The organism is Mycolicibacterium nivoides (genome assembly GCF_003855255.1).
Classification (GTDB): Bacteria; Actinomycetota; Actinomycetes; order Mycobacteriales; family Mycobacteriaceae; genus Mycobacterium; species Mycobacterium nivoides.
In genome coordinates, this window is the sequence record NZ_CP034072.1 from 6,228,003 (window position 1) to 6,276,402 (window position 48,400).

The window sequence follows — 48,400 nt, forward strand, 5'->3', positions numbered from 1 at the left end:
AAGACATAGAAGGGCGGTGCGCGATGTGGGTCGTTGAACTCAACCTCGCCGGTCACCGGTTCACCCGTCGGGTCCGCACACCACACACCCCGGTGCGCCCCATCACCCCTCGGATGCTGCTTCGCTGTTCCTCGCAGTTCCTGCATGACCGGGTCGCCTGACACCGCCGCGAAGCCGCGCAACAAGCGTGGCTCCACCCGCGCCCGCATGCTCAGCAGCGCGGTCGAGGTGCTGCGCGAGCGGGGCGCCGCCGGCGTCACGATCGATGAAGTCCTCACCCGCAGCGGCGCACCACGCGGTTCGGTGTACCACCATTTCCCCGGCGGACGTCGCCAGATCCTGATCGAGGCGCTCCAGTTCGCCGCGGACAGAATCGGCGATGTCATCGGCGCCGAAACTTCCGACAGCGCATGGGATCTGGTGCATCGATTCGTCGAATTCTGGGAACGGGTGCTCATCGGAAGCGATTTCGCCGCAGGTTGCCCGGTCGTCGCGGTGGCGATCGCCGCCCCCGACGAGGAACCCGACCTCACCGCGGCGGCCGCCGCCATCTTCGACCGCTGGCGCACCGCCCTGGCCGGGGCCTTCGCCGCCGACGGTTTCGACGAGTCCGACGCCTCCTCCCTGGCGGTGATGTGCATCGCCACCCTGGAGGGCGCCGTGGTGCTGTGCCGGTCGTCCCGATCGGTCAATCCGTTGCACGATGTCGCCCGGCAACTCGAATTCCTGATCAAGTCAAGGGAATTCGTCCGGCGCAACGGCGTGCCGCGGTTCAGTCGGCAGTCACCCTGACCCATCGGACACAGACGAAGTCGCCGTTGGTCCCGGATTCGGCCAGCGCCCACTCGGACCGAACCGGCAGGACCGGCGACCCCGCCCCCAATGTGCAGGGCGCGTAGCTGACGATCATCTCGTCGATCAACCCGCCCGTCACGAACTGGGCGGCGATGTCCCCTCCGCCGACCAGCCAGACGTCCTTGCCGGCCGCGGCCTCGACCAGCTGCGGGTGCAGCTCGGCGACATCGCCGGAGAACACCTGCACCGGGTAGTCGGTGGAGATGATCTGCGGCCGATGGGTCAGCACCCATGCCGGCTGCTCGTACCCCCACTCGTCGGGATGGTTCTTCACGATCCACTCGTAGGTGGACGACCCCATCGCCAGCGCACCAATGGTTTTGATGAATTCGTCGTACCCGAACGGGCCCTGCTGGTCGATGTCCCGCGAGATCAGCCAGTCCAGGCTGTCCTCGGTGTCGACGATGAACCCGTCCAAGCTCGAAGCGGTGTAGTACACGGTCTTCACCAGTCAGTCCTTCCTCATCCATTCCAGTGGGTCACCCCGGTCGACCTGGACACCATGTCGGGCCAACATTCCCCGCACGAGTGCCCGCCGATGCGCCGAATAGGTGAGCACGTGCGCGATGATCCCGTACAGCTGGAAGGATTCCGGCGGATCGCACAGCGCATCGATCACAGTGTCGCCCAGTCGCCCCGCGGCCGAGTATTCGGATATCAGTGTGGTCCAGCGCTTTCCGATGACACGATGGTGCGCCGCGAGCTGCCCGGCCGTCGCCTCGCCGGTCGTCGTACGCGAGGGGAAATCCCGGCCCTCGATGGTCGCCAGCCAGACCTCCTTGGTCCACACGATCGCGCCGAGTACCGCCGCGACGCTGGGTTCCGGTCCGTCCCAGTCCAGTACCACCTGGCCCGGTGAGATCTCCCGGCCCCATTGCTGTTCGGAAAGCTCGGCGGCGGTACCGATCAGGTAGTCGGTGTCGGCGACATCGTGCACAAGCATGAACTGGGCGATATCCGGGCCGGCGGCCTCGCCCGGGTCGGCATCGCACCACAACGACTGCGGCGGATGGAAGTGCACTCCGTTGGGAGCGGTCAACCGGAATCCGACATCGTCGGCGCGAGACGGCGGCACCCCGAAGGCGCGGCGGAACGCCCGGGAGAACACCTCGGCCGACGACCACCCTTCGGTCTCGGCCACCTCGGCCACCCCGGCCCCCTGCTGCAACCGCCAGGCCGCACGCTCGAGCATGACCCGCCGGCGCAGCGCCGCGGGTGGTTCCCCCGTGAGCCGGCGCACCTCGCGGGAGAAGTGAAACTCCGAGGCATAACTGCTGCGGGCCATGTCGCCGACGCCCGAGTTGTCGTCGTCGACGACTGCGTCGAGCAGTTCGCGTAGCCGGTCACGGCCGTTCGGTTGGTCCTCCACGGTCACCGAGTATGGTCGGCCGTCCGTCTGCGAACCATGACATTTCCTGCTGTGGTTGCCCGGGCCGATTCAGCTGTCCAGCACCTGCGCCACCCGCGCCTCCACGTCGACGCCGTCGAGATCGGACAGGTTGACACCGAACCGCCCGGTGAGCGCGTCGAGAACCTCTGCGGCGGTGCCGAATCGGATGCGTTCGGTCTCACCGTGGCTGTGGATCGCCAGATTCCGGCCGCGCAAGTTGATCCTGGCATCGTCGGTGACGAGCGCCGCGGACAGCCCGACGATGAAGACCCCGCCGGGATGCGTTGAGACATACCAGCTTCCGACCTCGAGGTCGATCCGCGGTTGCGGCACGGCGGTGAACCGGTACAGCGGCTGCCACTGACCGCGGACCTGCGCGGCCAGTTCGTACTCAGGCTCGTGGCGGGTGGGCAACTGCAGCAGCCGGTAGGGCTCGTGGCGGGTCTGCTGCACCGCACCGGTCTGCAGCCGGATCGGCGACGACAGCGTCTGCCCGCCGAAGCCGACGTCGACCAGATACCGCCCGGCCTCCCCTGGCACCATCACGGCCAGCACGTTGTGGGTGAGCGCGGGCAACGGGGCGCCGGGTTCCTTCATCCAGACCACCCGCCCGGCGAGACGTTCGACGCCGTAGCCCAGCTCGTCGAGGGCGTAGCCGAGCAGCCCGTTGTGCTCGTAGCAGTAGCCGCCGCGGCGCCGGCTGACCAGCTTGTCGGACAGCGCCGCGGCACTCAGATCGGCGACCGGGATGCCCAGCAGCGGGTCCAGGTTCTCGAACGGGATGGTGCGGCCGTGTGCGGCGATGACGCCCCGCAGGGTGTCGGAGTCCGGTTGAGTCGAACCGTCATAGCCGATCCGGCCGAGGTAGCCGAGCAGGTCGAATGCCGAGTCAGACGGCGAGTCAGATGGCGATGAGCCCATGCCGGCCAATGATGCTGCCTCAACCGTGGTTCAGGTCAACTCGACTGTGACGAATCCGTCGGTCTCATAGCCACGCGGCGCGACCTGTGGTTTTGAGAGGATTGTCCACAGCTACTCGGCGGTAGGCAGATGGACCAGTGAAGCAAATGGGTTTTTTACCCTCCACCTGGGTACACTAGCAAAACTAGAACACGTTCCAATCCACATCAGGGGGACCCTGTGGCTGCGACCGACATCGATCCGTCCGAAATCACCAAGTGGGATCCGGGCCTGACCGAGAAGGTCATGGGCTTCTTACGGCCGCTCATCAAGGGCTACCACCGCGCCGAGGTGCGCGGGCTGGACAGCTTCCCCAATGGTGGCGCGCTCGTGGTGTCGAACCACTCCGGCGGCCTGTTCGCTCTGGACGTGCCGGTGTTCGCGACGGGCTTCTACGAGAAGTTCGGCTTCGAGCGCCCCGTGTACACCCTCAGCCACGACATGCTGATGACCGGGCCGACCGCGGCCTTCTTCAAGAAGACCGGATTCATCCGGGCCAACCACGAGAACGCCGACGAGGCCCTGCGCTCCGGGGGCGTGGTCGTGGTGTTCCCCGGCGGTGACTACGACGTGTACCGGCCGACCCTGTCGGCCAACAAGATCGACTTCGCCGGGCGCACCGGTTACATCAAGGCCGCGATCAACGCCGGCGTGCCGATCGTGCCGATGGTCGGCATCGGCGGCCAGGAGACCCAGCTGTTCCTGTCCCGCGGCACCGGGGTGGCCAAGGCCCTCGGCCCGATCGCGCGGCTGGCCCGCACCAAGATCGTGCCGGTGTCGTTCGGTTTTCCGTTCGGCCTGTCTGCCGTACTGCCGCTCAATGTGCCGTTGCCGAGCAAGATCGTGATGAAGACGCTGGAGCCGATCGACATCGAGGCCGAGTTCGGTGAGAACCCCGATATCGACGAGGTCGACGCGCACGTCCGCCGGGTCATGCAGCGCGCGCTGGACGAGCTGGCCGAAGAGCGCCGCTTCCCGGTGATCGGCTGAACACCGGTGAATCCGCTCGATCTGCTGACGGGACCGCTGGACCGGGTCACCGACACCGTCGGCCTGGTCACCACCATGCGCCGGGCCGGAATCATCACGGCGATGCGCCCGGACAAATACCTGCGCATCGCCGCCGCCATGGCGCGCGAGAACATGAGCGTCACTTCGGGTTTCGCGGCCTCGGCACAGCGCTGCCCGAATCGGCCCGGCCTGGTCGACGAACTCGGCACGCTGACCTGGCAACAGGTCGACCAGCAGGCCGACGCCCTGGCCGCCGGCCTGCAGGCACTGCCTGATGGTGAACCGAAGGTGCTCGGCATCATGGCCCGCAATCACCGCGGGTTCGTGCTGTCGCTGATCGCCGCCAACCGCATCGGCGCCGACGTGCTGCTGCTCAACACATCCTTCGCCGCGCCTGCGATGGCCGAGGTGATCAACCGCGAGTCGGTCGACGCCGTCATCTACGACGAGGAGTTCACCGACACCGTCGACCGCGCCCTCTCCGACCGGCCCACCGCCGCGCGGATCGTCGCGTGGACCGACACCCACGCCCACGACGTCACGGTGGCCAAGCTGGTAGAGCAGCACCGTGGCGAGGAGCCCCGGCGGGCCGAGGAGAAGAGCAAGGTGATCTTGCTGACCTCGGGCACCACCGGAACTCCCAAGGGCGCCAAGCATTCCGGCGGTGGCCCCGAGGTGCTCAAGTCGATCCTGGATCGCACCCCGTGGCACACCGAAGAGCGCGTCGTGATCGTCGCGCCGATGTTCCACGCCTGGGGTTTCTCCCAGCTGGCCTTCGCGGCCTCGATGGCCTGCACCATCGTCACCCGCCGCAAGTTCGACCCCGAGGCCACGCTCGAGCTCGTCGACCGGCACCGGGCCAAGGGCCTGTGCGTGGTGCCGGTGATGTTCGACCGGATCATGGAACTGCCCGAGAACGTGCTGAACCGCTATGACGGACGCACGCTGAGGTTCGCGGCGGCATCCGGATCGCGCATGCGGCCCGATGTCGTCATCGCATTCATGGACCGGTTCGGCGACATCATCTACAACAACTACAACGCCACCGAGGCCGGCATGATCGCCACCGCGACGCCGGCCGACCTGCGCGCCGCCCCCGATACCGCGGGCAGACCCGCCGAGGGCACCGAGATCCGCATTCTCGACACGGAGTTCCGGCAGGTGCCCACCGGGGAGGTGGGCACCATCTACGTGCGCAACTCGACCCAGTTCGACGGCTATACGTCCGGTACGACGAAGGATTTCCACGAGGGCTTCATGTCCTCGGGCGACGTCGGCTACCTCGACCAGGCGGGCCGGTTGTTCGTGGTGGGCCGCGACGACGAGATGATCGTCTCCGGCGGCGAGAACGTCTATCCGATCGAAGTGGAGAAGGTACTGGCCGGCCATCCCGATGTCGCGGAGGCCGCGGTGATCGGTGCCGACGACGCGCAGTACGGACAGCGGCTCGTCGCGTTCGTGGTGCTCTCCGGTGCGGTCACCCCCGATGAGCTCAAGGCGTATGTTCGAGAGAACCTGGCCAATTACAAAGTGCCGCGGGAGATCACCGTGCTCGCCGAGTTGCCGCGCAACAGCACCGGCAAGATCGACCGACGCCAACTCCAGGAGAAGGTGAATGGCTGAACGCCGACGGCTGCTCGCAGCGGCCGCTGAGCTGCTCAACGCTGCCAACGCAGTGAAACCGATCGGACGCAGGGGTTACGGCACGATCCTGGCCTTCGCGTTCGGCTGGCCCACCTCGGAGAACGCACCACTGGTGATCACCGGGTCGGCGCTCGATGCGCTGCGCCGCGCCATCCGTGGTGACTACAGGTCCGCGAGCGGACGAATCTCCTTGCTGCTCAAGACGATTTCCTGGGCATTGCTGGTGCTGGTGCACCGTCGCGGTGTGCAGTCCCGGCGCTACTTCGAAGATCCGGTACGCGAGACCCTGGCCGACGAGTACCCGTCGGCGCTGCGACCCCTGCGTCGCGGCGAGGTGTACTCCACGTCCATGAGCCGGCGTCGCTATGTGAGCAAGACCGTGCACTACGGCCCGCATCGGGCCAACCTCGCCGACATCTGGATGCGCCCGGACCTGCCCCGCGACGGCAAGGCGCCGGTGCTGCTGCAGGTACCTGGCGGGGCGTGGATGATCGGCATGCGCCGGCCCCAGTCGTACCCGCTGATGAGTCACCTGGCCGAGCAGGGCTGGATCTGCGTGTCGATCGGCTACCGGATCAGCCCGCGCCATCCCTGGCCGAACCACATCATCGACGTGAAGCAGGCGTTGGCCTGGGTGAAGGCCAATATCGCCGAGTACGGCGGCGACCCCGACGCGGTGTGCATCACCGGCGGTTCGGCAGGTGGGCATCTGACCGCACTGGCCGCGCTGACCCCCAACGATCCGAAGTGGCAGCCGGGTTTCGAGGACGCCGACACCTCCGTCGCCGCCGCGGTACCCGTGTACGGCCGCTACGACTGGTTCAGCACCGCCGGCACCGGGCGGGCCGAGTTCGTCGAGGTGCTGGAGCGGCTCATCGTCAAGCTGCCGCTGGCCGCCAATGATCAGGTGTACAAGGACGCCTCACCGATCACGCTGGTACACCCCGATGCCCCACCGTTTTTCGTGCTGCACGGCGCCAATGACTCCCTCATCCCGGTGGGCGAAGGCCGCGAATTCGTCGCCGCGCTGCGCAAGGTGTCGAACTCGCCGGTGGTCTACGCCGAGATTCCGCACGCCCAGCACGCCTTCGACATCTTCGGCTCACCGCGCGGGCACTACACGGCCGATGCCGTCGCGGAGTTCCTGAACTGGGCCCGCGCCAGGGTCAGCTCTCAGAACACCGCGGAGATCGCTTCCGGTTACTAGAATTTCTGAGATGTCCACACCGGACACCGAGATCGCCGCACTGGCCGCCGAACTGCCGGACCACGCGGTGATCACCGATCCCGCCGTGATCGAGGGCTATCGGCGCGACGCCGCACTCGACCCGGAAGCGGGCCGGGCACGGGCCGTGGTGCGGGCCACCAGGACGGAGGATGTGCAGGCCGTGCTGCGGTGGGCCAGCGCACATGGTGTGCCCGTGGTGCCCCGGGGCGCGGGATCCGGGCTCGCCGGCGGCGCCAACGGGGTCGACGGCGGCATCATCCTCAGCACCGAACGGATGCGCGACATCCGCATCGACACCGCGAGCCGCGTCGCGGTGGTGCAACCCGGTCTGATGAACTCCGAGGTGAAGAAGGCAGCCGCTGAGCACGGGCTGTGGTACCCGCCCGACCCGGGCTCGGTCGAGATCTCCTCGATCGGCGGGAACGCGGCGACCAACGCCGGCGGGTTGTGCTGTGTGAAGTACGGGGTCACCAGCGATTACGTGCTCGGCATGGAGGTGGTGCTGGCCGACGGCACGGCCGTGCGGTTGGGCGGCCCACGATTGAAAGACGTTGCCGGCCTGTCCTTGACCAAGCTGTTCGTCGGTTCCGAGGGCATCCTCGGGGTGATCACCGAACTCACCCTGCGGCTGATCCCGGCGCAGCCCCCGGCTTCGACCGCGGTCGCGCTGTTCGGCTCGGTGCAGGACGCCGCCGACGCGGTGGTGGCCATCACCGAGAAGGTCCGGCCCGCGATGTTGGAGCTGATGGACCACGCGACCATCAACGCCGTCGAGGACTATCGCCGCATGGGCCTGGACCGCTCGGCAGAGGCGATGCTGCTGGTTCAATCCGATGCACCCGGCGCCGCCGCCGAGGAGATCGCCCACATCGTCGAGGCCTGCGAGAAGTCCGGTGCCACCGAGGTTTACGCGACCGACGACGCCGAAGAGGGCGCCGCGTTCACCGCGGCCCGTCGGCTGGTGGGCCTGGCCCTCATGCAACTGGGCACGTTCTATCTCGAGGACGTCACGGTACCGATACCCGACCTGCCGGAACTGGTCGCCGGCATCAAGCGCATCGCCGACGACTGCGACGTGCTGATCTGCGTCGTCGCGCACGCCGGCGACGGAAACACCCACCCGGTGGTGGTGTTCGATGCCGAGGATCCGGATATGAGCGAGCGCGCCCGTCAGGCGTTCGCCCGGGTCATGGAACTGGCGATCGCCATGGGCGGCACCATCACCGGCGAGCACGGCATCGGCCGGCTCAAAAGGGATTGGCTGCCACTACAAGTCGGCGATGACGTGATGGCGTTGACCCGCCGGATCAAGGATGCCCTGGATCCACAGGGCATCCTCAACCCGGGTTCGGTGTTGCGCTAGTTCCCAGACCGCTGACGACGCCGAGGCTACGGTTTCTGACGTAATTCGCCGGATTTTCCGTCAGAAACCGTAGTCCCGGCGCGAGAAACTAGTTGGCCAGCACCCCGTGCAGGGCCTTCTTCGCCTCGGTGATCGCCGCGAGCAGGTTCGTCCGCACCTCACCGAGCTTGGCCTTCTGTTCGTCCGTGCCCGTGAACGCGATGGTGCGGGCCAGACCCGCGACCTCGTGCAGGCCGGTGCGGATCTTGATTACATCCGCGAACTTGCCCACCTTGCCGAACAACGCGTGCGCGGTCTCGCTGGTGATGCCGCGCCAGGCCAGCAACTGGGTGCCGAATTCGGTCAGCGTGGCGACACCGCCGGACACAGTGACCACACCGCGGCCGGCCAGTGCGGCGATGGCCAATTCGACGATGTCCAGCGGTGGGGTGAAGGCACCGCCGGTGGCTTCGGTGGTGCGCTCGACGATCTGTTCAGCCGTGGCCGGTCCGTCGAGCAGCAGTGCCGCCGTGCCGACCGCCGCACGCTTGAGCGCGAAGCCCGGCCCGGAGCCCTTACCGAACCCGGGGCCGCCGAAACCGCCACCGAAACCGGGTGCGCCGAACGCCCCCGGACCGAACCCACCCTGCCCCTCGGGACCGCAGTTGCCGCCGCCGAATCCCACCGGACCCCAGCCGCCAAAGAATCCTCCAAAACCCATGTCACACATCCTTTTTCCAGATTTCAGCCGGACCAGCGGAGCGCGGCCCGACAGGTGTATCAAGTTCCTTGATACGCCCCTATCCGGGCCAATTCAATGAGATCTGGCTGAGAACTGGTTGAGCTGTGGGCGAAACGGTGCGACCGATCCGCATGGTCGGCGAGTGCGGCGCATGTGAAGATGCCAGCTATGACTGCCCCCGACAGCGAGCCGCTGGGATACCTCCTGCACCGGGTAGCTGCCACGCTGCGGCCAGAAGCGGCCGCGGTTCTCGCTCCGCTCGGACTCGGACTGGCGGAGTTCGTCTGCCTGCGGATCATCTCGCTGAACCCCGGGCTCACCAGCGCCGAACTGGCCCGCTTCACCAACGTCAGCGCGCAGGCGACCAACCAGCTGCTGCACCGCCTGGAAGCCGCGGGCGCGGTGCGCCGCCCCGATACAGCGGCGGCGGGCAAGGCGCTGCCCGCCGAACTCACTGCGTCGGGCCGAGCGTTGCTCACCCGCGCCGAGGAGGCCGTGCACACCGCCGATCAGCGGGTACTGGACCGCCTGACGCCCACCGAACAGCGGCAACTCAAGGCGTTGTTACGCAAAGCCGGACGGGGCGACAACCCGTGCGGTCCGGTCGGCCGCTGACGCACGTCGCCGTTGCATCGGAGCGGCCAGCTCGGCCAGAGCGGACAAGAACAACTCATCCATCCGAGGACTCAGCTCCGACAGCGTCGCGGCGCCGGCATGACTGGCTGAGCCGAAGACCTGAACGAGTGCGTCCGGGTCGGCGGGCGCGCCAATGGACAGGCACAGGCAAGCCATGCCGTCGGCCCGCAGTTCTTCGAGCGCCTTGGCGGCGTCGGCCTGGGCATATCGTCCCTCGTAGCCGTCGTCGTACGGGTACCCGTCGGAGAGTACGAGCAGCAGCCGGTGTGGCGCTCCCGCTTGGGTTTTGAGGATTTCACCGGCACCGCGGATCCCCGCGCCGAGACGCGTATATCCGAAAGGCTGAAGCTGGCCGAGCCGGGACCGCTCGGCGGCGCCGAAGCGTTGCTCGAAGGTCTTGATGGCAAGCAGATGCACGGCTTGGCGGCCTTGGGAGCGGAAACCGTAGACGGCCACCCGATCACCGAGTTCTTCGAGCGTGGCCGCTAGCGTCTCGGCCGCCTGCAACTGATGGTCGTGCACCGCCAGGCCCTCGGTGTCGGTGTCGGTGACCGAGCCCGACACGTCGAGCAGGATCAGAACACCTAGGTTGCGGTCCAGGTTCCGTCGTTCGGTGTAGATGTGCTCCGGTGGCGCATGGCCCGAACGCAGGTCTACGAACAAGTCGACGAGTGCCTCGGTATCCAGTTCGTCACCATCGGCGCGGCCACGCAGAATCTTCGGACCCAGGCCGACTCGCGATAGACGCTGTCGCAGCATGTGATCCGGCGCTGCCCCGGCGGGTGTCACCTCCGCCGCGGAGGTCAGCGGAAAATCGATGACCCGGCACCACTGCGGCCGGTAGCGGTCGTTGTGGGTATCCCATTCCGGGTACAGCGCACCTCCGGCGCTCACCGCAACGTCCGGCCTGCCCTTGTCGGCGAACTCGATCCGGATGGGCAGAGGCCTGGCGTTCGCCCCAACCTGACGTGCCCGCCGAACCGCACCGATCGGCAGCTCGGCACCGGCGCTGTCATCGCCGAACGAACGCGAGCCGCCGAACATCTTCCGGAGGAATTCCGAGAGAGCTCGCGATGTGAAGGCCGGCGCCTCGAACAGCTTGAGGATCTTGCTCTCCTCGGTTGGCCCCTCGTCGTTGGCGTCGTCATCGTCAGCGTCGTCATCCGAACCGCTCGCCACCGGGTCGAATGCGAACCGCGCGTCGCGGGAGCACCCCGGACCTGTGGCGTCGCGGGCAGACCTCAGCAGCATCGTGGGCCTGATGACACCGAACCATTCCGGTGGATCGAACACCGGGGCACGGCTTTTGGCCAGTGCCAGCGAATCGGCGGGACCGGCGGTGGAGTGTCGATTGACCGGACACAGGGTGGCCGCCAGCGGAACTCGGGAAGCCAACTCAGCCAGGGCTCGATGCCCCTCTTCGGACAGGTAACGCGAGGCCAGTGCCGGCCGGATGCGCAACGCCTTCACCCACTGGCGGTCCAGACTTCCGGCTGCCAGCAGCGCACATTGCAGCACCAGTTCACGGCGTTGCTCGGCCTCGGTCAGATCCGCCGAGACGAAGACGACGCGGCCGTCGGTATGCGCGAGCCGACCGGCCGGAGCCGGCGCCACATCGACTGCCCGGCCTACGATGAACGTCGCGAGCAATCGAAACCGCTGCAGCCCTGCGGGTTCGGTTCCGGTCACGTCACGTCGAGCACACCGTCGGCCAGCTCACCGAGGGCACGCACGATGTCGGGATCATCGGACAGGGCCCGAACGATCGCCGCCTGTACAGCGCTACGTACCGGCAGGCCCTCGGCGATCAGTCCGCCGGCCAGGATCAGCATTCGGGTGGAGGACGCCTCACGTAGCGGTGAGCCCTGCAGCCCGCGGATGGCGTTGCCGAGGCGAACCAGGGCGCCTGCCGTTCGCCGGTCGATCCCGGCCTCATGAGCGACCACCTCGACTTCGATGTCGGCGGGCGGGAAGTCGAGTTCGATCGCTACGAACCGCTGGCGGGTCGATTCCTTGATGTTCTTCAGGATGCTCTGGTAGCCGGGGTTGTAGGAGATGACCAGTTGGAACCCGGGCGCCGCGGACAGGGTGGTGCCGAGCCGGTCCACCGGGAGTTCGCGCCGGTGATCGGCCAGCGGATGGATGACCACGGTGGTGTCCTGACGCGCCTCGACGATCTCGTCGAGATAGCAGATGGCCCCTTGGCGGACCGCCCTGGACAGCGGTCCGTCGACCCAGATTGTTTCCCCGCCCTTGAGCAGGAAGCGGCCCACAAGATCAGCAGAGGTCATGTCCTCATGGCCGGCCACGGTGATCAATTCGCGCCCGAGCTCGTGCGCCATCGCCTCCACGAAGCGGGTCTTCCCGCATCCGGTCGGACCCTTGAGCAAGACCGGCAATCCGCGCCGGGCGGCCGCCCGGAACACGTCGGCCTCGTCACCGACCGAACGGTAGAACGGCGCGGGTGTGGCCGCAGACTCCACGGCGAGTTCCACGCTGTGATGATTGGTGGACATCAGTTCTCCGGCATGAACGGTGTCACCGTCGGGAGTTGTGCACCCTCCGGCAGCACCAGCTGACCGTCGGTGTTGATGAAGCCGGACCGCTTGGTGGGTATGGGTAGAACCGGGTCCGGACAGGGGGTGTCTGTGCCGGCACCGCAGATGCCGCCGGTGAAGTACGAGCGCTTCATGTGATCCTCCGGCCAGGGGTCTGAGTGCATGCCGATCCACTGGGCGGGCAGGTTGTAGAAGAAGAAGAAACACGCGCTGACCCCGGCGAAGATCGCCAGGAAGCGGACGAACTGCTGTTTGGCGAATCCGCCTCGCACCCGGTCGATTCCACGCTCGACGATGGTGCGGCCGCGGTCATCGGTGAAGAAACGCAGACAGCACAGGGCCGCCTGGACACCGCCCCACATCAGCCCCTCGTAGATCGGCCACTGGTAGTAGGTGCCGGCGTTGAACGAGACCGACCGGATCGCGCCCGGGTAGGTGTAGAACCCGATCGGCAGCATGACCAGCGCTTCCATCACGAAATCGAAGACGAATGCCATCGCATAGGTGACCAGGATCAGCCGCAGGTTGCTGATGCCCGGCCAGCGGTTCTTGATCTTGCGCATCAGCCAGCAGCCGACGATGGTGATCAGCAGGACGCCGTATGCGTAACCGGGCACGTTCGTCAGCAGCGGTTCGGCGACCTGGCGACCCGGTTCCTCCGGTGACACCCAGCCAGGGATGTTCGACGACCAGGAGCCACGGTTGAACAACCAGGTGTTGTAGGTGCACCAGGTGTTGAAGTAGTTCAGCAACGGGTCCTGGAAGAACATCAAGCCCATCGACACGAAAAGCATGCCGTCCAAGGTGATTCGCCGTTCGCGCCGCCACGGCCTGATGAAGAACCACCAGATGGCGAACGGCAGACCGACCCAGAGCACAACCGCGTTCGCGATCAACGGGATCTTCATGTAGAGCGGCGGCTCATGGATGCCGCCCGGCACACGTTCGAAGTAGGGGCCGGTGAGCCAGCTGATCCAGACATACAGCTGCAGGGCCAGCAGCGCCCCGCCGACGATGGCCCAGACCTGGACCGGCTTGACCGACCGGTCCACCTCGACCACCGCGGGCTTGGTCTCAAGATCACTCACGCCACTGCCTCCTTTGGGGCGCGCCCTGATAGCACGCACGGCTCAATGCTGGTGACGGGACGACGAAACACTCCTTGATGCAAGGGTTCTCGTTCACCGATCACGAATATACCGCTCAGTATCTGAGATACCAAGAGGTTTTTCAGATCTGTGGCAGAATTTCGGGCATGGTCGAGCGGTGGACACGGGAACGGCGCCTGGAGCGCACCCGCTCTCTGCTACTCGACGCCGCCGAGGCCGTGTTCGCCGAAAAGGGCTTCACCGCAGCATCTCTCGATGACATCGCCCATGCCGCCGGCTACACGAAGGGCGCCATCTACAACCACTTCGCCACGAAGGAAGATCTCTTCCTGGCAGTGAGCGACAGATACTGGCGCCGGTATTTCGACAACTTCGCCGAGGTGATGTCCTCGTCGAGTCAGGTCGGCGAGCCCGAGCTCGACGAGATCGCCAAGCGCTGGCGTGAACTGAGTCGTGACCGGGGCGCCGAGCACGCCGCACTCGGCCACGAATTCACCCTCTACCTGCGACGCAACCCCGACGCCCGGGAACGGGTGGCGGCCAAGCGGGCTGAGGTCGTCGAGGCGCTCAGCGCCTTCATCGCCACCGGCATGGAACGTCTGGGTGCGACGCTGCGGATCCCGGCGTCAACATTCGCCCAGGTGCTCATCGCCACCAGTGAGGGTGTGGTGCTGGGCAGCGAACTCGACGATGTCGACCTCTACCGGCCCATGGTGGAGATGTACGTGTCGGCCATCAAGCTGCACTGACCACGCCTACGCCGAAACTACGGTTTCTGATGGGGATCCGCCGAAATTCCGTCACAAACCGTAGTCTCGGCGCGAGAGTGTCAGAAGACGCGGACCTGACCTTCGAGCACCGGAACGGTGTCGGGCAGCTTGTAGGTCTGAATCCCGTTGCGGAACATGATGTTCTCCCGGGTGTGTTCGGGGAGGTGCTTGACCAACCAGCGAGGGTCGTCGAAGGTCCAGTGCGGGTAGTCGCTGGAGAACAGCAGGATCTTGTCGCACTCCATCCATTCGAAGGCCCGCGACAACTCGGTCTTGTCCTCGGGGTAGTCCAGCGGCTGGGTGGTGAACTTGATGTGGTTCTTGACGTACTCCGACGGCTTGCGCTTGATGTCCATCCAACCCTTGCGCTTCTCGTAGATGGCATCCATCCGCCACATCAGGGGCAGGATCCAGGTGAACGCATGCTCGACGAACACCACCCGCAGCGTCGGGAAGCGGTCGAAAACCCCGTCGAAGATCAGGCTCATCACCTGATTGGCCGCCAGCAGCGAGTACGTGACCATGAAGTCGTGGTTGTAGCTGGGTAGTCCGACCGGCGGGAGCGGGAGTTCGTCGTACTCGCCGCGGGACAGGTGGCAGCTCACGGTGATGTCGTGCTTGGTCGCCGCCGCCCAGATCGGGTCGTACTTCGGATCACCCCAGGATGGTCGCGGCTCGGCCTTGATCAGGATCTGCGCCATGTAGGGATGGCCGGCCCACCGCTCGATCTCCTGCGCCCCCAACTCCGGTGCTTCGACCGCCAGGCAGATGGATCCGCGCCAGCGCTCGTGCCAGTTGTTGTGACTGTCCAGCCAGTGGTTGGCCTGCCAGTCGTTCAGCGCGCAGTTCATCACATGGTTGGCCTCGGGAATGTGGGCCGAGTATGCGGCGGGCTCCAGGATCGCGATGTCCGCGCCGGCCTCCATGATCAGCTGCCGGAACGCGAGATCGGGGTCACTGCCGGCGAATTCGCCGTCGGAGGGGAAGGAATCGGTCCGCATCGCGTAGGCATGCGCGTAGTCGGGAGCGTCGTAGTAGATCAGATCGCCGACATCGTGCGTGTTGAAGTATCTGGACCGCCACGGCTCCGGGATGTACTGACCGAGCTCGCCTCGTCGGGGCACGGGATGCACGTCGGAATCGACGCATCGCACCGCGATGCGTTCGGTGGCAGGAATCCTTGGCGACGTAGTAGTGGTCATCGTCATTCCCTCTCGATCACCGCGTGGCCGCGACGGCGATGGACTTGGTCTCGAGATAACCGTCGAGCCCTTCACGGCCGAGTTCCCGGCCGTAGCCGCTGTCCTTGATACCGCCGAACGGTGCGAACGGATCCATCGTGTACCCCTGGTTTACCCCGAAAGTCCCGGTTTGTACACGCTCGGCGATCCCGATTCCCCGCTCGGGATCGGCCGTCCACACCGAGCCGGCCAGGCCGTAGTCGGAATCGTTGGCGATCGCGACCGCCTCATCCTCGTCCCGGTAGCCGATCACGGTGAGGACGGGACCGAAGATCTCTTCGCGGGCAATACGCATCGAGTTGTCGGCGCCGGCGAACAGGGTGGGCCGCACATACCAACCGGTGTCCACGCCGTCGGGCAAATCTGTACCGCCGCAGACCAGCCGGGCGCCCTCGCGTCGGCCGAGGTCGATGTAGTCGCGTACCCGTTGCTGTTGCCGTCGGGACACGAGTGGTCCCAGCTCGGTGGCTGGATCGGCGGGATCGCCCACGACGAGTGCGTTCATCCGATCGGCCAGGGCGTCGACGAATTCGTGCTGACGCGTAACAGGAACCAGGATGCGGGTCAGCGCATTGCAGATCTGGCCGCTGTTGGACAGGCTGGCCGACCGCACCCCGGCCGCGACCACCGCCGGGTCGGCGTCATCGAGGATGACGGCCGCCGACTTTCCGCCGAGCTCGAGGCTCACCTTCGTCAGGTTGGCCGCGGCCGCCGCGGCGACGGCCCGTCCCGCGGCGCTGGAGCCGGTGAACGAGACTTTGTCGACGCCGGGGTGGCCCACCAGATGGGCGCCCACGGTGGCATCACCCGGCACTACGGTGACCACGCCCTCGGGCAGGCCGACCTCCCTGAGCATCTCAGCCAAAAGCAGCGCGTCCAAAGGTGATTCAGGCGCGGGTTTGAGCACTACCGCGCAGCCCGCCAGCAACGCGGGCACGAGCTTGGTGACGATCAGGAACTGCGGCATGTTCCACGGCACGACGGCTGCGACGACGCCTACCGGGTCCTTACGAATGTGGACGTCGGAACCGAAGAAACCGGTGCGCGTCTCGTGCCACGGGTGGGTCTCGGCCAGGTCGCAGAACGCCGACATCATCATCGTCGGCAGCCCGACCTGCGCTCGCTGGGCAAAGCTGATCGGCGCGCCGATCTCAGCCGAGATCAACTGTGCCATCTCGCCGTGCCGCCGCGCGTAGACCTCGGCCAGGCGCCGCACGACCGCAATGCGGTCCGCCGGCTCCAGGCGTGGCCACGGCCCCTGGTCGACCGCCGCGCGAGCCGCCACGACCGCGGCGTCCACGTCGGCAGGCTGGGCCTGCACCACACGAGCGATGGGCTGCTCGGTGTGTGGCGAGATGACCTCGATCGTGTCAACGGGGTCGCCGTCCAGCGACCAGTCGGCCTCGACACCGAGGTACTCCCCAAGATGCTGATCCATTCGGATCCTCCCGCCTCACTCCGACCCAGAGTATCAACTACTTGTCATTGACGGAACCGCCGTCTACCGTCGAGCTGAAGCCCTGGCCGGCCGCCGCAGCCCATCTCGGCGCCGTCGGCCGAATCACATCGCAGAGGAGCGGGCATGGCTCGGTTTCCCAAGCCGGCTGAAGGCAGCTGGACTCAGCACTACCCGGAGCTGGGCACCGGCCCGGTGTCGTACGAAGATTCGATCAGCCCGGAGATCTACGAGCTGGAGCGCAAGGCGATCTTCAAACGTGCTTGGCTGAATGTCGGCCGGGTCGAACAACTTTCACGCAAGGGCAGCTACTTCACCCGGGAGATGAAGGCCGCCAACACCTCGATCATCGTGGTACGCGGCAAGTCCGGCGAGGTCAAGGCCTTCCACAACGTCTGCCGTCACCGGGGTAACAAGCTGGTGTGGGACGACATGCCGCTGGAGGAGACCAGCGGGGTCTGCCGGCAGTTCACCTGCAAGTACCACGCCTGGCGTTACGACCTGGACGGCGAGCTCACCTTCGTCCAGCAGGAGGCCGAGTTCTTCGACCTGGACAAGAGCCGCTACGGCCTGGTTCCCGTGCACTGCGAGGTGTGGGAGGGGTTCATCTTCGTCAACTTCGCCAAGCTCCCCGAGCAGTCACTGCGCGAATTCCTGGGCCCCATGATCACCGATCTGGAGGGCTACCCGTTCGACAAGATGACCTCGAGATTCACCTATCGCTCTGAGGTGAAGGCGAATTGGAAGCTCTACATGGACGCCTTCCAGGAGTTCTACCACGCACCCATCCTGCACGCGAACCAATCCCCCACCGCCTACTCGAAGGCCGCCGCGGAGTCCGGTTTCGAGGCACCGCACTACCGGATCGACGGACCGCACCGGTTGGTGAGCACGTCCGGCGTGCGGGCCTGGGAGATGCCCGACGAGATGCGCAAGCCCATCGAAGACGTCTGCCAGAGCGGACTTTTCGGCCCATGGGACAAACCGGATCTCGGCGAGATGCCGGCCGGGCTGAATCCCGCCAAGTGCGATCCGTGGGGACTGGACTCGTTCCAGCTGTTCCCCAACTTCGTCATGTTGTTCTGGGGCCAGGGCTGGTATCTGACGTACCACTACTGGCCGACCTCGTTCAACACGCACACCTTCGAGTGCACGCTGTACTTCCCGCAGCCACGCACACCGCGGGAGCGGTTGGCCCAGGAGCTGGCTGCCGTCTCGTTCAAGGAGTACGGCCTGCAGGACGCCAACACCCTGGAGGCGACGCAGAGCTCCATCGAGACCCGGGTGGTCGACGAGTTCCTGCTCTGCGATCAGGAGATCCTGCTTCGGCACCTGCACAAGGAGACCGCGGCCTGGATCGAGGACTACCAGCGCAAGACCGCGGGAGTGTGAACCGATGAGCACGAAACTGCCTGCCGAATTCGCCGACCTCGAACAGTTTTCGGACTGGTGCCTGTCCAGTGAGCCGCAGCGCTACAGCAAGCGGTTGGGCAGCACCATGACCGAGATGCAGGCGTTCTATGACGCGATCACGCCGCGAGCCGAGGAAGCGATCAGCTTCTGCGACAAGTTCAGCCTCGACACCTTGCCCGAGGACGTGCTCAACCTGATGCACCTGCTGTATTCGATGATCACGGTGTCGTTCCCGGTGGAGTGCTGGAAGCAGCCACGGGTGCCCGATTCCGGTGCGACATCGTTGGACTGCGTCGCCGAGCCCGTGCCGTGACCGAGGCCGAAGCCGCGACGACGATTCTGCGCGCTGCCCGTTGGGTGGACGTGGCCGGCGGCCAGGTCCGGACCCCTGCGGTCGTGCTCATCGAGGGCAACCGGATCTCCGCGGTCAACCCCGAAGGGCCACTGCCGGATTCGGCCACCGTCATCGATCTGGGTGACGCCACCCTGCTGCCCGGCTTGATGGACATGGAGCTCAACCTGCTGATCGGCGGACCGGGCAATCCCGGCGGTCTGCCGACCCCCATGCACGGCGTGCAGGACGACCCGGCGTATCGGACCCTGCGCGGCGCCGTCAATGCCCGCACCACACTGGATGCCGGGTTCACCACCGTCCGCAATCTGGGCCTGATGGTCAAGACCGGCGGTTACCTGCTCGACGTCGCCTTGCAGCGGGCGATCGACCAGGGTTGGCACCAGGGACCGCGCATCTTCCCGGCCGGTCACGCCGTCACGCCCTATGGCGGGCACCTCGATCCCACGGTGTTCCAGCGGCTGGCACCGGGCATCATGCCGCTGTCGGTCGCCGAGGGCATCGCCAACGGAGTGCCGGATGTCATCGCATGCGTCCGCTACCAGATCCGCCACGGCGCCAAGCTGATCAAGGTGTCGGCATCGGGTGGCGTGATGTCCCACAGCACCGCGCCGGGCGCCCAGCAGTACTCCGATGCCGAGTTCGCCGCGATCGCCGACGAGGCTCACCGCGCCGGTGTCAAGGTCGCAGCTCACGCCGTCGGGGACACCGCGATCCAGGCGTGCATCCGGGCCGGCATCGACTGCATCGAACACGGATTCCTGGCCAGTGACGAGACAATTCAGATGATGGTCGACCACGGCACCTTCCTGGTCTCGACCACCTATCTCACCGATGCGATGGCTATCGACCGCATCGCACCCGAACTGCGCAAGAAGGCCCTCGACGTCTTCCCACGGGCGAAAGCCATGCTGCCCAAGGCCATTGACGCCGGGGTGCGCATCGCCTGTGGCACCGACGCGCCCGCGGTCCCACACGGCGAGAACGCCAGGGAATTGTGTGCCCTCGTCGAACGCGGCATGACCCCGATGCAGGCGTTGCACGCCGCGACGGTGGTGGCCGCGGACTTGGTCGATGCCGCCGACGAGCTGGGGCAGCTGGCCCCGGGCTACCTGGCCGACGTCATCGCCGTTCCCGGCGATCCCAGCGTGGACATCGCGACGACGCTCGATGTCCGGTTTGTGATGAAGGACGGAGTCATCTACAAGAACACGGTGCGCTAGCGTCGAGTCAAGGCGTGTGGCAGGAGTACGAGGATGGATCTGACCGAGAACACCTTGTGGTGGCTCAAACAGGCGTTCTATTTCTCGCTCACCGAGGTCAACGAGTCGGTCAAAGAGCACGGGGTCACCACTGCCCAGATCGGCGTCCTGCGCCAGTTGACCAATCAACCGGGCCTGTCCGGCGCCGAGTTGGCCCGTCGGCTGCTGATCACCCCGCAGGGCGTGCAACTCGCACTCACCGCGTTGGAGAAGCGGGGCCTGGTCGAGCGCAAACAGGATCCCCAGCATGGGCGCATTTTGCAGGTCTTCCTCACCGACGAAGGCCGGGCGGTGGCCTCGGCCGTCGTCGCCGATGCCGTCGCGGCCCATGAGCGGGTGTTCGGCGTACTCAGTGACGAGGAGCAGGAGCAGTTGAAGGCACTCCTCCGCCGGGTGATCGAACAAGGTACGGGCCACACACCGCACTCCGATCACATCGACCCATGAAACGTCTCCCGACGGGGCGAGTAGCCAGGCCTATTTGCGGCGTCGCCGGCCGATGCTCAGCAGCCAGTCGGGAAACGCCAACCCATGGATGATCCGTTGCGTCCGGAAGTACTGGCGCGGAAGCGATGCCGTGTTGTAGGGCAGGCCGTACTTCTCGCACAGTTCCCGCACGCGAACGCTGATCTGTGGGAGGCGGTTGCTCGGCAGGTCGGGGAACAGGTGGTGCTCGATCTGGTAGCACAGGTGACCGCCCGAGATCGCCAGCAAGGGGCTCGCGTTGAAGTTTGCGGTCCCTAGCATTTGCCGGAGATACCACTCGCCTTTGGTCTCGTCCTTGACCACCGACGGGTCGAACGTCTCGGCACCGTCGGGGATGTGCCCGCAGATGATGTTCACGTACACCCACAGGTTCCGGAGCACATTCGCCGTGATGTTGGCTGCCAGAGTCCGACGCCACCGGCGCAGGCTGAGTGCGGGCAGGAGCACATAGTCCTTGCTCAACTGGCGGGCGATCTTTCCGAGAAACTTCCTCTTCTCCACTGCGACAGCGGCCGGCGTGTCGACCCGCTCGCGCTCGGAGCGGATGCCGTGCAGACCGATGCCCCATTCGAAGGTCGCTGCCAGCAACAGGTTTCGTAACGGTGTCGCGAGGTACGCCCAGCGCCACGGTTGGTCCGGGGTCACCCGCAGTAAGCGGTAGCCGATGTCGTCGTCCATACCCAGCACGTTGCTGAAGACGTGGTGCCGGTAGTTGTGCGAGTACCGCCACTGCGCGGAATGCCCGACCATGTCCCACTCCCAGGTGGTGGAGTGGATTTCGGGATCGTTCATCCAATCCCACTGGCCATGGGAGATGTTGTGGCCGAGTTCCATGTTCTCGATGGACTTCGCATATGCCAGCGCGCACGTTCCCACCAACCAACCGGTCTTCGACCGACTGCCGGCGATCATCAGCCGCGCCGCGACGTCGAGCGCCCGCTGGAAATGGATCACGCGCCGGATATAGGCCGCATCCTCCGCCCCGAGCGACTCTTCGATGTCTCGGCGGATCACGTCGAGTTCATATGCGATCTCTTCGACGTCCGCGCTGCTGAGGTGCAGATAGGTGGAGACATCGGCGATCGCCATCAAGGTGTCCTCGGGTGGGTGCAGCGTTGGAGCGGTGCAATCCGGGCCACCGCGAGGGCCAAACCGCAGCCTAGAGGTTCGGGCTGGACGACTGGTAATCGCGGTGGTGGATATCTACCACTTGAGATTAATGACAAGTACTTGATATTGTTGGCCGCGATGGAGACATCGACGACACCCCGCACGGAATCCGCCGACGTGATCGACGCCGACGGGTTCACTCCCGTGCGGATCAAGCAGGTGATCCGGGAGACCTCCGACGCGGTCTCACTTGTTCTCGACATCCCCGCACCGAGCGTCGACCGGTTCCGCTATGCGGCAGGGCAATTCATCACCATTCGAGCGACAGTCGACGAGGGCGAACACCGTCGGTGCTATTCGATGTCGTCGTCACCGGCCGTCGATCCCGATCTGCGGATCACCGTCAAGCGTGATCGCGACGGCCTGGTCTCCAACTGGATCAACGACTCCGTCAGCGTCGGCGATGAACTGCACGTGGCACCGCCCGAGGGGCGCTTCGTCCTCACCACCACCGAGCGCAACGTCGTCACGTTCGCCGGCGGCAGCGGCATCACCCCGGTGTTCTCGTTGGTGCATTCGGCCCTGGCCACCACCCGCAAGGTCCGGTTGTTCTACGCCAACCGCAACCTCGACTCGGTGATCTTCCGGGAGGCGCTGGCGACTCTCGCCGAGGGCAACAACGGACGCTTCGCAGTGCACCACCATCTGGACGAGATCGACGGAATGGTTTCGACCGAACACATCGCCCGCTTCATCGCCGACAGTGCCCGCGACAACACGGACTACTACATCTGCGGCCCCGCCCCGTTCATGGACACCGTCGAACGGGTCCTGCTCGACACCGGGATCCCCAAGCAGCAGATACATCTGGAGCGGTTCAGTGTCGCCGCGATCCCGCCACCCGACGCAACCGAACCCGTGGTCACCGAAGAGGTGACGATCGAACTCGGCCGCAGCACCGCCACCGCGCCGTACCGCGCCGGCAACACCCTGCTGCAGACCGCGCGACTGGCCGGCCTCAAAGCGCCGTCCTCGTGCGAAACCGGCTCGTGTGGAACGTGTATGGCGCAGGTGGTCGAGGGCAGCGCACGCATGCTCAACAACGACGCTCTCGACGACGACGAGGTCGCCGAGGGCTGGGTGGTGACATGCCAGGCACTGCCCACCAGTCGCACAGTGAGGGTGGTCTATGAGTAGTACGAGTGTGAACAGGGTGGCCGTGGTGACCGGCGGGGCATCGGGCATGGGTGAAGCGACGTGCCACGAGTTGGGCCGGCGCGGCCATCAGGTCGCCGTCCTCGACGTCAATGCCGATGCCGCCCAACGTGTCACCGATGACCTGCGGTCGGCCGGTGCCACCGCCTTCGCGGTCGGTGCCGACATCACCGACCGGGCCGCGGTCGAAGAGGCCTTCGGCAAGGTCCGCAGCGAACTCGGGCCGGTCGGCATCCTGGTGACCAGCGCGGGGATGTTCGGGTACGCCTCCTTCGCCGACATCACCGAGCAGTCCTGGGCGCAGATGGTAGAGGTGAACCTGAGCGGGACGTTCCGCTGCTGTCAGGTGGCCCTGCCGGACATGGTCGAAGCCGGGTGGGGTCGCATCGTGATGATCTCCTCGTCGAGCGCCCAGCGCGGTACGCCGTTCGCGGCCCACTACGCGGCCTCCAAAGGTGCGCTGTTGACCCTGACGAAATCACTGGCGCGCGAGTACGCGGCACACGGCATCACGGTCAACAACATCCCGCCATCGGGTATCGAGACCCCCATGCAGCACCAGTCGCAAGCTGCGGGCTACCTGCCGCCCAATGAGACGATCGCCGCCAACATCCCCCTCGGCAGGCTCGGAACCGGAGCGGATATCGCTGCCGCCGTGGGGTTCCTGTGCTCCGAGGAAGCCGGCTTCATCACCGGCCAAACCCTCGGGGTGAACGGCGGCGCAGTGATGTAGCGGCTCCCAAGCCGTCCGAGCAGTCCCAGAACGCACTAGTCACACGGAGGTTCACATGGCAACCAAGTGGCCCAAGCCGGCTGAAGGCTCCTGGACCGAGCACTACCCCGATCTGGGTACGGGCCCGATCCCGTTCCGGGACTCAATCTCCGAAGAGTTCTACGCCCTGGAGCAGGAGGCCATCTTCAAGCGGGCCTGGCTCAACATCAGCCGGGTCGAGGAGACGCCCGAGGTCGGCAGTTTCATCACTCGACAGATCGAGGCCGCCGCCGCGTCGCTGCTCCTGGTGAGAGACCATGACGGCGGCATCCGCGCCTTCCACAACCTGTGCCGCAGACGCGGCCACGCGCTGGTACCCCCAGACTTCCGCGCCACCGAATTACGCAGCACCGGCAGCGAGTTCGAATGCCGCCACTGTGGATGGCGTTACGGTCTGGACGGAAAGCTGATATCGCTGCCCGACGCCGACCGGTTCACCGACCTGGATACCGCGGACTACGGACTGGTCGGAGTGCACTGCGACGTCTGGGCCGGCTTCGTGTTCGTCAACTTCGACCGCGAACCGCGCCAGAGCCTGCGCGACTTCCTCGGCCCCATGGTGACCGCACTCGACGACTACCCGTTCGACAAGCTGACCGAGCGATACGACTGGGTGGCACACAACAACAGCAACTGGAAGATCTTCGCCGATGCCTTCCAGGAGTATTACCACGTACCGTCGCTGCACACCCAGCAGGTGCCGCCGGAAGTACGGGATCCCAACGCCGGCTTCACCTGTGGGCACTTTCAACTCGACGGTCCGCACCGGCTCGTCTCGACGGCCGGCACCCGGCGCTGGCTACTGGCGCCGGAATACATGTACCCGATCGAGCGGGCCACCCAGAGCGGTCTGGTGGGTCCGTGGCGGACCCCCGACATCGGTGAACTGCCGATGCACGGACTCAACCCTGGCAACATCGAACCGTGGGGGATCAGCAACTTCCAGATCTTCCCCAACCTGGAGATCCTGATCTACGGCGGCTGGTACCTGCTCTACCGCTACTGGCCGACCTCGCACAGCACCCACCGCTACGAGGCGTTCACCTACTTCCATCCAGCCCGCACCGTGCGAGAACGGATCGAGCACGAGGTGGCCGCCGTGGTGCTCAAGGAATTCGCCCTGCAGGACGCCGGCATGCTGGGCGGCACCCAGGCCGCGCTCGAGTACGACGTCGTCGACGACTACCCGCTCAGCGATCAGGAGATCCTGGTGCGGCACCTGCACAAGATGGCGGTCGACTGGGTCGAGGACTATCAGCGTGACCGCGTACCGGCGGGAGCGTGACGATGACCTCCGCCCGACTCCCCAGCGCCTTCGCCGAACTGGAACCGTATGCCGAAATATGGTGTCTGCCGACGGAGACCGAACGGTGGGATCGTCGCCTCGCCAGCACGATGCCGGAGATGCACGAGTTCTACGACGCCTTCTTCCCGCGCGTCGAGGATGCGATCGAGTACTGCGACAAGTTTCCGCTCGACGACATACCCGACGATGCGCTCAACCTGCTGCACCTGGTCTATTCGCTGATCATGGTCGCCATGTCGGTGGAGATCATGCACCAACCGGCCCCGACCGACTCCGCCGATGCCGTCATGATCCGCACCGGCGAACCAAAGCCGTAACCGCCACCGAACACCGAAAGGACGCACCGATGAGTGTGTTGACCATCAACAAGCTGACCGCTTCGGTGGGCGCCGAGGTTGTCGGCGTCGACCCGGAACGGCTGGGCACCGACGACAGCCTGGGGGCCGCGGTGCTGGACGCCCTGGAGGACAACGGGGTGCTGGTGTTCCACGGCCTGCACCTGAATCCCGAAGCTCAAGTGGCCTTCGCACGGCGGCTGGGCGAGATCGACCGCTCAGCCGATGGCCATCACCCGGTGTCGGGCATCTACCCGATCACGCTGGACAAGACGAAGAACAAGGCCGCCGAATACCTCAAGGCGACGTTCGACTGGCATATCGACGGTTGCACCCCCATGCATGACGAATGCCCACAGAAGGCCACGGTGCTGTCCGCCCTGGAAGTCGCCGCGCGGGGAGGGGAAACCGAGTTCGCCAACACCTACGCGGCCTACGATTCGCTCGATGAAGCCGAGAAGGAGCGCTACCGCGGGTTGCGGGTGGTCCACTCCCTGGAAGCCTCGCAGCGGCGCGTCTATCCGAATCCGACCCCCGATCAGCTGAGCCGCTGGCAGGCCCGGCCAACCCACGAGAACCCGCTGGTGTGGACGCACCGAAACGGCCGAAAGTCCTTGGTACTGGGCGCTTCGGCGGACTACATCGTCGGGATGGATCGCGACGAGGGCCGCACGCTGCTTGCCGAACTCCTCGCCCATGCCACTACCGCAGACAAGGTGTACAGCCACAAGTGGTCGGTCGGGGACACCGTCATCTGGGACAATCAGGGCGTCCTGCACCGCGCCGCGCCCTACGAACCCAACTCCCCCCGCCACATGCTGCGCACTACGGTGCTCGGCGACGAACCGATTCAATAGCAACGCGCATGACCTGCACGTTCAATGCGTGCTGCCGGCCGGACGCACGATGATCTCGTTGACGTCCACTTCGACTGGTTGCCTGATCGCGAATGCGATGGCATCGGCGACAGCCGAGGCAGGTATGGCCAGGGCCCGATAGGTACGCATGGCCTCGCGGGTTGCTGAATCTGAGATCGATTCCGCAAGTTCGGATTCCGTGACGCCTGGGGAGATCACGCTGACCCTGACGCCGTCTGCGTGTTCGTTGCGCAGTCCCTCCGAAATCGCCCACACCGCGAACTTCGTAGCGGAGTAGACCGCGGCGGTCGGCTCCACTTCGTGTGCGCCGATCGAGGCCAGATTGACGAAACCGCATTACGGCTGTTGGCGAACTGGCACACACCGATGAACATCACCACGAACCGGTGCGGTCAGGTCGGTAGCCGGCCCAGTTGTTGCAGGACCGAATAGAGATTGGCCACGCCCCAGTGGTCGGTGATCTTGCCATCGCGCACTCGCATCGCGTCGACCGTCTCGAACTGAATGCGCTTGCCGGTCGGCGCGATTCCGAGAAAATCACCGTCATGGGTGCCGTGGTAGGTCTTGTAGGTGGTGACGATATCGCCGTCGACGGTCTGCCAGTGGATCTCGGGATGGAAGTCGCTGAACGCATCGCGCAGCCGCTTGTAGAGCACCAACACGCCGGCCTTGTCAGGAGTCGTGCCGGGTTGCGGCGTGTGGTCAACGAAATCGTCGGCAAACAGTTCCTCGAAGAGGCCGAAATCGCCCTGGCCCTGAACCTGTTCGGTGTTACGGCGAACCACCGCTTTGATGGCCTCGGACGTATCAGGATCGGTCATTGGCGCTACCTCTCTGTTGCTGCCGATAAGGGGAGTGCCCCGCTACCCATCAATACCTCGTCAACGACCCTGATGATCGTCTTTCCCGCGACGCGGTGTGCCGGGTCGAATGCCGACACCGCATCCGCGAGCGGAATCACCGCGCCGACGGACGGCCGCAGTCGGCCCCCGCGGAGTTTGCGCTCGAGCACGGCGAGTTGCGTCCGGTCGGGCTCGACGACGAAGAAGACGGCTCGTGCGTCTGCCGGCTGGACCCGCGGCGGTTCCGCGATGGTGACCAGGGTGCCGCCCGGCCGCACCAACTGCGCCGAGAGATCCAGGATCTCACCGCCGATGACATCGAAGACCACGTCCACCTGACCGACGTCCTCGGCCCACCCCGGTTCGAGATCTACGAACACGTCGGCACCCAGTTCGAGTGCGGCGTCCCGCTGCGCGGCTCGCCCCGTACCGATGACCCGGGCTCCGCGTGCGTGCGCCAACTGCGCCGCGATCGATCCGACAGCGCCGGCCACGCCGTGGATCAGCACGGTCTGCCCGGTCGCGAGGTGTCCGTGGTCGAACAATCCCTGCCAGGCCGTCAGGCCCGAGATCGGAAGTGCCGCCGCGACGGTGTGGTCGACATCGGCCGACAGTGGCGCCAGATTGCGCGCCTCGACCGCGACATACTCGGCGAGCGTGCCGTTGCGAGCCCAGTCGCTGATGCCGAAAACCCGCTGACCTATCGTCAGACCCGTTGTGCCATAGCCAAGTTCGACGACCGTTCCCGATACTTCGTGACCCGGTACAGTCGGTGTCCTGTCACGGCCGGCGCGATCCGTCCACGTTCCCGGCCAGTCAAGCTCGCCGGGGGTGAACGCCGCTGCGTGCACCCGGACGATGACGTCATTCTCAGCCGCGTGCGGATATGGCACCTCGGACACCGACAGCCCGGCGAAACCCGCCGCACGGTCGCTGGTGATCACTGCTTGCACGGTTGTCTCCTAGTTTCTCGGTCAACGACTCTTGGTTTGACGCGCGCTCGGGTGGCGAAGATGGTCGCGGGCCACGATCTCGTCGGGATCCAGCATGGTGATCATGTCGACGCCCGGCGCACAGAGGCAGACCGCCAGGAACACGCTGCGGTTGTGCTGCTCCAGATTCGCGACCTGGTAGTGGATCACATCCCCGCCCGGCTCCCAAAAAGCCTCGCCCGCAACAATTTTCCTGGTCGCCTCGCCCTCCAGCTCGAACAGGATCGAACCCTCCAGGACGTAGCCGAACACGGGCCCGGAGTGGCGGTGCGGTTGCACCCCCTCGTCGGCGGGCGGGATCTCGACGATCTGGGTCATCGCATGTGCGCCCTCGGGAATCCACGGTGGGGTGACGCACAGCAGATCGGTGACCGTGACGTTGCCTGCAGTCAGCATTGTTCATTTCCTTCGTTCGAACCTTCGCCCTTCCATCAGACCAACGCGGCACTATCAAGTCCAACGAACAATATTGATCATCTCTATCGCGAAACGCGATACTGCGAACATGGAACTTCGCCAGCTTGAGTACTTCATCGCCGTGGCCAGTGAGATGAGCTTCTCCCGCGCCGCGAACCAGACGCACGTCGTCCAGTCAGCGCTGTCCACTGCGGTGGCGAAATTGGAGAAGGAACTCGGAGTGCAGCTGTTCGACCGCTCCAAACACCAAATCAGAATCACGCCTGCGGGAGAGTTGTTCCGTGAGCACGCCCGGCAAGTGGTCCAGACCGCCCGGCTGGCCAAGGACGCGGTGAGCGCGTACCACGGGGAGCTGACGGGAACAGTCGATCTCGGGTCACTGATCTCGTTCGGCACACTCGACGTCCCGAAGGTGCTCGGCGACTTCCACCGCGACTACCCATTCGTCCGCATCAGGTTGCGGCAGAGCCAAATCGGTTCTCTGGCTTATCTTTCGGCGATCGCTGACGGGTCGCTCGACCTGGCCCTGATCTCGGCCCCCGACCGGTTCCCCACCCGGGTCGAGATGCAGTTGCTGTGCCAGGAGCCGATGGTGTTCGTCTGCCGCACCGATCATCCCCTTGCACACCGCGACGCCGTCGGGGTCACCGAGCTCTGCGATGAGGACCTGATCGGCTTCCCACCCGAGTTCGGGCTCAGACGTCTCGTCGACGCCGCATTCACTGCCGCAGGCGTTGCGCCCCGGGTGTCCCACGAGGTGGCCCTCGAGTATTCGATCGCCGGACGCCTGGTCCGACACGGGCTGGGCACCATCGTCATGCCGGCCAGCGAAGCGGCCCACTATCCGGACCTGCGCGCCATCGAGATACGGCCGGCGATCGTGTGGGAGATCTACCTGGCTTCGGCCGAGCAATCGCGGCTCGGCCCCGCCAGCGCCAAGCTGGCCGAGTTTCTCCTCGCCTCGGCCGAGCCCGGTCAGCGCACAACGTCACGCTGAGTCTTGTTCGGCCGCTACTGCGGCATCGCGGACTCCACGACCGTCAGTTTCTCCGAAAGCCCTGCCACCCTGCGGATCTCGCGGAATTCCTCGACCATGCCGTCGGTGACCTCGTGGGGATCGTCGACCGTGGCGTCGTCGGAGAGCACCGAGATGTTGAGCTGGTCCACATAGCTCCACACCGTGATGTTGAGCCCGCTGCCGGTGGTGATCGGACCGACCGAGTAGATCTCGGTGACCGTGGCCCCGCCGACCTTGCCGCGTTCCCGCGGCCCCGGCACGTTGGAGATGTTGAGGTTGAGCACCTTGTTCTGGCCATCCTTGTGGGACAGCCATTTGAACGCCGCCTCGACCGGAGCCGGCGGCATGTATGCGGCCCAGCGCGCGATCAGTTCCGGACCGATGAGTTGATGGCTTTCCTTGGCCAGCGCGGCGGCGTCGTGTGCGCGCTGCACCCGCTCGGCGGTGTCGGCGACGTCCACCGGCAATGCCACCAGCACGCCGCTGAACCGGTTGCCCGAGATCCGGTCCGGCGAGAAGTCGAAGCTCATCGGCACCGAGGCCAGCAACGGATGATCGGCCTTGCCGTCGTATTTGAGCGACAGCTTGCGCAGCGCCCCCGACGACATGGCCAGCACCAGGTCGTTGATGGTGACCCCGAGCGCCTTGCTGGTCTCCTTGACATCGGCCAATGCCAGTGTGGCCGTGGCGAACAGGCGTTTCTCGTCCAGTATGTGGTTCATGAAGCTGGGCGGCGGGGTGAAGGGGCGGGTCAGCTCCGGCGACAGCTTGCGGCTGCTGCGTCGCACCCGTCCGACCCCTTGGGTCGTGTAGCGGACGGTCCCGGGCAACCTGCCGAGCTGACGCATGTGATCGGCGAACGCCGAGCGCACCAGCTCCGCGCTGCTGGGCGCAGGATCGGGGACGTACGACTCGTCGTCACGCTGCGGGCCGTCGCGCAGGTCCATCCCCCTGGCCAACAGATTCGCCGAGGCGACCCCGTCTGCCAGGGCGTGGTGGATCTTGCCGACCACCGCGATACGACCATCGGCCAGGCCCTCGACGAAGTACATCTCCCACAACGGCCGACTGCGGTCCAACTGGGTGCTGCCGATCTCGCCGATGGCCTCGTCGAGTTCACGGCGCCCACCTGGCGCGCGGACCCGCCATGGGCGGACGTGGTACTCCAGGTCGACGTCGCAGTTCTCCCGCCACATCGGGTGATGGAACTTGAAGGGGATGTCGACGAGCTGGTAGCGGAACGGGTCGAGCTTGTGCAGCCGTCCGCGGATCACCTCTCGGAACTCGTCGATCCCGAAAGTCCGGTCCCCCATGTCATCGAACGCGATGACCGCGATCTTCAACGTGTGCATGTGCACGTTGGGTGTCTCTGTATAAAGCAGGAACGCGTCCCACCCACTCAACCGCTTCACGGTGTCCTCCCCAGGTGTGGAAACGTCTATATGACTGCTTTAGCCTCGTCCATCGCCCGGTTTCGGTGAATCTGGTTGAGGAACAAGCCGATTGCGGTGGCCATCGCACCGGTCCTGGCCCCGTCCGTCATGTCGAAGGCGTGGCCGGCGCCGGGCAGCTCAATGTAGCCGACCACGGCTCGCGACACGGCCTTGAGCCTGTCGACGAAACTGCGGGCCTGCGCCACCGGAATGACGCTGTCACCGGTGCCGTGGATGACCAGGAACGGCGGAGCGTCGGGATGGATCTGCGCGATCGGCGAGGCCTGCCGGTAGATCTCCGGATAACGGTCGAGCTTGCGGCCCACCACAATCCGCTCCAGGAAGTCGACGAACCGGACCCGCTCCTCGGTGGACCGGTCCTCCCAGTCGTAGCGCCCGTAGATACCCACCACGGCGTCGACCGACGTGTCGGCACCGTCGGGCAGATCGCCCTGAAGGTCCGGATCGTTCGGGGTGAGGCCGGCGAGTGCGGCCAGGTGCCCACCGGCCGAGCAGCCCGCGACGGCAACGAAATTGCGGTCGCCACCGAACTTGTCGACGTTGGCCCGCGCCCAGGCGATCGCGGCCTTGACGTCGGTGATGTGCCGCGGCCATCGGTGATGCGGGGCCACCCGGTAGTCGATCGACAGACACACCCAGCCCTGCCGCGCCAGATGCGACATCAGTGCGTGCCCCTGCAAGATCCGGCTGCCGTGCACCCAGGCACCGCCCGGGACGAACAGCAGCACCGGCGCCGGCTCGGCGGGCAGGTGCTTGGGCCTCCACACATCGAGCAGCTGGGTCGGGTCGTCGCCATAGCGCACCGAGGTCCGGTACACGTCGCGCCGGTACTCCAGGGTGTGCCACAGCGGCGGCATGCTGTCCGGGGCCGGCCAGTCGACGGCCAGGTCAGCGGGCGAGACCACACCGCGCAGTGCCTCCTGGGCGACCGCGTTGGTCTGCTCCCGCTCGGCATTGCGAAGTTCGGTGTTGTCCGGGGCGAACCAGGACTTCGCCGAGGAGGCGACGAATTCGGGCAGGTGACGGAACCCCCAGACGCTCATCGCCGTAATGGCGCCGAGCGGTTCCAGGTGCTTACCCACCACTGGTAGCGAAGCTGATGCCACGCTAAGCGCCAGCATGTGGTCGGCAGGCTTGGCATGCAGCAACCATCGTGCTCGATCAGCGAGCGTCGGTGCGGGGTACCGGGTATCCGGTCGTGCCGTCATTGCGCGAGCGTACCCCGCAGGGGATTGGCGGACGGGACAACTTCGCCGACTTGTTCACCTGGCGCACAAATGTGACCTGCATCACGTCGACGCCCCGAGAAACCCCCGTTAGCTTCGCTAAACATGACTAAGTCTGCGCTGGCCATCACCGAAGAGCACCAGGACCTCGCCGACGCGACGTTCGGGCAGCTGAAGCGCCTCGACAGCCGCGCAGCCGCCCGCGCCACGCTGGAGAAGGCCGGCACCTACAGCAGTGAGATCTGGTCCGCCGGCGCCGAACTCGGCTGGAATGGACTGGCCATCTCCGAGGAATACGGCGGCTCTGGATTCGGGCTGCCCGAACTGGCGGTGGTCGCCGAGATCGCCGGCCGGGAGCTGTGCCCGGGTCCGTTCCTGCCGACCGTGTCGGCTTCGGTGGTCATCGACCGCTACGCGCCGGACGCCGTTCGGGCCGAACTACTTCCCGGTCTCGCCGACGGTACGACGGTCGCGGCGCTCGGGCTGGCCGGTTCGGTGAGCGTCGGCGCCGACGGCCTCCTCGGCGGACAGGCCCGCGCGGTGCTGGGTGCACCCGACGCCCACGTGCTCGTGCTCGCCGCCGGCGAGGACCTCGTCGTGCTGGATGCCACGGCCGACGGGATCACCGTCACCGCACAGGATTCCCTGGACACCACCCGCAGCATCGGCGCTGTCGACCTGCGCGCGGTGGCAGTCGACGAGAGCCGGATCCTGCGCGGCGCAGCGCGGGAGGCGCGCACGGTGTTCCGCATCCTCGGCTCGGCGGAGGCGGTGGGCGTGTCCTGGGCCGCGCTCGACATGGCCGTCGAGTACGCGAAGGTGCGCGAGCAGTTCGGCCGCACCATCGGCACCTTCCAGGCCGTCAAGCACCACGCGGCCAACATGCTCGTCGACGCCGAACAGACCACCGCCGCGGTATGGGACGCCGCCCGGGCCGACAACCTCGAGGGCGCCCGGTTCGCCGCCGCGGTGGCCGCCGCCCACGCCATCCGGGCCCAGATCTTCTGCGCGCAGACCAACGTTCAACTCCACGGCGGCATCGCATTCACCTGGGAACACGACGCACACCTGTACCTGCGCCGCGCCCGGACCCTGGCCGCGGTGCTCGGCGACGGTGCCGACCCCCTGATCGACGTCGTCGACGGGCAACGCGACGGGCAGGCGCACGGCGCGTCGTTCGCGCTACCGGACGAGGCCGAGCAGTACCGCCAGGACGCCAGGGACGCCGCGGCCGCGGTGCACGCACTGTCCGAGGACAAGCGCCGCGACTACCTGGTGGATTCCGGCTATCTGGTGCCGCACTGGCCCAAGCCATGGGGCCGGGCCGCGAATGTGTTGGAGCAGTTGGTGATCGAGGAGGAGTTCACCGACGTCGAGCGGGCAGACATGGGTATCACCGGTTGGGTGACCCTGACCATCGCCCAGGCCGGCACCGACGATCAGCGCGAACGCTGGGTGGAGCCCGTGCTGCGCGGGCAGGTCATGTGGTGCCAGCTGTTCTCCGAGCCGGGCGCCGGCTCGGATGCGGCCGCGGTGCGCACCGCGGCCAAAAAGGTCGACGGCGGCTGGCGGGTCACCGGCCAGAAGGTGTGGACCAGCCTGGCCCAGCACTGCCAGTGGGGCCTGGCCACGGTGCGCACCGACCCCGACGCCCCCAAGCACGCCGGTGTCACCATGATGGCAATCGACATGAAAGCACCTGGGGTGACGGTGAATCCGTTGCGCGGGCTGACCGGCGACGCCCATTTCAACGAGGTGTTCTTCGACGATGTGTTCGTCCCGGACGCCGATGTGGTCGGCGATGTGAACAAGGGCTGGCTGGTCGCTCGCGCCACCCTGGGCAATGAGCGCATCTCTATCGGCGGCGGTTCGGCCGCTCCGACGGGATTCGACGCCGACGAGCTGGTGGCCCTGATCGACGCGGATCCCGACGGGGCCCGCTACGTGCGCCGCGCCGGCGAGGTGATCGCCGTGGGCCACACCCTGCGGCTGCTGAACCTGCGCCGGGTCAGCCGCGCCATCGCAGGCACCGAGCCCGGACCCGAGGGCAACGTCACCAAGCTGCTGGTCGCCGAGCATTCTCAGCATCTGACCGAACTGGGCATGGATCTGGTCGGCACGGCCGGGGTGACCGGCGAGACGCCGAAACTGACTCGCGCCTATCTCGGCAACCGAGCCATGACGATCGCCGGCGGAACGTCCGAGATCACCCGCAACACCATTGCCGAGCGCATCCTGGGCCTGCCCCGCGATCCGCTGCTGAAGTAGCCGCCGGCCTACACCGTCGGCACCGTGCCGCCGTCGACCACCACATCGGCACCCACGATCGAGGATGCGGCGTCGGACACCAGGAACCCGACCACCTCGGCGACTTCGGCCGGCTGGGCCGGCCTACCCAGCGGGATACCACCGAGCACGGACATCAACGATTCGAGTGCCTCCTCACGGGATCCGTCGGCGGCTGCGGCGATACGATCGATCAACGCCTCGGCTGCCGTGGTCTGGATGAAGCCCGGGGATACGGTGTTGACCCGAATGCCCTTGGGCGCCAACTCATTGGCCAGCCCCTTGCTATAGGCCCGAAGGGCAGCCTTTGCCGCGGCATACCCCAGGGTGCCGTCATACAGCGGCATCCGACTCTGAATCGACCCGATATGCACCACCGTGCCCGTGGCTGCCTCGATCATCATCGGCAGCAGTGCCCGGTCGAGCCGAACCGCCGCCAACAGGTTCAGGTTGAGCTCGTCGGCCCAGTCCTGATCGCTCAGGGCCGCGAAACCTCCGGGTGGTGCCCCGGAGCCGCCCGCCGTGTGAACCAGGATCTGGGCGCCGCCGTTCCGGCGAATATGAGAAGCCAGATCGGCGACGTCGGTCACCGAGGTGAGGTCCGCGGCGACGAATTCATCTGCGGCCAGGACGCCGTCACCCTGGTGACGCGCCACTGCGGTCACGTGTGCACCCGCGGCCTGCAGCCGAGCGACAATCGCGGCGCCCGCACCCTTGGTGCCGCCGGTGACCACCGCGCGCCGTCCCTGCAACGCGCTCATGCGTCAGCCCGAAAAACCGGCCAGCACAATGTGGTCAACCATTCCGTGGAATCGTCTGTGTCCCAAGAGAACCGCTCGTAGTACTCACGCAGCGGACCCTCGATACTGATTTCGTGGCGGTTCGCGTACTCGCCGAGAGCGCCGTAGGCCAGGTCGACGTCGTCATGCGATCCGCGGTGACGCATGACCGCGAGCTCGGCCGCCGGGATGACGACGTCCTGCACGCGCCCGGCGGGCCGCACACCGCGTTCGACCGGAATGAACACCGTTGCGGTGCCGTGATCGTGGGCGAAGATGTCGAAGTCGAACAGCGCCGCGGGCGCACCGGCAGCCCCCGAGTTCGCATCTGCGGCGACCGTTGCCCGTAGTTCGCCCATAGCGCCATGCCACCAAGGCAATAGATCGTCGCGGTCAACGGTCGCTGTGATCGCGGCGGCCGAGGTCGCCGCGACACTGATGTGCTCGATCACCGCAGCTGCTGAATTCCCCCCGGGACGTTCGAGGATCGCACGCAGGGATTCGACGGCGCTGCGGGTTTCGGCGAGCTGCTCTTCCAACCGTTGCAGGTGACCGGTGATCAGCCTGTTGCGGTCGGCGGGGGCTGACGCGAGTACCGCTCGCACATCGGCGATGGGCATGCCCAGCTGACGGAGCCGGCGCACCACCTGGGCCGTCGGCACCTGGTCGGCGACGTAGTACCGATACCCGGTGCTCGAATCGATACGGTCTGGCTCGAGCAGGCCGACCTCGTGATAGTGCCGCAGCGTCTTGACTGAAAGCTGCGTCATTCGGGAGAAATCTCCGATGGACAGATCGATCGTCATGAGGTCAGTGTGAAGGCTCCCCCAAGGGGAGACTCAAGGTTCGGTCTCGGCCTTGACCCTCCGCTTACCGACGGGTCGACGCTGTCGGCATGTCCATTGAACATATGTGTGAAACACCCGCCGCGGCGCGCCGCTACGTCGACGCTGTCAATGCCTTCGATGTCGAAGCGGTCCTGGCCGCTCTCACTCCTGACGCGCTGGTCCACGACAACCAGCGCGAGTTCACCACTCCAGACGCCATCCGCACCTGGGTGCGCGACGAAATCGTCGGCGATCGAGTCACCATGCAGGTCGTCGAGGTGGTGGAGCGGTCCGGGGTAACGGTACTGCGAGCCCGTTATGACGGCGACTACGACAAGACGAATCTGCCCGAGGAGTTGATCCTCACCAACTACATCGTGACCCGCGAGGACCTGATCGCCGCGTTGTTCATCGTGTTCAACAAGTCCTGACGGACCGGCCAGCTCAGGCATAGGCGTCTGCGCGGCACGTTCGCCGATGACGACGCAGGGCCTGCTTGACATGCCGCCGAGATCACCGGGTAGAACGTAAGTGTGACCTCAAGCACAGACGCCCGGCCCGCGTTCCATCCGGACCTCGAACGCATCGCCCGCTTCATCCCACGTCGGCTGGTGTCCAGACGCACGCTGCCGCTGCTGCAGCGGCTGACGGTGCTGCAGAACCGGCAGACACCCAGGGATGTCGAGGTCCTGACGCTCAGCTCGGGTGTCGGGGTGCGACTGTTCCGGCCGGCCAGGGTCACCGAACCGGCACCGGCCCTGCTGTGGATCCACGGCGGCGGCTATGTGCTGGGCAGCCCGGCGCAGGACGACGCCCTGTGCCGACGGTTCGCCAGGGAACTCGGCATCACGGTGGCAGCCGTCAAGTATCGGCTCGCTCCGCAGAACCCCTACCCGGCCGGGCTGGAGGACTGCTACGACGCGCTGAAATGGCTCGCGGGACTTCCCGCGGTCGACCCCTCACGGGTCGCTGTCGCAGGCGCCAGCGCGGGCGGCGGACTGGCCGCTGCCCTTGCTCTACTGGCCCGTGATCGCGGTGAGATACCCCTTGCCGCACAGATACTCGTGTATCCGATGCTCGACGACCGCTCGGTGGGCCCGGAGCTGGAGAACCCCGGTCACCGGTTGTGGACACAGGGCAGCAACCAGTTCGGCTGGTCGGCCTATCTCGGAGGTGCCGACCCCGCCACCGCGGTACCCGGCCGCCGTGAAGATCTGGCCGGACTGCCGCCGGCATGGATCGGTGTGGGCACCCTGGACCTGTTCCACGACGAGGACATGGCCTACGCCGAGCGCCTGCGCGCCGCCGGGGTCGAATGCCAGGTCGAAGAGGTGTACGGGGCGTTCCACGGATTCGACCAGATCGCCGCGAAAACACCGGTGGCTCAGGCCTTCATGGCCAGTCAGGTCACGAATCTACGCGCGGCGTTTGCCTGATTCCCGCTGGTGCCGCAGGTACCGGCAGGCGCGTTCCAACAAGCCGCGGTCGGCCGCGGACAATGCCTTGGCCCTGGGCACCTGACCGGCGACGATCCCGGCGAACCGAACGCACAACTGTTCAGCGGTCATGCCGAACTCGAGCCAGACGTCGTCCTCGCGCGGACCCCCATAGGGAGCCCACGCGAGGACGAACTTCAGCAGGAGACGTTCGAAGGAATCCATCTACCGGCCCGGTCGCTGACCCAGTCGCTGATGAATACGGTCTTGAACTTCTCAGTCTCGAACAACGTTGTCCTCGAACACGATCCGGCCGATCAACTCGTAGCGGCGCGGATCGCGCAGCTTGAAGTAGGTGGCCATGCCCGCGCCCAGGACGAAGATGCCCACCACGATCCACGGCGTCAGCTTGAACAGCATGGTGCCGGAAGCGGTGCCCGCCGCTGCGTCCTTGTGCTCCCACAGCAGGTACACGACGTAGAGCATGCCGAGCCCACCGAGGCCGGGGGCGACCAGTGTCTTGAACCAGTGCTTGGACACCGGGTGGTTCTTGCGGATGTGGAAGTAGCTGATCACCGAGAACGCGCACAGCGACTGCACGATCAGGATCGCCATGGTGCCCAGGATCGCCAGCAGCGTGTACATGTGCACATAGGGGTCCATCCCGGCGAGAAGGAAGGCCAGGATGATCACCAGGGTGATCCCACTCTGCACGAATGAAGCGATATGCGGAGAACCGTGCGTGGGATGCGTTGCGCCGATGGTCTTCTGCAGGCTCTTGGACAGTCCTTCGCGGCCCAGCGCGTACAGGTAGCGCGACGCGCAGTTGTGGAACGCCATGCCGCAGGCGAACGACCCGGTGACCAGCAGGATGTTGAACACCGTGATCGCCCACTCGCCGTAGGCACTACGCACCGGACCGAAGAAGATCTCCGACGAGGTCGCGGAATCCTGCGCGAGTTCCACCGCGTGCTGCGGCCCTGTGCCGGCGATCGCCATCCAGGAGACGAACACGTAGAACAGGCCGACACCGAGGACGCTCAGCATGGTGGCCCGGGGAATGATCTTCTTGGGGTTACGCGACTCCTCGCCGTACATCGCGGTCGATTCGAAGCCGACCCACGACCAGAAGGCGAAGAACAGGCCCAAACCGGCACTGGCACCGGCGATTCCGGCAGCCGGGGAGAACGCACCGATGGGGTTGATGGTCTCGGCGACCGCGAAACCCTGCGGACCGCCGCCCTTGACCAGCACCGCCAGCGCGCCGAGGGCGAGCATGACGATCTCGGTCACCAGGAATACGCCGAGCACCTTCGCGGTCAGGTTGACGTCGAAGTAGGTCAGGATCGCGTTGACCGTCAGCATCAGCAGCGCCGGGATGATCCAGTGGATGTGGATACCCAGTTGGGATTGCATGAAGTTCTGGAAGAAGAACGAGAAGATCCCGATCAGCGAGGCCTCGAACACCACATAGGCCATGGTGATCAGTCCGCCGCTGGCCATCCCGACGATGCGGCCCAAGCCGTGGGAGATGTAGCCGTAGAACGCGCCGGTGGTGGTTATGTGCTTGGCCATCGTCGCGTAGCCGACGGCGAAAAGACCGAGGACAACGGTTGCGACGATGTAGCCGGCCGGCGCATGTGAACCATTTCCGAAGCCAACGGCGATCGGCACATTGCCGACCATTGCCGTGATCGGGGCGGCGGTCGCCACCGCCATGAAGATGACGCCGACGGTGCCGACGGCGTTGCGTTTCAGTCTCTGGACGTCGTGAGCTGTGTCTTTACTCCCGGCGACAGCTTGATCGGTCATCTATCGGGGTACCTTCCAGGTAACAGTGGGATCCCCGATGTGGCCTGGGCCACAGCCGGGACCTACGTATATTGGCACTACCAAAATCGATTGGCAAGCACTTCCTGGAACCATTGACATAAATGGTTGCGACCGTTTACGGTGAGGCCCATCACAGCTACCGGATAGCTGGAGAGGGAGCCGCATGTACGACTACGGCACGTTCACGTTCGAATCCAAAGCCGAAGTGCTGGATAAGGCGAAGACGTTCTGGAATCCAGACAAGACACAGTTCTGGACTGATACCGGTGTCGATCTGGTGATCGACCGCCGCGAGGGATATTTCCTGTGGGATATGGGCGGGCGCCGCCTGATCGATCTGCATCTCAACGGTGGTACCTACAACCTCGGGCACCGCAATCCCGAAGTGATGCAGGCGATCACCGAGGGCATGGAGCATTTCGACGTCGGCAACCACCACTTCCCGTCGGTGGCCCGCACCGCACTGGCACAGCGCCTGGTAGAAACCGCACCGGCGTCGATCACGAAGGTGGCGTACGGGTCCGGAGGCGGTGAGGCGATCGACATCGCGCTCAAGAGTGCCCGGCACGCGACCAAACGCCGCAAGATCGTCTCGATCGTCAAGGCCTACCACGGCCACACCGGCCTGGCCGTGGCCACCGGCGACGACCGGTTCGCCAAGTTCTTCCTGGCCGACCAGCCCGACGAGTTCCTCCAGGTGCCGTTCAACGACATCGAGGCGATGGAACGGGTGCTGGCCCCCGGCGATGTCGCCGCGGTGATCATGGAGACCATCCCGGCCACCTACGGATTCCCGCTCCCCGCACCGGGTTACCTCGAAGCCGTCAAGGCCATCACCGAGAAGCACGGCACTCTGTACATCGCCGATGAGGTGCAGACCGGCCTGATGCGCACCGGTGAGCTGTGGTGCATCACCAAACACGGCATCGAGCCCGACATCCTGGTGACCGGCAAGGGCCTGTCCGGTGGCATGTACCCGATCACCGCGGCCCTGCTCAGCGATCGCGCGGCGAAGTGGCTCGACGAGGACGGCTTCGGCCACATCTCCACCTTCGGCGGTGCCGAGCTGGGCTGTGTCGCCGCGCTGAAGACGCTCGAGATCTCCACCCGCCCCGAAGTGCGCTCGATGGTCCACTACATCGCCGACATCTTCGACCACGGGCTGCAGCGCATCCAGGCCGACCACCCCGACTGGTTCGTCGGGATCCGGCAGAACGGCGTGGTGATCGGTCTGGAGTTCGACCACCCCGAAGGCGCCAAGTTCGTGATGCGGGAACTCTACGAGAACGGAGTGTGGGCGATCTTCTCGACGCTGGATCCCCGTGTCCTGCAGTTCAAACCGGGTCTCCTGCTCTCGCGCGAACTCTGCGAGGACGTCCTGGACCGCCTCGCCGTCGCGGTGGCCAGGGCCGAGACCGTCGTGAGAGGACGTAAAGCATCATGACCAGTACCGCACAGGCCGGCCACATGCTGGAACGGGCCGGTTGGGCCGCGGCAGCCTACGCCGATTACGACGCCGCGGCGGTGAACAACATCGTCAACGCGGTGGCCGACGCGGCCTACGCCGCAGCCGAACGGTTCGCCGCCGAGGCGGTGGCCGAGACCGGGATGGGTGTGGTGGCCGACAAGGTCACCAAGAATCGGGCCTGCTCACGCGGAATCGTCGACTACTACGCTCGGGGCGAATCCGCGGGCGACTTTGTGTCGCCGCGCGTCGACGAGGCCCGCAAGATCGTCGAGCTGCCCCGGCCGGCGGGCGTGGTGCTGGCGTTGACGCCGACCACCAATCCCGTTGCCACGGTGTACTTCAAGGTGATCCTGGCGCTGATGACCCGCAACGCCGTCGTCGTCGCTCCGCACCCGCGGGCCAAGCAGTGCTCGGCCGACGCGGCCCGGCTGCTTGCCGAGGCCGCGGTGGCCGCCGGCGCACCGGACGGCATCGTCCAGGTGGTGGAGGAACCGTCCATCCCGCTGGTTCAGGCTCTGATGGCCGATGAGCGCACCGACGTCATCGTGGCGACCGGGGGCACCGGCGTCGTGCGTGCGGCGTACTCCTCCGGCAACCCCGCACTCGGTGTCGGCCCCGGCAATGTCCCGGTGTTCGTCGAGGCCAGCGCGGACATCAACGCCGCCGCCAAGCGCATCGTGGACAGCAAGGCCTTCGACAACTCGGTGCTGTGCACCAACGAATCCGTCCTCATCGCCGAGGATGCGATCGCGGGCAAGCTCAACGGCGCACTGACCCGTGCCGGGGCGCACATCCTCGACGAGGACGGCGCACGGCGCCTGCGGGCCTACATGTTCGCCGACGGTCACCTCAACACCGACGTGGTGGGCCGGGATGCCTCCTGGATCGCGGGGCAGGCCGGGCTGCGGGTCACCCCGAAGACCCGGGTGCTGATCGCGCCGTTCAATGACGTGATCTCCGAGGAGATGCTGGCCCACGAGAAGCTGTCCCCGGTGCTCGGCATGACCACCGCGGCCGACGCCGCACGAGGTATCCGCGCCGCCCGGGCAGTGGTGCGGATCGGCGGGGCCGGTCACTCGGCGGCGATCCACAGCGACAATCCTTCGGTGATAGCCGATTTCGCCGCCCTGGTGCCGGTGCTGCGGGTGTCGGTCAACGTGGGCAACAGCACCGGCAGCTCCGGGCTGGAGACCAACCTGGCGCCGTCGATGACGATCGGCACGGGGTTCGTCGGGCGCAGCTCGATCGGGGAGAACCTGCAACCGCAGAACCTGATCAACTGGGCCCGCATCGCCTACAACAGCGATTCCGCCGTGCCCATGGGCAATTTCGCGGGTATCAATCCGTGGCACTCACCGGCCGGACCGGTGCCGGAATACCCGCGCGCCTCCAATGACCGTCACGGTGCGCCTGTCACGCCCCGCCGGCCGTACCCGACTACCAATCGGTCGTCGGATCCCGGACTGGACGTGCTGCGCGCCGAACTGCGCGCGCTGGTCGCCGAAGAACTCGCACAACTGATCAAGAGGTAGGGCTGTGGCTGAACTTCGTTCCTTCATCTTCATCGACCGGCTGCAACCGCAGACCATGTCGTATCTGGGCACCTGGATCAAGGGTGCTCTTCCCCGTGCCGATCAGGCCGCCCAGATCATCGAGGTGGCCCCCGGACTGGACATCGAGGGCGTCACCGACGTCGCCCTCAAGCACGCCGAGGTCAAGGCCGGAATCCTGGTGGTAGAAAGGCAATTCGGCTATCTGGAGTTCCACGGCGAGACCGGAGCGGTCAAAGCCGCCGCGGACGCCGCACTGGACGAGCTTGGCGGCAACACCGGAAGCGCGGTACAGCCGAACGTGCTGGCCTCACGAATCATCTCCAGCGTCGACCACCAGCATGCATTCCTGATCAACCGCAACAAGATCGGCTCGATGGTGCTTCCCGGGGAATCACTGTTCGTGCTGGAGGTGGCCCCCGCGTCCTACGCCATCCTGGCCACCAACGAGGCCGAGAAGGCCGCGGATATCAAGGTGGTCGACTTCCGGATGATCGGCGCCACCGGCCGCGTGTACCTGTCCGGGACCGAAGCCGATGTTCGTACGGCAGCCGAGGCAGCCCAGGACGCGCTGGCGAGGGCCACCGCGTGAGTATCAACCGGGACGAACTGCGCGCCCTCGTGCGCGAGGTGGTGCGAGAGGCCGTCCGCGATGTCGGCGCTGCCACGAAGACTCCGGGGCCGGTGGCTGTCCCCCCACCACCGGCCCCGGCTCCACCCGCCCCGCCGACGGTCGCCGACCAGTTCGGCGTGGAACCCACCGGTCCCCGAGCCGTCGACGGCAAGAACCGCACCGAGACAGTGCAGTTGACCAATGACCGAGACCTCGACAGCTTCGTCCGGAAGCTCTTGCGACTCTTCGAAAGCCCGAAGACCCGGGCCGACCTCAAGGCAGGTCGGCTCAGCTTCCGGCTGGCGGGATCGACCCGGTCATCCGGCGCGGGCGCCAGCAGGCGCATCGAAACCGGCGCGGTAACCGAACGGCAGATCGCCGACATGGCCGGCGGCACGCTCGTGCTCGGCCGCAAGGCGGTGCTCACCCCGCTGGCCCGGGAGAAGGCCCGCACTCTGGGCATCACGATTGAGAAGGAGCGCAAATGATCTCAGCGGTTGTCACCGGCAACGTGTGGTCGACCCGTCGGATCGACGGCATCCCGCCCGGTGCGTTCCTCGAGGTCGAGATCGACGGCACCGGTTCCAAGCTGATCGCCTTCGACGTCCTCGGCAGTGGCGTGGGCGAACGGGTCCTCGTGGCCCAGGGCTCCGTGGCCTCGGGCTGGTTCACCGGCACCCCACCGCCGGTCGACGCACTCATCATCGGATCCATCGACGCTAAACCCGACACCAACCCCAAGAAATAAGGAGAAACACCTATGTCCAGCAACGCAATCGGACTGATCGAAACCAAGGGCTACGTGGCTGCGCTGGCCGCCGCCGACGCCATGGTGAAGGCCGCCAACGTCACCATCACCGATCGCCAGCAGGTCGGCGACGGCCTGGTCGCCGTGATCGTCACCGGTGAGGTGGGCGCCGTCAAGGCCGCCACCGAGGCCGGTGCCGAGACCGCCTCGCAGGTGGGCGAACTGGTGAGCGTGCACGTCATCCCGCGTCCGCACAATGAACTCGGCGCGCACTTCGCGGTCGCCAGCAAGTAGCCATGCCGACCAAAGCAGAGGAGAGTACGCGGATTCGCACCCAGATCCGCGTCTACCTGTTGGTGGAGGACCTGCAGCGCCAGTTCGCCGCCTACCTCGGAACGCCGACCCGGGCCCGGGGTTACCCACCGTACGAGGGTGAGCACGCGCTGATCGTCGAGGTGTCCCCCGCCTTGGCGATCGAGCGGGTGATCGATCTGGCGCTGCGCGAGGTCCCCGGCATCCAGCCCGGAATCCTCTACGTGGAGCGCCAATTCGGTGTTCTCGAGATCCACTCGGCCAATCTGGAGGATGTGCAGCGGGCCGGCGAGGCGATCCTGGCCGGCACCGGCAACAAGGCTTCCGACCAGCTGCGGCCGCAGGTGCTGTACCACGACATCATCGAGAACATCACCGATCAGCACGCGGTGATCCTGAACCGCAACCGGCAGGCATCGATGATCCTGCCCGGGCAGTCACTTCTGGTGTACGAGATGACCCCGGCGTTGTTCGCAGCGGTGGCGGCCAATGAGGCGGAGCGGGCCGCACCTGGGCTTACTGTGGTCGACGTGCAGATGATCGGTGCCGCTGGAAGGCTCTACATCGGCGGCAGCACCGCTGACGTAACCGTGGCAAGGGACCGGATCACGGCGGTGCTTGATGGTATTGAAGGACGGGATCACTGATGAGCGCTTGCGCGAAGAGGAGAAGGCGCTGATGGTCATCACCGACGAGATCGATGTCGCCCAACTGGCGTTACGCCAGTACGACATCGGGACGGACGCGACGCTGCGGTTGCTGAACCTGTCCGAGAATGCCACCTATCTCGTCGAAGATGCCGGCGCCCAGTCGATCCTGCGGGTGCACCGGCAGGACTATCACCGGCCGCACGAGATCGAGTCGGAACTGGACTGGCTGCAGGCGTTGCGGGCCGACAGCGACGTCACGGTGCCCACCGTGCTGCCGGCCCGCGACGGCCGGCGGCTGGTCACCGTCAACGCCGATGGAACCGACCGCCACGCCGTGCACTTCGGCATGGTCGCCGGGGCCGAGCCCGACGAGGGCACGTTGACCCTCGACGATTTCCACACGCTGGGCCGGATCACCGCTGCGCTGCACGATCATTCGCAGCGGTGGGAGCGCCCGCCCGGGTTCGGCCGGTTCTCCTGGGACTGGGAACACAGCCTGGGGGCGGCTCCCCGATGGGGCCGCTGGCACGATGCCGAAGGCGTCGGCACGGCCGAGCAGCAGGTGCTGGAGCGCGCCCAGGCGCTGCTGCACGATCGGCTGCACGCCTACGGCACCGGACCCGACGTCTACGGCCTGATCCACGCTGACCTGCGGTTGGCCAATCTGCTGGTGGACCCTGACCCCGTGGGAACTCCCAAGATCACGGTCATCGACTTCGATGACTGCGGATTCGGTTGGTATTTCTATGATTTCGGCACCGCGGTGTCGTTCATAGAGGACGACCCGGCACTGCCGGAATGGCAAGACGCCTGGGTGAGCGGCTACCGCACGCGACGCGACCTGCCTGCCTCGGACGAGGACATGCTGGCGTCGTTCGTGCTGCTGCGCAGGCTGCTGCTGCTGGCCTGGATGGGCAGCCACAGCCACTCCAGGGAATCGGCGACCAAGGCCATCAGCTACGCCGCGGGTAGCTGCGAACTCGCCGAGCGCTACCTTCGCTCCAACGGCCTCACCCTCACCTGACTCTCAAAAGGACCCCAAACATGTTCGCATCGCTTCAGGGCCGTTCGGCCATCGTCACCGGCGGCAGCAAGGGCATCGGCCGCGGCATCGCCCAGACCTTCGCCAACGCCGGCGTGGACGTCCTCGTCACCGGGCGCAACCAGTCCGACCTCGATGAGGCGGTCGCGGCGCTCGCCGACGCCCCGGGTCGGGTCAGTGCCCTGCGCGCGGACGTGACGAGCCCCGAGGACGCCCGCCAGGTGGTCAGTGCCGCCGTCGAGCGGCACGGCGGGCTGGACATCGTCTGCGCCAATGCCGGCATCTTCCCGTCCGGACGCCTGGAGGACCTCACCCCCGACGACATCGACCAGGTCCTTTCGGTGAACTTCAAGGGCACCGTCTACATCGTGCAGGCCGCACTCGCGGCGCTGACCGCGAGCGGCCACGGACGCGTCGTCATCACGTCGTCGATCACGGGCCCCATCACCGGCTACCCCGGCTGGTCGCACTACGGGGCATCCAAGGCCGCCCAGCTGGGCTTCCTGCGCACCGCCGCGATGGAACTGGCCCCGAAGAAGATCACCATCAACGCCGTCCTGCCTGGCAACATCATCACCGAGGGCCTCGTCGAAATGGGCCAGGACTACATGGACCAAATGGCCTCGGCCGTACCCGCCGGCCGACTCGGATCGGTCGCCGACATCGGCAACGCGGCGCTGTTCTTCGCCACCGACGAAGCCGCGTACATCACCGGACAGTCGCTGGTCGTGGACGGCGGACAGATTCTGCCCGAATCTCACATGGCAATCGCTGAACTCTAGTTCAACCTGGATAGAATTGGCTGTACCAATACACGGGCAGGGGGCCGGGGTGGCAGTTCACAGCGAGGAGTTGCGCAGGCGCATCGTCGGCGATATCAACGCGGGCACCCCCGGCGCGAAACTGGGCAGTGAGCGTGACCTGGCCGAGCAGTACGGCACAAGCCGCTCCAGCCTGCGCCAGGTATTGGCCGCATTGGAGGAAGCCGGGCTGGTGCACCGGGTGATCGGCCGGGCCGGCGGCATCTTCATCAGCCACGGCCAGGTCGAGCGACACCTCTCCGATGTGGTCGGCGTGCCCGCCTTCCTGGCCAATCAGGGGTACGTCGCGGGCACCCGAGTGCTCTCGACGCGCATCACCACCCCCGACGACGCCACCAAGACCGCCCTTCGCCTGGGGCCCGGCGACTACGTCATCGAGATCCAGCGAGTCCGCCTGGCCGACGGCTCCCCCATCTCGCTCGAACACGCGCAGTTCCCCGCCGACGCCTTCCCGGGCCTGCTCGATCAGCAGCTGGGCGGATCACTCTACGAAATCCTGGAATCCCAATACGGTTTGGTCACCGGCCGGGCCGATGAGCGGATCGAGGCGGTCAGCGCGACCAGCAGCGAAGCCACCCTCCTGGGTATCAAGCCCAAGGCGGCACTGCTGTTGATCACCCGGGTCACCTACGACCAGAACGGTTCTCCGTGCGAGTTCTCCCGCGACCTGTTCCGCGGAGACCGCACGGCACTGGCCGTCACGGCGAAGGGCAGCGGTATCGCCACCCACGCCGATGCCAACACCGCCTCGGTCACGCTGCAACGTCAGGCCGGCTGACACCTCGGCGCGCCTGCGGCGTCGTGCCTCGGGTTACTCCGGCTCCTCGGCGGCAAGCTTGCGGTCGAGCGTCTCCTCGGTGTCTGCCCGGTCGGCACCCTGCCACCGGTCGGGTGCGTCCACCACATCGTCGCCGTCGGCGTTCTTGATCTCGTCAGAATCCGTCGACTCGCTCGGCGACAGCGTGTCATCAGGACCCACGTCGGTATCACTCATGAGATTCTCCCGAATCAGGCTGGTACGGCATCGGTTTCACGGTCCCACACCCGATGCTGAGCCAATGCCGCAACAACGGCGTCGATGAACTGGGGTCTGACTCTTTGGCCATCACGGCTCCTCATGCATACGGCCATCGACCGACGTCTCCGGTCAACTGGCACCTGCTGCGGAGTACCCGGAGGCTGCGATGGAGAAACCGTGGGCCGACTCGCGACGAAGCCTTCGACGGACTGGTTGCCGACCTCCGCACCGCCTACGCCACGACCCGAACCGTGTGCAGCGCAGGATCAGCGGGGTCGGGAACATTCATCCCCGCCGCGAGCCCGGTGCGTAGGTAATCCAGCACGGCTTCGTTGAGCCGTTCACCTGGAACCACTGCGGGAATCCCTGGCGGGTATGGAGTGATCTGCTCAGCGGAAATCCGGCCCACCGCCTTCTCCACCGGGACATCCTCGACGCTGCCGAAAAACGCATCCCGGGGCGCCACCACAGTCTCCAGTTCCAGCTCATCGGGCGTCGGCAGATCAACTCGCGGCGGCGGGGCGAAATCGTGCGCGGCCTTGCGCCACAGCTTGAGCGCCTCGACCAGCCGGCCCGTGGTATCCAGACCATCGGCCAGCGACATGGTGGCCAGCACCCGGCGATGGTCGGTCATCCCCAGGTCGAGCCGGCAGTACTCCCGCAACCAATCGGCGGCCTGGTAGCCCGAGGTGCCCGTCGCCGACACGTCGATCAGCACCTGCAGCCGATCCAGATCATGCGAGGCCTGCTTACCCAGCAGTTCCTGGTCGAGGACCTCGATATCGTCGATCTCCTCAATCTCGCGCCGGGTATCGGCCGCCAAATCCAGTGCAGCACCCATCAACTCGTGCCCATGTTCGACCATCTGCCGTCGCCAACCGTCAATCGCGCTGTACACCAGCACATTCGGGCTCGTCGTCATGAGCAGATCGGCGCATGCTGACAGCCTGTTCTCGTCAACGAGATCACCCTGTAGATGAAACACCGAGCCCAGTAG

The 48,400-nt window shown here is 66.1% G+C and carries 52 protein-coding genes; 30 read left to right on the forward strand and 22 right to left on the reverse strand.

What is annotated here, in order from left to right:
• Positions 1–144: 144 nt before the first annotated feature.
• Positions 145–792, forward strand: coding sequence for a TetR/AcrR family transcriptional regulator (locus EH231_RS30325; protein ID WP_090433606.1), 648 nt, complete (start codon positions 145–147; stop codon positions 790–792).
• Here the strand turns inward: EH231_RS30325 and EH231_RS30330 are convergent.
• The 3 genes from EH231_RS30330 to EH231_RS30340 form a co-directional block, all read right to left on the reverse strand.
• On the reverse strand, positions 773–1,303 hold the full coding sequence (locus EH231_RS30330) for a dihydrofolate reductase family protein (protein ID WP_124713926.1): 531 nt from the start codon (positions 1,301–1,303) through the stop codon (positions 773–775). The genes EH231_RS30325 and EH231_RS30330 overlap by 20 nt on opposite strands.
• Before the next feature lie 3 nt (positions 1,304–1,306).
• On the reverse strand, positions 1,307–2,230 hold the full coding sequence (locus tag EH231_RS30335) for a helix-turn-helix domain-containing protein (protein WP_164481085.1): 924 nt from the start codon (positions 2,228–2,230) through the stop codon (positions 1,307–1,309).
• Between the two features lie 63 nt (positions 2,231–2,293).
• On the reverse strand, positions 2,294–3,166 hold the full coding sequence (locus tag EH231_RS30340; protein WP_124713928.1) for an arylamine N-acetyltransferase family protein: 873 nt from the start codon (positions 3,164–3,166) through the stop codon (positions 2,294–2,296).
• A 219-nt stretch (positions 3,167–3,385) separates the two neighbouring features.
• Between EH231_RS30340 and EH231_RS30345 the strand changes: the two genes are divergently transcribed.
• The 4 genes from EH231_RS30345 to EH231_RS30360 all read left to right on the forward strand — a co-directional run bounded on the left by EH231_RS30345 (position 3,386) and on the right by EH231_RS30360 (position 8,451).
• Positions 3,386–4,195 carry a 1-acyl-sn-glycerol-3-phosphate acyltransferase gene (locus tag EH231_RS30345; protein ID WP_044514672.1) on the forward strand — a complete coding sequence of 270 codons (810 nt, stop codon included), beginning with the start codon at positions 3,386–3,388 and terminating at the stop codon, positions 4,193–4,195.
• A 75-nt stretch (positions 4,196–4,270) separates the two neighbouring features.
• Positions 4,271–5,839, forward strand: coding sequence for an acyl-CoA ligase FadD12 (gene fadD12, locus EH231_RS30350; protein WP_241178210.1), 1,569 nt, complete (start codon positions 4,271–4,273; stop codon positions 5,837–5,839).
• Entirely contained in the window at positions 5,832–7,067 is a 1,236-nt protein-coding gene (locus EH231_RS30355; protein ID WP_090433599.1) for an alpha/beta hydrolase, read from the forward strand. Before fadD12 ends, EH231_RS30355 begins: the two co-directional genes overlap by 8 nt.
• 10 nt (positions 7,068–7,077) lie before the next feature.
• Positions 7,078–8,451, forward strand: coding sequence for an FAD-binding oxidoreductase (locus EH231_RS30360; protein ID WP_090433597.1), 1,374 nt, complete (start codon positions 7,078–7,080; stop codon positions 8,449–8,451).
• A gap of 88 nt (positions 8,452–8,539) precedes the next feature.
• Here the strand turns inward: EH231_RS30360 and EH231_RS30365 are convergent, their stop codons facing one another.
• Positions 8,540–9,151 carry a hypothetical protein gene (locus EH231_RS30365; protein WP_090433595.1) on the reverse strand — a complete coding sequence of 204 codons (612 nt, stop codon included), beginning with the start codon at positions 9,149–9,151 and terminating at the stop codon, positions 8,540–8,542.
• Positions 9,152–9,340: 189 nt separating this feature from the next.
• Here EH231_RS30365 and EH231_RS30370 point away from each other — a divergent pair, with 189 nt between their 5' ends.
• Complete coding sequence (locus tag EH231_RS30370) at positions 9,341–9,787, forward strand: MarR family winged helix-turn-helix transcriptional regulator (RefSeq protein ID WP_090433593.1); 447 nt, start codon at positions 9,341–9,343, stop codon at positions 9,785–9,787.
• Here the strand turns inward: EH231_RS30370 and EH231_RS30375 are convergent.
• From EH231_RS30375 to EH231_RS30385, 3 genes are read right to left on the reverse strand one after another with little or no spacing between them, the layout of a single operon-like run.
• Positions 9,737–11,497 carry a nitric oxide reductase activation protein NorD gene (locus EH231_RS30375; RefSeq protein ID WP_090433591.1) on the reverse strand — a complete coding sequence of 587 codons (1,761 nt, stop codon included), beginning with the start codon at positions 11,495–11,497 and terminating at the stop codon, positions 9,737–9,739. The genes EH231_RS30370 and EH231_RS30375 overlap by 51 nt on opposite strands.
• The gene (locus EH231_RS30380) at positions 11,494–12,324 is read right to left on the reverse strand and encodes a CbbQ/NirQ/NorQ/GpvN family protein (RefSeq protein ID WP_090433589.1); all 831 of its coding nucleotides are present in this window, start codon (positions 12,322–12,324) and stop codon (positions 11,494–11,496) included. The genes EH231_RS30375 and EH231_RS30380 overlap by 4 nt, the downstream gene beginning before the upstream one ends.
• The gene (locus tag EH231_RS30385; protein WP_164481086.1) at positions 12,324–13,454 is read right to left on the reverse strand and encodes a spirocyclase AveC family protein; all 1,131 of its coding nucleotides are present in this window, start codon (positions 13,452–13,454) and stop codon (positions 12,324–12,326) included. Before EH231_RS30385 ends, EH231_RS30380 begins: the two co-directional genes overlap by 1 nt.
• Before the next feature lie 167 nt (positions 13,455–13,621).
• On the opposite strand from EH231_RS30385, the gene EH231_RS30390 reads away from it, so the two are divergent.
• Positions 13,622–14,224 carry a TetR/AcrR family transcriptional regulator gene (locus EH231_RS30390; RefSeq protein ID WP_090433807.1) on the forward strand — a complete coding sequence of 201 codons (603 nt, stop codon included), beginning with the start codon at positions 13,622–13,624 and terminating at the stop codon, positions 14,222–14,224.
• An 80-nt stretch (positions 14,225–14,304) separates the two neighbouring features.
• Here the strand turns inward: EH231_RS30390 and EH231_RS30395 are convergent, their stop codons facing one another.
• Together EH231_RS30395 and EH231_RS30400 are read right to left on the reverse strand one after the other, a co-directional pair.
• The gene (locus EH231_RS30395; RefSeq protein ID WP_124713930.1) at positions 14,305–15,447 is read right to left on the reverse strand and encodes an amidohydrolase family protein; all 1,143 of its coding nucleotides are present in this window, start codon (positions 15,445–15,447) and stop codon (positions 14,305–14,307) included.
• A 16-nt stretch (positions 15,448–15,463) separates the two neighbouring features.
• Positions 15,464–16,924 (reverse strand): aldehyde dehydrogenase, encoded by a 1,461-nt coding sequence (locus EH231_RS30400; protein ID WP_124713931.1) that lies wholly within the window; start codon positions 16,922–16,924, stop codon positions 15,464–15,466.
• A 144-nt stretch (positions 16,925–17,068) separates the two neighbouring features.
• On the opposite strand from EH231_RS30400, the gene EH231_RS30405 reads away from it, so the two are divergent.
• From EH231_RS30405 to EH231_RS30420, 4 genes are read left to right on the forward strand one after another with little or no spacing between them, the layout of a single operon-like run.
• Positions 17,069–18,334: an aromatic ring-hydroxylating oxygenase subunit alpha gene (locus EH231_RS30405; protein ID WP_090433582.1), complete on the forward strand. Its 1,266-nt coding sequence runs from the start codon at positions 17,069–17,071 to the stop codon at positions 18,332–18,334.
• 4 nt (positions 18,335–18,338) lie between these two features.
• On the forward strand, positions 18,339–18,668 hold the full coding sequence (locus EH231_RS30410) for a hypothetical protein (protein WP_124713932.1): 330 nt from the start codon (positions 18,339–18,341) through the stop codon (positions 18,666–18,668).
• Positions 18,665–19,930: a metal-dependent hydrolase family protein gene (locus EH231_RS30415; protein ID WP_124713933.1), complete on the forward strand. Its 1,266-nt coding sequence runs from the start codon at positions 18,665–18,667 to the stop codon at positions 19,928–19,930. Before EH231_RS30410 ends, EH231_RS30415 begins: the two co-directional genes overlap by 4 nt.
• A 33-nt stretch (positions 19,931–19,963) precedes the next feature.
• Complete coding sequence (locus EH231_RS30420) at positions 19,964–20,416, forward strand: MarR family winged helix-turn-helix transcriptional regulator (protein WP_044514656.1); 453 nt, start codon at positions 19,964–19,966, stop codon at positions 20,414–20,416.
• Positions 20,417–20,446: 30 nt separating this feature from the next.
• Here EH231_RS30420 and EH231_RS30425 read toward each other — a convergent pair whose 3' ends face one another.
• Entirely contained in the window at positions 20,447–21,544 is a 1,098-nt protein-coding gene (locus EH231_RS30425) for a fatty acid desaturase family protein (protein ID WP_090433574.1), read from the reverse strand.
• Positions 21,545–21,703: 159 nt separating this feature from the next.
• Here EH231_RS30425 and EH231_RS30430 point away from each other — a divergent pair, with 159 nt between their 5' ends.
• The 5 genes from EH231_RS30430 to EH231_RS30450 are packed head-to-tail and all read left to right on the forward strand — an operon-like array spanning position 21,704 to position 26,050.
• A complete protein-coding gene (locus EH231_RS30430; protein WP_124713934.1) occupies positions 21,704–22,762 on the forward strand; it encodes a ferredoxin--NADP reductase in 1,059 nt (352 codons plus the stop codon).
• The gene (locus tag EH231_RS30435) at positions 22,755–23,513 is read left to right on the forward strand and encodes an SDR family NAD(P)-dependent oxidoreductase (protein ID WP_205265326.1); all 759 of its coding nucleotides are present in this window, start codon (positions 22,755–22,757) and stop codon (positions 23,511–23,513) included. Before EH231_RS30430 ends, EH231_RS30435 begins: the two co-directional genes overlap by 8 nt.
• 55 nt (positions 23,514–23,568) lie before the next feature.
• Positions 23,569–24,837: an aromatic ring-hydroxylating oxygenase subunit alpha gene (locus EH231_RS30440; RefSeq protein WP_090433568.1), complete on the forward strand. Its 1,269-nt coding sequence runs from the start codon at positions 23,569–23,571 to the stop codon at positions 24,835–24,837.
• Positions 24,838–24,839: 2 nt separating this feature from the next.
• Positions 24,840–25,175 (forward strand): hypothetical protein, encoded by a 336-nt coding sequence (locus EH231_RS30445; protein WP_090433566.1) that lies wholly within the window; start codon positions 24,840–24,842, stop codon positions 25,173–25,175.
• A gap of 29 nt (positions 25,176–25,204) precedes the next feature.
• The gene (locus EH231_RS30450; RefSeq protein ID WP_124713935.1) at positions 25,205–26,050 is read left to right on the forward strand and encodes a TauD/TfdA dioxygenase family protein; all 846 of its coding nucleotides are present in this window, start codon (positions 25,205–25,207) and stop codon (positions 26,048–26,050) included.
• Between the two features lie 21 nt (positions 26,051–26,071).
• Here EH231_RS30450 and EH231_RS30455 read toward each other — a convergent pair whose 3' ends face one another.
• The 4 genes from EH231_RS30455 to EH231_RS30470 form a co-directional block, all read right to left on the reverse strand.
• Positions 26,072–26,392, reverse strand: coding sequence for an SDR family oxidoreductase (locus EH231_RS30455; RefSeq protein WP_124713936.1), 321 nt, complete (start codon positions 26,390–26,392; stop codon positions 26,072–26,074).
• Positions 26,393–26,463: 71 nt separating this feature from the next.
• The gene (locus EH231_RS30460; RefSeq protein ID WP_124713937.1) at positions 26,464–26,892 is read right to left on the reverse strand and encodes an ester cyclase; all 429 of its coding nucleotides are present in this window, start codon (positions 26,890–26,892) and stop codon (positions 26,464–26,466) included.
• 5 nt (positions 26,893–26,897) lie between these two features.
• Positions 26,898–27,866, reverse strand: coding sequence for an NADP-dependent oxidoreductase (locus EH231_RS30465; RefSeq protein WP_124713938.1), 969 nt, complete (start codon positions 27,864–27,866; stop codon positions 26,898–26,900).
• A 21-nt stretch (positions 27,867–27,887) separates the two neighbouring features.
• Positions 27,888–28,301 carry a cupin domain-containing protein gene (locus tag EH231_RS30470; protein ID WP_164481087.1) on the reverse strand — a complete coding sequence of 138 codons (414 nt, stop codon included), beginning with the start codon at positions 28,299–28,301 and terminating at the stop codon, positions 27,888–27,890.
• 109 nt (positions 28,302–28,410) lie between these two features.
• Here EH231_RS30470 and EH231_RS30475 point away from each other — a divergent pair, with 109 nt between their 5' ends.
• Entirely contained in the window at positions 28,411–29,319 is a 909-nt protein-coding gene (locus tag EH231_RS30475; protein WP_090433556.1) for a LysR family transcriptional regulator, read from the forward strand.
• A 14-nt stretch (positions 29,320–29,333) separates the two neighbouring features.
• Here the strand turns inward: EH231_RS30475 and EH231_RS30480 are convergent, their stop codons facing one another.
• Together EH231_RS30480 and EH231_RS30485 are read right to left on the reverse strand one after the other, a co-directional pair.
• Positions 29,334–30,752, reverse strand: coding sequence for a WS/DGAT/MGAT family O-acyltransferase (locus EH231_RS30480; protein WP_090433554.1), 1,419 nt, complete (start codon positions 30,750–30,752; stop codon positions 29,334–29,336).
• A 26-nt stretch (positions 30,753–30,778) separates the two neighbouring features.
• Positions 30,779–32,002 carry an alpha/beta hydrolase gene (locus EH231_RS30485; RefSeq protein WP_164481088.1) on the reverse strand — a complete coding sequence of 408 codons (1,224 nt, stop codon included), beginning with the start codon at positions 32,000–32,002 and terminating at the stop codon, positions 30,779–30,781.
• Between the two features lie 123 nt (positions 32,003–32,125).
• Between EH231_RS30485 and EH231_RS30490 the strand changes: the two genes are divergently transcribed.
• Positions 32,126–34,288, forward strand: coding sequence for an acyl-CoA dehydrogenase family protein (locus EH231_RS30490; RefSeq protein ID WP_090433550.1), 2,163 nt, complete (start codon positions 32,126–32,128; stop codon positions 34,286–34,288).
• An 8-nt stretch (positions 34,289–34,296) separates the two neighbouring features.
• Here the strand turns inward: EH231_RS30490 and EH231_RS30495 are convergent, their stop codons facing one another.
• Both EH231_RS30495 and EH231_RS30500 read right to left on the reverse strand, forming a co-directional pair.
• Positions 34,297–35,067 carry an SDR family oxidoreductase gene (locus tag EH231_RS30495; protein WP_090433548.1) on the reverse strand — a complete coding sequence of 257 codons (771 nt, stop codon included), beginning with the start codon at positions 35,065–35,067 and terminating at the stop codon, positions 34,297–34,299.
• Positions 35,064–35,891: a MerR family transcriptional regulator gene (locus EH231_RS30500; protein WP_124713939.1), complete on the reverse strand. Its 828-nt coding sequence runs from the start codon at positions 35,889–35,891 to the stop codon at positions 35,064–35,066. Before EH231_RS30500 ends, EH231_RS30495 begins: the two co-directional genes overlap by 4 nt.
• A gap of 89 nt (positions 35,892–35,980) precedes the next feature.
• Here EH231_RS30500 and EH231_RS30505 point away from each other — a divergent pair, with 89 nt between their 5' ends.
• Together EH231_RS30505 and EH231_RS30510 are read left to right on the forward strand one after the other, a co-directional pair.
• Positions 35,981–36,343 (forward strand): nuclear transport factor 2 family protein, encoded by a 363-nt coding sequence (locus tag EH231_RS30505; RefSeq protein WP_205265317.1) that lies wholly within the window; start codon positions 35,981–35,983, stop codon positions 36,341–36,343.
• Between the two features lie 102 nt (positions 36,344–36,445).
• Entirely contained in the window at positions 36,446–37,348 is a 903-nt protein-coding gene (locus tag EH231_RS30510; protein ID WP_124713940.1) for an alpha/beta hydrolase, read from the forward strand.
• Here the strand turns inward: EH231_RS30510 and EH231_RS30515 are convergent.
• Together EH231_RS30515 and EH231_RS30520 are read right to left on the reverse strand one after the other, a co-directional pair.
• Positions 37,328–37,573: a hypothetical protein gene (locus EH231_RS30515; protein WP_044514636.1), complete on the reverse strand. Its 246-nt coding sequence runs from the start codon at positions 37,571–37,573 to the stop codon at positions 37,328–37,330. The genes EH231_RS30510 and EH231_RS30515 overlap by 21 nt on opposite strands.
• A gap of 51 nt (positions 37,574–37,624) precedes the next feature.
• The gene (locus EH231_RS30520) at positions 37,625–39,160 is read right to left on the reverse strand and encodes an APC family permease (RefSeq protein WP_090433541.1); all 1,536 of its coding nucleotides are present in this window, start codon (positions 39,158–39,160) and stop codon (positions 37,625–37,627) included.
• Positions 39,161–39,344: 184 nt separating this feature from the next.
• Here EH231_RS30520 and EH231_RS30525 point away from each other — a divergent pair, with 184 nt between their 5' ends.
• From EH231_RS30525 to EH231_RS30570, 10 genes are read left to right on the forward strand one after another with little or no spacing between them, the layout of a single operon-like run.
• A complete protein-coding gene (locus tag EH231_RS30525; RefSeq protein ID WP_065505053.1) occupies positions 39,345–40,625 on the forward strand; it encodes a class-III pyridoxal-phosphate-dependent aminotransferase in 1,281 nt (426 codons plus the stop codon).
• Positions 40,622–42,181, forward strand: coding sequence for an aldehyde dehydrogenase family protein (locus EH231_RS30530; protein ID WP_124713941.1), 1,560 nt, complete (start codon positions 40,622–40,624; stop codon positions 42,179–42,181). The genes EH231_RS30525 and EH231_RS30530 overlap by 4 nt, the downstream gene beginning before the upstream one ends.
• A 4-nt stretch (positions 42,182–42,185) precedes the next feature.
• Positions 42,186–42,791, forward strand: coding sequence for a BMC domain-containing protein (locus EH231_RS30535; protein ID WP_044514630.1), 606 nt, complete (start codon positions 42,186–42,188; stop codon positions 42,789–42,791).
• Positions 42,788–43,300 carry a hypothetical protein gene (locus EH231_RS30540; protein ID WP_124713942.1) on the forward strand — a complete coding sequence of 171 codons (513 nt, stop codon included), beginning with the start codon at positions 42,788–42,790 and terminating at the stop codon, positions 43,298–43,300. Before EH231_RS30535 ends, EH231_RS30540 begins: the two co-directional genes overlap by 4 nt.
• On the forward strand, positions 43,297–43,560 hold the full coding sequence (locus EH231_RS30545) for a EutN/CcmL family microcompartment protein (RefSeq protein ID WP_064933758.1): 264 nt from the start codon (positions 43,297–43,299) through the stop codon (positions 43,558–43,560). The genes EH231_RS30540 and EH231_RS30545 overlap by 4 nt, the downstream gene beginning before the upstream one ends.
• Before the next feature lie 12 nt (positions 43,561–43,572).
• The gene (locus EH231_RS30550) at positions 43,573–43,854 is read left to right on the forward strand and encodes a BMC domain-containing protein (protein ID WP_044514625.1); all 282 of its coding nucleotides are present in this window, start codon (positions 43,573–43,575) and stop codon (positions 43,852–43,854) included.
• Positions 43,855–43,856: 2 nt separating this feature from the next.
• Positions 43,857–44,519 carry a microcompartment protein gene (locus tag EH231_RS30555; RefSeq protein WP_090433533.1) on the forward strand — a complete coding sequence of 221 codons (663 nt, stop codon included), beginning with the start codon at positions 43,857–43,859 and terminating at the stop codon, positions 44,517–44,519.
• A gap of 31 nt (positions 44,520–44,550) precedes the next feature.
• Positions 44,551–45,546: a phosphotransferase enzyme family protein gene (locus EH231_RS30560; RefSeq protein WP_164481277.1), complete on the forward strand. Its 996-nt coding sequence runs from the start codon at positions 44,551–44,553 to the stop codon at positions 45,544–45,546.
• Positions 45,547–45,566: 20 nt separating this feature from the next.
• Positions 45,567–46,346 (forward strand): 3-oxoacyl-ACP reductase FabG, encoded by a 780-nt coding sequence (gene fabG / locus EH231_RS30565; RefSeq protein ID WP_090433529.1) that lies wholly within the window; start codon positions 45,567–45,569, stop codon positions 46,344–46,346.
• Positions 46,347–46,395: 49 nt separating this feature from the next.
• Positions 46,396–47,163 carry a GntR family transcriptional regulator gene (locus EH231_RS30570; RefSeq protein WP_044514619.1) on the forward strand — a complete coding sequence of 256 codons (768 nt, stop codon included), beginning with the start codon at positions 46,396–46,398 and terminating at the stop codon, positions 47,161–47,163.
• Positions 47,164–47,196: 33 nt separating this feature from the next.
• Here the strand turns inward: EH231_RS30570 and EH231_RS30575 are convergent, their stop codons facing one another.
• Both EH231_RS30575 and EH231_RS30580 read right to left on the reverse strand, forming a co-directional pair.
• Positions 47,197–47,379: a hypothetical protein gene (locus tag EH231_RS30575; protein ID WP_090433525.1), complete on the reverse strand. Its 183-nt coding sequence runs from the start codon at positions 47,377–47,379 to the stop codon at positions 47,197–47,199.
• A 256-nt stretch (positions 47,380–47,635) separates the two neighbouring features.
• Positions 47,636–48,400: Orn/Lys/Arg family decarboxylase (locus tag EH231_RS30580; protein ID WP_478354269.1), on the reverse strand; the 765-nt coding region annotated here is incomplete at its 5' end.

Excerpts from the sequence above, each read along its gene's own strand:
- EH231_RS30485 (WP_164481088.1), bottom strand. The coding sequence starts at position 32,002 with ATGACGGCACGACCGGATACCCGGTACCCCGCACCGACGCTCGCTGAT.
- EH231_RS30420 (WP_044514656.1), top strand. The coding sequence starts at position 19,964 with ATGGATCTGACCGAGAACACCTTGTGGTGGCTCAAACAGGCGTTCTAT.
- EH231_RS30430 (WP_124713934.1), top strand. The coding sequence starts at position 21,704 with ATGGAGACATCGACGACACCCCGCACGGAATCCGCCGACGTGATCGAC.
- EH231_RS30380 (WP_090433589.1), bottom strand. The coding sequence starts at position 12,324 with ATGTCCACCAATCATCACAGCGTGGAACTCGCCGTGGAGTCTGCGGCC.
- EH231_RS30360 (WP_090433597.1), top strand. The coding sequence starts at position 7,078 with ATGTCCACACCGGACACCGAGATCGCCGCACTGGCCGCCGAACTGCCG.
- EH231_RS30490 (WP_090433550.1), top strand. The coding sequence starts at position 32,126 with ATGACTAAGTCTGCGCTGGCCATCACCGAAGAGCACCAGGACCTCGCC.
- EH231_RS30410 (WP_124713932.1), top strand. The coding sequence starts at position 18,339 with ATGAGCACGAAACTGCCTGCCGAATTCGCCGACCTCGAACAGTTTTCG.
- EH231_RS30495 (WP_090433548.1), bottom strand. The coding sequence starts at position 35,067 with ATGAGCGCGTTGCAGGGACGGCGCGCGGTGGTCACCGGCGGCACCAAG.
- EH231_RS30445 (WP_090433566.1), top strand. The coding sequence starts at position 24,840 with ATGACCTCCGCCCGACTCCCCAGCGCCTTCGCCGAACTGGAACCGTAT.
- EH231_RS30390 (WP_090433807.1), top strand. The coding sequence starts at position 13,622 with ATGGTCGAGCGGTGGACACGGGAACGGCGCCTGGAGCGCACCCGCTCT.
- EH231_RS30365 (WP_090433595.1), bottom strand. The coding sequence starts at position 9,151 with ATGGGTTTTGGAGGATTCTTTGGCGGCTGGGGTCCGGTGGGATTCGGC.
- EH231_RS30425 (WP_090433574.1), bottom strand. The coding sequence starts at position 21,544 with ATGGCGATCGCCGATGTCTCCACCTATCTGCACCTCAGCAGCGCGGAC.
- EH231_RS30560 (WP_164481277.1), top strand. The coding sequence starts at position 44,551 with ATGGTCATCACCGACGAGATCGATGTCGCCCAACTGGCGTTACGCCAG.
- EH231_RS30550 (WP_044514625.1), top strand. The coding sequence starts at position 43,573 with ATGTCCAGCAACGCAATCGGACTGATCGAAACCAAGGGCTACGTGGCT.
- EH231_RS30340 (WP_124713928.1), bottom strand. The coding sequence starts at position 3,166 with ATGGGCTCATCGCCATCTGACTCGCCGTCTGACTCGGCATTCGACCTG.
- EH231_RS30520 (WP_090433541.1), bottom strand. The coding sequence starts at position 39,160 with ATGACCGATCAAGCTGTCGCCGGGAGTAAAGACACAGCTCACGACGTC.
- fabG (WP_090433529.1), top strand. The coding sequence starts at position 45,567 with ATGTTCGCATCGCTTCAGGGCCGTTCGGCCATCGTCACCGGCGGCAGC.
- EH231_RS30475 (WP_090433556.1), top strand. The coding sequence starts at position 28,411 with ATGGAACTTCGCCAGCTTGAGTACTTCATCGCCGTGGCCAGTGAGATG.
- EH231_RS30545 (WP_064933758.1), top strand. The coding sequence starts at position 43,297 with ATGATCTCAGCGGTTGTCACCGGCAACGTGTGGTCGACCCGTCGGATC.
- EH231_RS30470 (WP_164481087.1), bottom strand. The coding sequence starts at position 28,301 with ATGCTGACTGCAGGCAACGTCACGGTCACCGATCTGCTGTGCGTCACC.
- EH231_RS30530 (WP_124713941.1), top strand. The coding sequence starts at position 40,622 with ATGACCAGTACCGCACAGGCCGGCCACATGCTGGAACGGGCCGGTTGG.
- EH231_RS30575 (WP_090433525.1), bottom strand. The coding sequence starts at position 47,379 with ATGAGTGATACCGACGTGGGTCCTGATGACACGCTGTCGCCGAGCGAG.
- EH231_RS30450 (WP_124713935.1), top strand. The coding sequence starts at position 25,205 with ATGAGTGTGTTGACCATCAACAAGCTGACCGCTTCGGTGGGCGCCGAG.
- EH231_RS30435 (WP_205265326.1), top strand. The coding sequence starts at position 22,755 with ATGAGTAGTACGAGTGTGAACAGGGTGGCCGTGGTGACCGGCGGGGCA.
- EH231_RS30500 (WP_124713939.1), bottom strand. The coding sequence starts at position 35,891 with ATGACGATCGATCTGTCCATCGGAGATTTCTCCCGAATGACGCAGCTT.
- EH231_RS30405 (WP_090433582.1), top strand. The coding sequence starts at position 17,069 with ATGGCTCGGTTTCCCAAGCCGGCTGAAGGCAGCTGGACTCAGCACTAC.
- EH231_RS30460 (WP_124713937.1), bottom strand. The coding sequence starts at position 26,892 with ATGACCGATCCTGATACGTCCGAGGCCATCAAAGCGGTGGTTCGCCGT.
- EH231_RS30555 (WP_090433533.1), top strand. The coding sequence starts at position 43,857 with ATGCCGACCAAAGCAGAGGAGAGTACGCGGATTCGCACCCAGATCCGC.
- EH231_RS30440 (WP_090433568.1), top strand. The coding sequence starts at position 23,569 with ATGGCAACCAAGTGGCCCAAGCCGGCTGAAGGCTCCTGGACCGAGCAC.
- EH231_RS30370 (WP_090433593.1), top strand. The coding sequence starts at position 9,341 with ATGACTGCCCCCGACAGCGAGCCGCTGGGATACCTCCTGCACCGGGTA.
- EH231_RS30325 (WP_090433606.1), top strand. The coding sequence starts at position 145 with ATGACCGGGTCGCCTGACACCGCCGCGAAGCCGCGCAACAAGCGTGGC.
- EH231_RS30400 (WP_124713931.1), bottom strand. The coding sequence starts at position 16,924 with ATGGATCAGCATCTTGGGGAGTACCTCGGTGTCGAGGCCGACTGGTCG.
- EH231_RS30355 (WP_090433599.1), top strand. The coding sequence starts at position 5,832 with ATGGCTGAACGCCGACGGCTGCTCGCAGCGGCCGCTGAGCTGCTCAAC.
- EH231_RS30505 (WP_205265317.1), top strand. The coding sequence starts at position 35,981 with ATGTCCATTGAACATATGTGTGAAACACCCGCCGCGGCGCGCCGCTAC.
- EH231_RS30395 (WP_124713930.1), bottom strand. The coding sequence starts at position 15,447 with ATGACCACTACTACGTCGCCAAGGATTCCTGCCACCGAACGCATCGCG.
- fadD12 (WP_241178210.1), top strand. The coding sequence starts at position 4,271 with ATGCGCCGGGCCGGAATCATCACGGCGATGCGCCCGGACAAATACCTG.
- EH231_RS30525 (WP_065505053.1), top strand. The coding sequence starts at position 39,345 with ATGTACGACTACGGCACGTTCACGTTCGAATCCAAAGCCGAAGTGCTG.
- EH231_RS30515 (WP_044514636.1), bottom strand. The coding sequence starts at position 37,573 with ATGGATTCCTTCGAACGTCTCCTGCTGAAGTTCGTCCTCGCGTGGGCT.